Origin of the sequence: Nocardiopsis sp. ATB16-24, assembly GCF_030271535.1 — a bacterium.
GTDB lineage: Bacteria > Actinomycetota > Actinomycetes > Streptosporangiales > Streptosporangiaceae > Nocardiopsis.
This window is the reverse complement of sequence record NZ_JASCXJ010000013.1, coordinates 57672-115342: the sequence shown is the minus strand read 5'-3', so window position 1 is coordinate 115342 and position 57671 is coordinate 57672. Positions and strand designations below refer to the sequence as shown.

The 57671-nt window shown below is 69.2% G+C and carries 46 protein-coding genes (2 of these 46 cut by a window edge); 27 read left to right on the top strand and 19 right to left on the bottom strand.

The features are described 5' to 3' along the window. Window positions 1–2165: the 5' portion of an SCO7613 C-terminal domain-containing membrane protein gene (locus PFX91_RS15480; RefSeq protein ID WP_285732476.1), read on the bottom strand. Its footprint begins 1018 nt before the window's first position; the window shows 2165 of its 3183 coding nt (coding positions 1–2165); it begins with the start codon at window positions 2163–2165; the stop codon falls past the left edge of the window. A 534-nt stretch (window positions 2166–2699) separates the two neighbouring features. On the opposite strand from PFX91_RS15480, the gene PFX91_RS15475 reads away from it, so the two are divergent. Beyond that, window positions 2700–3398 (top strand): aggregation-promoting factor C-terminal-like domain-containing protein, encoded by a 699-nt coding sequence (locus tag PFX91_RS15475; RefSeq protein ID WP_285732474.1) that lies wholly within the window; start codon window positions 2700–2702, stop codon window positions 3396–3398. Window positions 3399–3441: 43 nt separating this feature from the next. Then, on the top strand, window positions 3442–4110 hold the full coding sequence (locus tag PFX91_RS15470; RefSeq protein WP_502888320.1) for an aggregation-promoting factor C-terminal-like domain-containing protein: 669 nt from the start codon (window positions 3442–3444) through the stop codon (window positions 4108–4110). Between the two features lie 135 nt (window positions 4111–4245). Here the strand turns inward: PFX91_RS15470 and PFX91_RS15465 are convergent, their stop codons facing one another. From PFX91_RS15465 to PFX91_RS15455, 3 genes are all read right to left on the bottom strand, one after another. After that, window positions 4246–6165, bottom strand: coding sequence for a serine/threonine-protein kinase (locus tag PFX91_RS15465; RefSeq protein WP_285732472.1), 1920 nt, complete (start codon window positions 6163–6165; stop codon window positions 4246–4248). A gap of 176 nt (window positions 6166–6341) precedes the next feature. Then, complete coding sequence (locus PFX91_RS15460; protein ID WP_285732470.1) at window positions 6342–7739, bottom strand: class II fumarate hydratase; 1398 nt, start codon at window positions 7737–7739, stop codon at window positions 6342–6344. 217 nt (window positions 7740–7956) lie between these two features. After that, a complete protein-coding gene (locus PFX91_RS15455; RefSeq protein WP_285732468.1) occupies window positions 7957–8559 on the bottom strand; it encodes a DUF1707 SHOCT-like domain-containing protein in 603 nt (200 codons plus the stop codon). Window positions 8560–8828: 269 nt separating this feature from the next. Here PFX91_RS15455 and PFX91_RS15450 point away from each other — a divergent pair, with 269 nt between their 5' ends. After that, entirely contained in the window at window positions 8829–9800 is a 972-nt protein-coding gene (locus PFX91_RS15450) for an ABC transporter ATP-binding protein (protein WP_285732467.1), read from the top strand. After that, a complete protein-coding gene (locus tag PFX91_RS15445; RefSeq protein WP_285732465.1) occupies window positions 9797–10621 on the top strand; it encodes an ABC transporter permease in 825 nt (274 codons plus the stop codon). Before PFX91_RS15450 ends, PFX91_RS15445 begins: the two co-directional genes overlap by 4 nt. A 99-nt stretch (window positions 10622–10720) precedes the next feature. Here the strand turns inward: PFX91_RS15445 and PFX91_RS15440 are convergent, their stop codons facing one another. Together PFX91_RS15440 and glpX are read right to left on the bottom strand one after the other, a co-directional pair. Next, a complete protein-coding gene (locus PFX91_RS15440; protein WP_285732463.1) occupies window positions 10721–12391 on the bottom strand; it encodes a hypothetical protein in 1671 nt (556 codons plus the stop codon). Window positions 12392–12796: 405 nt separating this feature from the next. After that, window positions 12797–13843, bottom strand: a complete 1047-nt coding sequence (gene glpX / locus PFX91_RS15435; protein ID WP_285732461.1) for a class II fructose-bisphosphatase — start codon at window positions 13841–13843, stop codon at window positions 12797–12799. Between the two features lie 179 nt (window positions 13844–14022). Here glpX and PFX91_RS15430 point away from each other — a divergent pair, with 179 nt between their 5' ends. Together PFX91_RS15430 and PFX91_RS15425 are read left to right on the top strand one after the other, a co-directional pair. Beyond that, window positions 14023–14631, top strand: a complete 609-nt coding sequence (locus PFX91_RS15430) for a TetR/AcrR family transcriptional regulator (protein WP_285732570.1) — start codon at window positions 14023–14025, stop codon at window positions 14629–14631. Window positions 14632–14754: 123 nt separating this feature from the next. Next, the gene (locus tag PFX91_RS15425) at window positions 14755–15321 is read left to right on the top strand and encodes a DUF4245 domain-containing protein (protein ID WP_285732459.1); all 567 of its coding nucleotides are present in this window, start codon (window positions 14755–14757) and stop codon (window positions 15319–15321) included. Between the two features lie 66 nt (window positions 15322–15387). On the opposite strand, the gene PFX91_RS15420 is transcribed toward PFX91_RS15425, so the two are convergent. Beyond that, window positions 15388–16359 (bottom strand): 4-hydroxy-3-methylbut-2-enyl diphosphate reductase, encoded by a 972-nt coding sequence (locus PFX91_RS15420; RefSeq protein WP_285732458.1) that lies wholly within the window; start codon window positions 16357–16359, stop codon window positions 15388–15390. Between the two features lie 309 nt (window positions 16360–16668). Here PFX91_RS15420 and PFX91_RS15415 point away from each other — a divergent pair, with 309 nt between their 5' ends. The 3 genes from PFX91_RS15415 (at window position 16669) to PFX91_RS15405 (ending at window position 19210) form a co-directional block, all read left to right on the top strand. Next, entirely contained in the window at window positions 16669–17355 is a 687-nt protein-coding gene (locus tag PFX91_RS15415) for a DUF8129 domain-containing protein (RefSeq protein ID WP_285732455.1), read from the top strand. Between the two features lie 359 nt (window positions 17356–17714). Beyond that, complete coding sequence (gene xseA / locus PFX91_RS15410; RefSeq protein ID WP_285732453.1) at window positions 17715–18947, top strand: exodeoxyribonuclease VII large subunit; 1233 nt, start codon at window positions 17715–17717, stop codon at window positions 18945–18947. A 2-nt stretch (window positions 18948–18949) separates the two neighbouring features. Beyond that, entirely contained in the window at window positions 18950–19210 is a 261-nt protein-coding gene (locus tag PFX91_RS15405; protein ID WP_285732451.1) for an exodeoxyribonuclease VII small subunit, read from the top strand. 32 nt (window positions 19211–19242) lie between these two features. Here PFX91_RS15405 and PFX91_RS15400 read toward each other — a convergent pair whose 3' ends face one another. Both PFX91_RS15400 and PFX91_RS15395 read right to left on the bottom strand, forming a co-directional pair. Beyond that, on the bottom strand, window positions 19243–19782 hold the full coding sequence (locus tag PFX91_RS15400; RefSeq protein ID WP_285732568.1) for a DUF6542 domain-containing protein: 540 nt from the start codon (window positions 19780–19782) through the stop codon (window positions 19243–19245). A 237-nt stretch (window positions 19783–20019) separates the two neighbouring features. Continuing rightward, window positions 20020–21351 (bottom strand): DNA recombination protein RmuC, encoded by a 1332-nt coding sequence (locus tag PFX91_RS15395; protein ID WP_285732450.1) that lies wholly within the window; start codon window positions 21349–21351, stop codon window positions 20020–20022. 363 nt (window positions 21352–21714) lie between these two features. Between PFX91_RS15395 and PFX91_RS15390 the strand changes: the two genes are divergently transcribed. Beyond that, the gene (locus PFX91_RS15390) at window positions 21715–22413 is read left to right on the top strand and encodes an alpha/beta fold hydrolase (protein WP_285732447.1); all 699 of its coding nucleotides are present in this window, start codon (window positions 21715–21717) and stop codon (window positions 22411–22413) included. A gap of 19 nt (window positions 22414–22432) precedes the next feature. On the opposite strand, the gene PFX91_RS15385 is transcribed toward PFX91_RS15390, so the two are convergent. Further along, window positions 22433–23401, bottom strand: a complete 969-nt coding sequence (locus PFX91_RS15385) for an FkbM family methyltransferase (protein ID WP_285732445.1) — start codon at window positions 23399–23401, stop codon at window positions 22433–22435. Between the two features lie 370 nt (window positions 23402–23771). Here PFX91_RS15385 and ychF point away from each other — a divergent pair, with 370 nt between their 5' ends. From ychF to PFX91_RS15360, 5 genes are all read left to right on the top strand, one after another. Further along, window positions 23772–24857, top strand: coding sequence for a redox-regulated ATPase YchF (gene ychF / locus PFX91_RS15380; protein WP_285732444.1), 1086 nt, complete (start codon window positions 23772–23774; stop codon window positions 24855–24857). 285 nt (window positions 24858–25142) lie between these two features. Beyond that, a complete protein-coding gene (locus tag PFX91_RS15375; protein ID WP_285732442.1) occupies window positions 25143–25292 on the top strand; it encodes a hypothetical protein in 150 nt (49 codons plus the stop codon). 369 nt (window positions 25293–25661) lie between these two features. Continuing rightward, the gene (locus tag PFX91_RS15370; RefSeq protein WP_285732440.1) at window positions 25662–26609 is read left to right on the top strand and encodes a conjugal transfer protein; all 948 of its coding nucleotides are present in this window, start codon (window positions 25662–25664) and stop codon (window positions 26607–26609) included. 72 nt (window positions 26610–26681) lie between these two features. After that, window positions 26682–27002: a hypothetical protein gene (locus PFX91_RS15365; RefSeq protein WP_285732439.1), complete on the top strand. Its 321-nt coding sequence runs from the start codon at window positions 26682–26684 to the stop codon at window positions 27000–27002. A 19-nt stretch (window positions 27003–27021) separates the two neighbouring features. Beyond that, window positions 27022–30492, top strand: coding sequence for a TcpE family conjugal transfer membrane protein (locus PFX91_RS15360; RefSeq protein ID WP_285732437.1), 3471 nt, complete (start codon window positions 27022–27024; stop codon window positions 30490–30492). An 88-nt stretch (window positions 30493–30580) separates the two neighbouring features. On the opposite strand, the gene thpD is transcribed toward PFX91_RS15360, so the two are convergent. After that, complete coding sequence (gene thpD / locus PFX91_RS15355; protein WP_285732435.1) at window positions 30581–31489, bottom strand: ectoine hydroxylase; 909 nt, start codon at window positions 31487–31489, stop codon at window positions 30581–30583. Between the two features lie 733 nt (window positions 31490–32222). Here thpD and PFX91_RS15350 point away from each other — a divergent pair. Then, window positions 32223–34694: an ATP-binding protein gene (locus PFX91_RS15350; RefSeq protein WP_285732433.1), complete on the top strand. Its 2472-nt coding sequence runs from the start codon at window positions 32223–32225 to the stop codon at window positions 34692–34694. A gap of 171 nt (window positions 34695–34865) precedes the next feature. Here PFX91_RS15350 and PFX91_RS15345 read toward each other — a convergent pair whose 3' ends face one another. Further along, entirely contained in the window at window positions 34866–36473 is a 1608-nt protein-coding gene (locus PFX91_RS15345) for a serine/threonine-protein kinase (RefSeq protein ID WP_285732431.1), read from the bottom strand. Window positions 36474–36960: 487 nt separating this feature from the next. After that, window positions 36961–37479, bottom strand: a complete 519-nt coding sequence (locus PFX91_RS15340; protein ID WP_285732429.1) for a hypothetical protein — start codon at window positions 37477–37479, stop codon at window positions 36961–36963. A gap of 580 nt (window positions 37480–38059) precedes the next feature. On the opposite strand from PFX91_RS15340, the gene PFX91_RS15335 reads away from it, so the two are divergent. The 4 genes from PFX91_RS15335 (at window position 38060) to PFX91_RS15320 (ending at window position 43043) form a co-directional block, all read left to right on the top strand. Further along, window positions 38060–40408, top strand: coding sequence for a type IV secretion system protein (locus PFX91_RS15335; protein ID WP_285732427.1), 2349 nt, complete (start codon window positions 38060–38062; stop codon window positions 40406–40408). Window positions 40409–40427: 19 nt separating this feature from the next. Further along, entirely contained in the window at window positions 40428–41105 is a 678-nt protein-coding gene (locus PFX91_RS15330; RefSeq protein ID WP_285732425.1) for a hypothetical protein, read from the top strand. A gap of 95 nt (window positions 41106–41200) precedes the next feature. After that, complete coding sequence (locus PFX91_RS15325; protein WP_285732566.1) at window positions 41201–42292, top strand: C40 family peptidase; 1092 nt, start codon at window positions 41201–41203, stop codon at window positions 42290–42292. Continuing rightward, the gene (locus tag PFX91_RS15320) at window positions 42285–43043 is read left to right on the top strand and encodes a hypothetical protein (protein WP_285732423.1); all 759 of its coding nucleotides are present in this window, start codon (window positions 42285–42287) and stop codon (window positions 43041–43043) included. Before PFX91_RS15325 ends, PFX91_RS15320 begins: the two co-directional genes overlap by 8 nt. A 51-nt stretch (window positions 43044–43094) precedes the next feature. On the opposite strand, the gene PFX91_RS15315 is transcribed toward PFX91_RS15320, so the two are convergent. Next, the gene (locus PFX91_RS15315) at window positions 43095–43646 is read right to left on the bottom strand and encodes a thymidine kinase (RefSeq protein WP_285732421.1); all 552 of its coding nucleotides are present in this window, start codon (window positions 43644–43646) and stop codon (window positions 43095–43097) included. Between the two features lie 332 nt (window positions 43647–43978). Here PFX91_RS15315 and PFX91_RS15310 point away from each other — a divergent pair, with 332 nt between their 5' ends. Both PFX91_RS15310 and PFX91_RS15305 read left to right on the top strand, forming a co-directional pair. Beyond that, window positions 43979–44860 carry an ion transporter gene (locus PFX91_RS15310; RefSeq protein WP_285732419.1) on the top strand — a complete coding sequence of 294 codons (882 nt, stop codon included), beginning with the start codon at window positions 43979–43981 and terminating at the stop codon, window positions 44858–44860. Window positions 44861–44920: 60 nt separating this feature from the next. Next, window positions 44921–45334: a hypothetical protein gene (locus PFX91_RS15305; protein ID WP_285732417.1), complete on the top strand. Its 414-nt coding sequence runs from the start codon at window positions 44921–44923 to the stop codon at window positions 45332–45334. 489 nt (window positions 45335–45823) lie between these two features. Here PFX91_RS15305 and PFX91_RS15300 read toward each other — a convergent pair whose 3' ends face one another. Then, window positions 45824–46645 carry an alpha/beta fold hydrolase gene (locus PFX91_RS15300; RefSeq protein WP_285732414.1) on the bottom strand — a complete coding sequence of 274 codons (822 nt, stop codon included), beginning with the start codon at window positions 46643–46645 and terminating at the stop codon, window positions 45824–45826. Between the two features lie 207 nt (window positions 46646–46852). Between PFX91_RS15300 and PFX91_RS15295 the strand changes: the two genes are divergently transcribed. Beyond that, window positions 46853–47083, top strand: a complete 231-nt coding sequence (locus PFX91_RS15295; RefSeq protein WP_285732412.1) for a hypothetical protein — start codon at window positions 46853–46855, stop codon at window positions 47081–47083. A gap of 192 nt (window positions 47084–47275) precedes the next feature. Here PFX91_RS15295 and PFX91_RS15290 read toward each other — a convergent pair whose 3' ends face one another. The 4 genes from PFX91_RS15290 to PFX91_RS15275 all read right to left on the bottom strand — a co-directional run bounded on the left by PFX91_RS15290 (window position 47276) and on the right by PFX91_RS15275 (window position 52826). After that, entirely contained in the window at window positions 47276–48691 is a 1416-nt protein-coding gene (locus PFX91_RS15290; RefSeq protein ID WP_285732410.1) for a DUF6177 family protein, read from the bottom strand. Between the two features lie 255 nt (window positions 48692–48946). Then, complete coding sequence (locus PFX91_RS15285) at window positions 48947–50401, bottom strand: phytoene desaturase family protein (protein ID WP_285732408.1); 1455 nt, start codon at window positions 50399–50401, stop codon at window positions 48947–48949. A gap of 103 nt (window positions 50402–50504) precedes the next feature. Further along, a complete protein-coding gene (locus PFX91_RS15280; RefSeq protein ID WP_285732406.1) occupies window positions 50505–51461 on the bottom strand; it encodes a hypothetical protein in 957 nt (318 codons plus the stop codon). A gap of 189 nt (window positions 51462–51650) precedes the next feature. Next, the gene (locus PFX91_RS15275) at window positions 51651–52826 is read right to left on the bottom strand and encodes a DUF695 domain-containing protein (protein WP_285732404.1); all 1176 of its coding nucleotides are present in this window, start codon (window positions 52824–52826) and stop codon (window positions 51651–51653) included. A gap of 136 nt (window positions 52827–52962) precedes the next feature. On the opposite strand from PFX91_RS15275, the gene mnmA reads away from it, so the two are divergent. The 4 genes from mnmA to ligA form a co-directional block, all read left to right on the top strand. Continuing rightward, window positions 52963–54051 carry a tRNA 2-thiouridine(34) synthase MnmA gene (mnmA, locus tag PFX91_RS15270; protein WP_285732402.1) on the top strand — a complete coding sequence of 363 codons (1089 nt, stop codon included), beginning with the start codon at window positions 52963–52965 and terminating at the stop codon, window positions 54049–54051. A 125-nt stretch (window positions 54052–54176) separates the two neighbouring features. Further along, the gene (locus PFX91_RS15265) at window positions 54177–54734 is read left to right on the top strand and encodes a DedA family protein (protein WP_285732400.1); all 558 of its coding nucleotides are present in this window, start codon (window positions 54177–54179) and stop codon (window positions 54732–54734) included. 36 nt (window positions 54735–54770) lie between these two features. Then, window positions 54771–55811, top strand: coding sequence for a methionine synthase (locus PFX91_RS15260; protein ID WP_285732399.1), 1041 nt, complete (start codon window positions 54771–54773; stop codon window positions 55809–55811). A 91-nt stretch (window positions 55812–55902) separates the two neighbouring features. Continuing rightward, on the top strand, window positions 55903–57671 hold the 5' portion of the coding sequence (gene ligA, locus PFX91_RS15255) for an NAD-dependent DNA ligase LigA (RefSeq protein ID WP_285732397.1). Its footprint extends 448 nt past the window's final position; only the first 1769 of its 2217 coding nucleotides appear in the window; its start codon is at window positions 55903–55905; its stop codon lies off the right edge, out of view.

Here is a 57671-nt window from a genome sequence, read left to right as displayed (position 1 = left end):
AGGGTCCACAGCAAGGTGACGATGAGCGGTGCGTTCAGGACGAACGGAAGCGGGACCAGTGTCGTGGGCGCGAGGAGAGCGACGGCGGAGGCCGTCCGAGGACGGTCGAGCCACAGCACCAGCGCCGCCATCGCGAAACCGGCCGACAGGATCGCGACCGCCGTCGCCGGTTCGCCCAGGGAGCCCTCCCGGGCGAGCAGCACCGAGGGCGCGGGTTCCAGCAGTACCGACGGCGGCTGTGACCATGGTGCGGAGCCGGGGAGGAGCGGGACACCGGAATGGTGGCCGCGGCCGGCCACCAGCGGAGCGACCGGGGTCAGGAGCAGCCCGCACAGGGCGAACACGCGCCGAGGGTCGCCGGTGAGGCCCACGGGAACCGGAACCCGGCCGAGCGCCAGGGGCGTGGCGGCGGCCGTCAGGCCGGTGGCCGCCAGCGCCCACCACGCCGCGGCCGGTACCGACTCCGAGAGCGTCGACCCCAGCAGGAAGAACGCGCCGGTCGGCAGGGTCAGCGACCACAGGAACAGACCCGACGCGTACAGCACGGTCGGCCGAGCGCCCGACCGGTCGAGGCGGTCGTACAGCCGCACCGCGGCCAACGCGGTGGTGCCCAGGAAGAACAGGGCGGCCAGGGACGTGTACTGGTGTGGAAGCGACCACAGCGCACCGGTCACCAGGGTCAGGGCGCCGACGACCGCGCAGGTCCACGCCGAGAGACGGTGGGCCACCAGGCCCGAGCCCAGAAGCAGGACGGCGCCGAGGACCAGGGTCCACACCACCGTCACCACATGGGGCAGACCCAGCAGCAACGGAACCGCCGTCAGCGTCGCGGGGGCGCTCAGCGCGGCGGCGCACACGAGGGCGTCGCGGCGCAACACCACCACCACGCCCAGGGCCAGAAAGGCCGTGATCATGGTGGCGGCCAGATGGAGCGGGCCGTGGAAGGGCGGTACCGACGGGCCGATCAGGCCCAGCACCCGGAGCACGTTCTCGGTCGGGGAGACCTCGCCCCACACGTTCCCGGGGATCCGGGGCAGTGCCGGCAGGTGCACGGGTCCGGCGGCCAACGGTGCCATGCCCAGGGCCAGGAGCGCGGCGACCGTGTGCGGGAGCGACGGGGCGCCGGACACCGGCGGAGAGGGCAGGGGGCGTCGAGCGAGCAGCAGACCGGTGATGCCCGACAACAGCAGGCCGACGGTCAAGGCCCACCAACGCCGCGGTTCCACGGGCCCGGGAACGCTGAGGACCAGATGAGCGATCAGCAGCAGCGTGAGTCCCCACAGCACGGTCGCGGTGACATGGAGGGTGCGCAGAGGGACGCCCTCGCGGGGACGTCCGAGCCACAGGACCAGGGCCAGGTCCGCGAGTGCGGTCGAGGCGAGGGCGGGCAGCATCCAGGTGGCGGCGTCGTCGGACGGAAGGGACGCCACCAGGAGCGCCGGTACCGGCTGGCACAGCAGGACCGCGATGACACGCGGGGACCGCAGCGGTACCAGCAGGGGGTACAGCGCCATCAGGGCGCCCGTCACGGCCAGGGCCGCGGCGGTGTAGCCGGGACCGTTCCCCCACCGGTCGGACATGAGCAGCCACAGGGCCACGGCGTCGACGCACAGCAGTGCGGCGGTCAGGCACCCGAAGGTCTCGGCGGTGGCTCTGAGGCCGCGTCGGTGGGCGGGGATCGCCAGGAGGGCGAAGACCACCGTGGTGACCCCGAGGACACCGGCGCGGGCGCCGGTGCCCAGATCGCTCCACGTCCAGATCGCGAAGACCAGGGCGGCGACACCGACGAGCAGGCCGCCCAGACCCAGGATGATGTTCTGCGCGGAGCGTCGGGCGACCTCTCCCCGAGGGCCCGCGGCCCCCTGCCGCCAGGCGACGTGCGGGGGCCCGCCGGGCCGGTACGCGGTGTCCGGGGCCCACGGCCCCCCATGTGCCATGGCCGCTCCGGCGACACCGGGGACGCCCGGGTGGGGGGCGTGCCGGCCGTCGCCGTGAGGAGGGGTCTGAGTCGAGGCCCCGACTCGGGCGGAAGCGGAGGACGCGACGGTCTCCTCCCGCAGCAGCCGTACCACGGCGGCGCGTTCGTTGCGCAGTTCCCGCAACCGGCCGTCGAGCAGCGCGATCCGTGTGTCGATGTGCCACAGCCGCTGGGCGGTGGCGCCCATGAGCAGAATCCCGCACCGGGGACAGGTCCGGGGGCGCGCGGGCAGCGGCGTGTGGCAGTCCGGACACCTGGGAGGGGCGCCCGCGGAGGATGGCGGAGATCCGTGGACGTTCATGGCGTCATCGTGACGTCCGATGTCGGCCGCGTACATCCGTACAGGTACTCAGAAACACGGCGGAAGGTGACCCGGGCCTCTTTCCCCGAGACTTCGAGGCATGGGCCACACCAAGAGATCCACTTGACCCGAAGCTGACTCCGCGTGCATAAGTGCAGGTCAAGAGCTTGCCTTGTGAGTACATATCGTGATGTGACTCAAGCCACGGTAAAACAGGCGTTACTTGGTCGTGACGATGATGCAGGCTGAATCCGCTGCACTCACATCCCCTCCCACGTGAGGTGCCCCGAGTCACGGTCGGTCGAACGGCAGATCCGTCCCCCCGTGCACACCACCCCGGGCCACGTGGTCAGCAGCAGCGAAGCACAACACACGAACGCCCCTGGGGCACGTGTGCGTCTACGCGAAAGGGCGATCCCTTTGTCTTTCCACCCGATCTCACTGCGCCACGCGGGGGCCGTCGGAGCCGCCACCCTCGTCGCCGGAGGCACCTTCGCGGTCGCCGCGTTCGCCGCGGACGGCGCGGTCGCTCCCGAGCAGCTCGCCGCCGCGGCCGTGGTGCCCGACGGGCCCGTGTCCACTGACGGCGGCGGCGGTGTCGACGACTTCTTCGCCGCCGACGCCGAACAGAGCGACCAGGAGAGGCAGACCCGGCGCGACGACGACCGGGAGAGGTTCCGGGCGGAGGTCGACGAGGCGGTCCGGTCCGCCAGCACCACGGGTGACGGAATCCCCGAGCCCGAGCCCGAACCCGTGGTCGAGCCCGCCGCGGACACCTCCGGTGGCGGCGGCGATGCCGGCTCGTCGGTCCCTTCCGGCTCTCCCAAGCAGATCGCCTTGCAGATGGTCCAGGACCAGGGCTGGGGCGCCTCCCAGTTCCACGACTGCCTTGAGCCTCTGTGGGAGAAGGAGAGCAACTGGAACCACACGGCTCAGAACCCCAGTTCGGGTGCCTACGGCATTCCGCAGTCTCTGCCGGGTAACAAGATGGCCACCCACGGCGATGACTGGCAGACCAACCCGGCGACCCAGATCGCCTGGGGCATCGACTACATCAAGGGCCGCTACGGCGATCCTTGTGGCGCTTGGGCCCACTCCCAGGCCAACAACTGGTATTAATAGGACTTTCCCCGCCAATGACCCCCTCTTGGGAAAGGCAATCGTGCTACTCAACCGAATGTCGCTGCGCAGTACGGCGGCGGTCGGTGCGGCAACCCTCGTCGCTGGTGCGACCTTCGCGGTCTCCGCTTTCGCGGATGACAGTGTCGATCCGGACATGGCGGCCAACGCCGCTCTGCCGGACACCGAGGAAACCGAGGACACCGCAGCCGACAGCGAAGCCGGAGAGGATTCCTTCTTCGCCGAGCAGCTGAGCCCGGAAGAGCTTCAGATCCTGCGCGAGCAGGCCCAGGAAGAGCGTGACTCGGCCCGCGGCGCCGGAATCACCACGGCCCAGGCCGACGGGACCGATATCGAGGAGGAGGAAGAGGAGGAAGAGGAGGAGGAGCCGGAGGCTCCCGTCTTCTCCGGGGATCCCAAGGGCATCGCCCTGGAGATGGTCCTCGCCGAGGGTTGGGGCGCCGACCAGTTCCACGGTTGCCTTGAGCCTCTGTGGGAGAAGGAGAGCAACTGGAACCACACGGCTCAGAACCCCAGTTCGGGTGCCTACGGCATTCCGCAGTCTCTGCCGGGTAACAAGATGGCCACCCACGGCGATGACTGGCAGACCAACCCGGCGACCCAGATCGCCTGGGGCATCGACTACATCAAGGGCCGCTACGGCACCCCCTGTGGCGCCTGGGCCCACTCCCAGTCCGTCGGCTGGTACTGAGCCGCCCTCCCATCGGATCCGTCGATCCGAGGGACATCTCCTCACAGGGTCCTGACGGACCCGGGAACGGCCTCCGCGACAGCGGGGGCCGTTCCCCTTCTCCCCTGAGGACGCCGTCGATCCGAGGGGCCGGGCTCACAGGTGGGGGTTGAACGTCTCCATGACGTCTTCGTGCAGGTCGTCGTAGTAGTCGGCGTCCTCACGGGGGACGTTCACGCTGACCAGGTAGAACACTCGGCTGCCCTGGTGGTCCAGACTGACCGCGTAGGCCCAGAAGCGGCGTTCGGGGGACCTCCAGGTGTCGTTGGTGAGGTCGGCCTCCATCAGGGCGACGTCCCAACCGTCCTGGAAGTCGCCGTCGTCGAACTCCTCCAGCTCCAACTCCCTGAAGCCGGTCGTGACGTCCCCGTCCACGTCGGTGCCGCCCTTGGTCTCCCGCAGGTACTCCGCGCTGCTCCCGGTGAACTCCTCCTCCGTCCACCCGGTCACCCACACCTGGTGGTCGTTGCCCGGGGCGATGAACACCACCAGTGTCTCGTCGATCCGACTGTCGTCGACCTGCCAGTCCTGCGGGTACTCCAGGGAGAACCACTGGGACCGAAAGCCCTCCATGTCGTCGTAGGAGGGTGGATCGGCGCTCTCCGACCGCTCATCGTCCCGCTCGCCATCGTTGTCGCCGGCGTCGACCTGGTCACCTCCGTCGGCGGAGGGTTCCGCCGGAGGAGCCGCGGTCTGGGGAGGGAAGCCCAGGGTGGAGGACTCGTCCACGGACTCCCCCGACGAGCGGAGGAGGGCCACGGTCACGACCGTGACGAGCAGCAGCACCGCCACCGCTCCGGCGCCCACACCCAGGAGCACCTTGCCGCTTCCCGAGCCCTCGGGGCCACCTGGGGGGAGTGGTCCCGTGGTGGGACCGGGACCGTGCGGGCCGCCCGGAAAGCCGTGTCCCGCCGAGTGCATCGACCGCTGGTGGTAAGGAGGGGCCGCAGGGTGGCGGTGCCCCGGAGGGAAGGGCGTCGCAGGGGTCATCGGCCCGGTCGGACCGGTCGGCCTGTACGGTCCTGTGGACTCCGCCGCCCCGTGGACGCCGGTGACCCCGCCCACGGGGCCGGTGGGAGACGGGGGCGGCGGCGGTGCGGTCCGTGAGTAGGGGTGGCCCTCCAAGGGCCTGGTCCCGGGACGTCCGACGCTCGGCGGGTGAAAGGCGCTCTGCGGACCGCTGCCGCCCCCCGGACCGCGGTTCTCACGCAGCATGGACAGCGCCTGGTCCACGGTCGGTCGCCGGTCCGGATCACGCTCCAACAACCCCAGGATGACCGGTTCCAGCCATCCGGCACGGGTCATGGGAGGCAGGGGCGCCGAGATCACGGCGGCGATCGCCGCCGTGAGGCTGTCCCGGCGGAACGGGGAGGTGCCCTCCACCGCCGCGAACAGGGTCACTCCGATACTCCACAGGTCGCCCCTGTGCTCGGCCGGGCCGCCCTCCAACCGTTCCGGTGGCATGTACTCGGGGGAGCCGATCAGCGCACCGGTACGGGTGATGCTCGGCCCGCCCTCCATCGTGGCGATGCCGAAGTCGGTGAGGATCACCCTGCCGTCCAGGGACATCATGATGTTCCCCGGCTTGATGTCCCGGTGCAGGACTCCGACCGCGTTCGCCGCCTGCACCGCCTTGAGCAGGGACTCGGCGATCTCGGCGACCTCCTCCACCGGCAGGGCGCCCCGCTCGTTGAGCCGGTCCTGGAGGGAACCGCCCTCGACCAGTTCCATGACCACCCACGGGTCGCCCGCGTACTCGAAGACGTCGTGGATGGTGATCACGGTGGGGTGGCTGATCCGCGCCGCCGACCGGGCCTCCCGCCGGACCCGGGCGTGTGCGTCCCGGCGCTCGGAGTCGGTGAAGTGGTCGGGGAGGAGCACCTGTTTGATCGCGACGACGCGGTCCAGGGCGGGGTCGAAGGCCTCCCAGACCACGCCCATACCGCCGCGTCCGAGTTCACGCCGCAGGATGTAGCGGTCCGCGACGATACGTTCACTGTCGCTGTTGCTCGACATGTACTGCCCTCTCGAAGGCGGGCCTTTCTGGTGCTCTGTTCAAGAATGTCGGACGCTTCCCCCACGCGGAAGGTTCCTCGACCGACCACGGGGCACCCCGCGCATGCGCGAGGTGCCCCGTGGTCGTTTCCGGCCGGGGCGGTCGGTCTCCGGAACCGACCGCCGTACCGCGTCGCCTACCGGGACTGCCGGGAGTTGGTCATCTTCAGCACGTCGAGGGCCTCGTCCAGCTGGGCCTCGGTGAGCCTGCCGTCCTTGACGTAGCCACGCTCGATGACCACCTCGCGGATGGTCTTCTTCTCCTTCAGCGACTGCTTGGCGACCTTGGCGGCCTCCTCGTAGCCGATGTAGCGGTTGAGCGGCGTGACGATCGACGGCGAGGACTCGGCGTAGACGCGGCACTGCTCGACGTCGGCCTCGATCCCGGCCACGCAACGGTCGGCGAACACACGCGAGACGTTGGCCAGCAGGCGGATCGACTCCAGCACGTTACGGGCCATCATCGGCAGTTGCACGTTCAGCTCGAAGTTGCCGCTGGCACCGCCGAAGGCCACCGCGGCGTCGTTCCCGACGACCTGCGAGGAGACCTGGAGCATGGTCTCGCACAGAACCGGGTTGACCTTGCCCGGCATGATCGAGGAACCGGGCTGGAGGTCGGGCAGCAGGACCTCGCCCAGACCCGCGGTCGGCCCCGAGCCCATCCAACGGATGTCGTTGGCGATCTTGGCGAAGCCGACCGCGATGGTCCGCAGCTGGCCGGAGAGCTCGACCAGACCGTCGCGGGCGCCCTGCGCCTCGAAGTGGTCGCGCGCCTCGGTCAGGGGCAGACCGGTGTTCTCGGCGATCTCGGCGATGACCCGGGCGGAGAAGCCCTCGGGAGTGTTGATACCGGTGCCGACGGCGGTCCCGCCCAACGGCAGCTCGGCCACGCGCGGCAGGACGGCCTCCATACGCTCCACACCGAAGCGGACCTGGGCGGCGTATCCGGCGAACTCCTGACCCAGGGTGACCGGGGTGGCGTCCATCAGGTGCGTGCGGCCGCTCTTGACCACGGAGGAGAACTCGGTCGCCTTACGGGCCAGCTCCTGCTCCAGGTGACGCAGCGCCGGGATCAGGTCGTTCAGGACGGCCGAGGTGGCGGCGATGTGGATGGAGGAGGGGAACACGTCGTTGGACGACTGCGAGGCGTTGACGTGGTCATTGGGGTGCACCGGAGCGCCCAGACGCTCGGTGGCCAGGGACGCCACGACCTCGTTGGTGTTCATGTTGCTGGAGGTGCCCGAACCGGTCTGGAAGACGTCGATGGGGAACTGGTCGTTCCACTTGCCCTCCGCCACCTCCAGCGCGGCCTCGCGCACGGCCCTGCCGATCTCGTCGCTGATCACACCGAGTTCGGCGTTGACCTTGGCCGCGGCGGCCTTGATCTGACCCAGAGCGGCGATGTGGGCGTCCTCGAGGCCCTGACCGGAGATCGGGAAGTTCTCGATGGCACGCTGCGTCTGGGCACGCCACCTGGCCTCGGCCGGGACCCTGATCTCACCCATCGAGTCGTGCTCGATACGGAACTCGCTCATTGCACCCCATCTCTCCTGGGAAAACCTGTGCCCCCCAGCCTGCCAGACGCAGGGGAGCACACCACCACCTCACCCTGGGTTGGCGATGTTGCGCGCATCATGTTGACAGCGAGGGACCGCCGTACCCCAGGACCGTCCGTGTGTTGCGCGGGGCGGTCGGACGCGGACGAGGAGGCGCCCCGAGGACCGTGGACCCACGCCCCCCGCGGGACCCGGTTCAGGAGCCGATGCCGCGCCGTCGCTCCCGACGCCACCGGTCGAGCAGACGCCGACGCCTGGGCGCGCGTACGCGCACCACTCCGAAGAGCGAGAAACCGTCGATCTCCAACACGGGGGGACGGGACATGTCCGAACGACGGGCCGTGGTGCCCCGCCTGCCCAGGAACGACCAACCCTTCAGCCGTACCTCGACGCCCTCGGGAACATCGATCTCCACTCGGCCCAGGACCGCCGTCACGGTCATCCGGTGGTGATTGTGCATGAGCAGCGCCTCGCGCATGTCCATCTCGACACGGCCGACGAAGGCCACCACGTGTTCGTTCGGGTAGGCCACCCAGCGACCCTTGCGCTCGACCGCGCCGAACACCCCGAGGGCGGGCTGCGGGTCCAGCCGGATGGGCTGCTGCTCGACGGGCAACAGGTCGGCGGTGACCTCGGGCAGGTCGCCCAGGAAACGGGCCTCGTGCACCCGGGACGAGCGCTCCTCGAACTCCTCCAGGTCCAAGCGGCCGTCCGCGGTGGCGTCGCGCAGAACCCTCAGAACACGTTCACGGTCGGTGTCGGAGGCGCGGAGCCGCTCGGGGGGAACTTGCTCACTCACACCGCCAACACTAAGGGAGCCCCCTTCGCCGGGGGAGGTCCGGCACGGCGGTCCCCGCGCCCGGGACGGTCGTGACCCCGACGGGATGTTCCCCGCGCGTGTCGGGCCCCTTCCGAGAGAGGCCCACCCGGTGACGACCCCACCCGCCGGGACCATGCCGGACGGGAGTCCCAGGCCGAGAGTGAAGGCTTGTCAGCGGAACCCCACGTTTGCCGGTACGGGACGAAAACCGGTGGAAAAGCGTCCTCCCCGGCGTCTACCGTGGGCCAATGACCACACATGGCCTCGGTCGCGGCCCCAGCGGGAGCGCCACCAAGACTCCGGACGAGGCGCCGGCCGTGCCCGCGCTGCTGCTCCGGGGCGTCGTCAAGCGCTTCGGCTCCTTGACCGCCGTGGACGGACTCGACCTGGACGTGCCCCAGGGAGTCGTCCTCGGCCTCCTCGGGCCCAACGGCGCGGGCAAGTCCACCACCATGCGGATGCTCACCGCCCAGTCCCTGGCCGACGAGGGCCAGATCCGCATCCTCGGCCACGAGGTTCCCGCCGAGTCCAAGTGGGTGCGCGCCCGCATGGGCGTCGTCCCCCAACACGACAACCTCGACGAGGAGCTCACCGTCGAGCAGAACCTGCGGATGTTCTCCTACCTCTACCGGGTTCCTCGCCACCGGCGTCGGGAGGCGATCGCCCGGGCCATGCGGCTGGCCCAGCTCTCCGACCGGGGCGCGACCCAGGTGGACGATCTGTCAGGGGGCATGCGACGTCGACTGCTCATCGTCCGCGCCCTGCTGCACCGGCCCGAACTGGTCCTCATGGACGAGCCCACCGTGGGACTGGACCCGCAGGTGCGCCAGGACCTGTGGGGGGTCATCTCCGCCCTGCGGGAGGAGGGCGTCACCGTCCTGATGTCCACGCACTACATCGAGGAGGCCGAGCGCCTCTCCGACGAGGTGGCGCTCATGGCCGGGGGCAGGATCGTCGAACGCGGAGCCCCCGCCGACCTCGTCGCCACCTACGCGGGCACCACGGTGGAGGAGTACCAGCCGGGCCCGGAGGGGACGAGTGCCTTCGAGGCCCTCGTCCACGGCCACGGTTTCACCACTCGCAGGACCGGCACCACCGTGTCGGTCCTGCGCGCGGAGAAGCTGCCCGACTCCCTGCGCGACCGGCTGGGCGTCCCACAACGCCGGGCCGCCAACCTCGAAGACGTGTTCGTCACCCTCACAGGGGAGACAGTGGAGTGAACCTTCGACAGCAGGCCCGTGAGGACGCCCGGCCGGAGGTCCACGCGCGTCCGGGCCGGTTCGAGGCCGACGCGGTCATGGGCGTCATCGCCCGCGAGTGGATCCTGTACGGCCAGTCCTGGCGGGCGACCACCTTCGCCGCGGTGGTCGAGCCGACCCTCTACCTGCTGTGCTTCGGCTTCGGTATGGGCGCCCTCATCGGAACCCTGGCCGGGTACAGCTACATCGACTTCCTCGGTACCGGCATCGTGGCGGTGTCGGTCATGTTCCAGTCGATGATGCCCGCCGTCATCAACACCTTCATCAAACGCCGTTTCCTGCACACCTACGAGGGCATCCTCGCCGCGCCCGTGGACGTGCGCGAGCTCGTGACCGGTGAGGCGCTGTGGTTGGCGATGCGCTCGGGCGTCTACGGATGCGTACCACTGCTCGTGGCGGTCGGGTTCGGTCTGCGCCCCGGCCTCGGCATGCTCCTGGTGCCGTTCGTGGCCTTCGTCGCGGGGTTCGCCTTCGCCCTCTTCGGCATCTGGATCTCCGCGGTGATCAGCTCGGTACGGTCCATGGACTACGTGTTCAGCGGCCTGTTCACCCCGCTGTTCCTGGTGGCGGGCACGTTCTTCCCGCTCACCGAACTGCCCGACTGGGTGCAGACCGCGGCCATGGCCAATCCTCTCTACCACGCGGTCGAGCTGATCCGGGGAGCGGTCTTCGGCGGGATGGACGCCGGTTCGGCGTTGGTGCACGTCGGCGTGCTGTTGGGCTTCATCGTCCTGATGTGGTTCCTGGCCGCGTTCCAGATGCGCCGCCGCGTCGTCGACTGAGCCGTACCGGCGGTCCTCGGTCCGGCCGGGAAGGACCGGGGGCGGGAAGGCCCCCGGCCTCCCCGCCCCGATGCCTACCGTGCCCCTACCGGTGTACGGCTACGCGCCGCCGCTGGGCGCCCACCGTAGTTCGAGGCTGGTGCGCCGTCCCTCCTCGGTGACGCTCAAAGCCAACCCCAGGGCCCCCCACTGGTCGGGGTCCCGCACATCGGAGTCGGTCAACACCCCGCGCATGTCGAAGAACCCGGCGACCACGGCGTCGTCCATCTCCTGCATGGTCTGCTGGAAGACCACGTCGTCGCCCAGGCGTCCGGTGGCGCTGCTTCCCCGGGACACCACCACGGCGTCGCCATCGGTGTTCACCCCCGGAGGGGTGGCGTAGGGGTCGGCGATCATGCTCTCCACGACCTCGCCCAGAACCGTCTCGTCGCCGCCGACCGCACGGTACTGGAAGGACAGTTCCTCTCCACCGCCGTAGGAGGAACCGAAGAAACCCTCCAGGTCGATGTCGGTGACACCGAACGCGGTGGAGGAGCCCAGCAGCTGGGTGAAACCGTCCGGCAACGGGGCGCCCATCCTGTTGAACTCGCGCTCCAACTCCTCCCTCTGGCCGCTGCTGGTCACGAACGGGAGGTCATGGCCCTCGTAGGCGTCGGCCAGAGCGGTGTCCAGGCCACTGGCGCCGAAGGCCATGATCGTGCTCTCGGGCAGGGACTCCAACGCCGCCACACTCGTACCGGGGGTCGCGGCCAGCCACGCCATGTCGGTGCCGTCCACGACGAAGTCGAAGACGTCCATCCTCGCCTCCAGGTAGTCGCCGTCCACCCGTAGGGACGCCGTCGCCCGGCCGCTCATCTCACTGGTCTCGGCGAGTACCTCCGCCCCGATCTCACGGGCGATCTCCTCGACCTGCAACATGCGCTCGTAGTCGGCCCAACCCACGGCCAGGCTGCCACCGGGCAGATCGGCCATGTCCCCGGAGAAGACGTCCGAATCGTCCAGGGAGCCGTGCTCGTCGACCTGCGCCCGCAGGTCCTCCAAAGCGGCTTCGGAGGGGGCGAGCAGGACGAAGTCGTCGACCACCTCGAAGTACAGGTCGTCGTGGGCGCGGCTCAGCGCCTCGAACTCCTCGTGGGCCAGACGCTCGTCGTCCACCGCGAGCGCGATGGCCACGGACACACCCGCTCCCTCGCTGACCTCGGCGGCACCGCTGGCGGGCCATACGGCGGCGCCCACCCGCCGGCCGATCCACTCCTCGACGTCGGACTGGTCGGCCTCGGGAAAGAGCCCGACGAACCCCTCGGCGAAGAGGTCCGTCATGTCGTCGTCCGGCTGGTCCATCTCCTCGGTGATCTCGTCCGGAAGCCGGTCCACGAACTGGATCAGCTCCATCGCCTGGGAGCCGTCGATCGACAGGTCGAGCTTGGCGAAGGCGATCGCGTTGCCCGGGAACATCTCCTCGGGCTGGGGCCCACCGAAGTCGACCAGGGAGACGGTGGCCCACACGGTCGTGGCCATCAAGGCGACGGCCGTACCCGCGGCGGCCGGGATCAGCCACCACTTGCTCCTACCGCCGCCCCGGGGCGGCACAGGCCCGCCCGGGTGAGGGACGCCGGGCGGTGGGCCTCCGGGTGGGCCTCCGAAGCCGCCAGGGGCACCGGGGCCCGCGTACTGCCCGCCCGGGACCTGCGGCGGAGGGAAACCCTGACCAGGCTGCCCGGGCTGCTGAGGCTGCCACTGGGGCTGCTGTGGGGGATCGGGGTAGGACATCGGACCTCCGACGAGGGTGTACTCCGCGCGCGACCGCGCGGCCAACACTGGCTCTGATGCCAGGTCGACCGGATGTGGTTCGCGGTCGGCGCTCTTTTGGCGTGGTCGGGCGGCCCGGAGACCTGAGGGTTCCGTGTCGGCCGCGCCGGAGAGAAGGGGAGTGGGGGACGGGTGGCGCGGCACGTGCCTCACGGCGGTCCGTTCGGCCACCTCGGTGGTTCTTCGGGCGTTCCGGACAGGGACGGGCGGCCGGAGGAACGCCGCCCGGTAGGGGACCGGCCCCGCCCGCCCTCCCACGATTTCCGTGCGGTTTCCGTGCGGTCGCCCTCGACGCCGAGGACGACCACACGGGAGACGGTGCGGACAGGACCCCCGGGACGCCCCGCGAGCCCGAGACCGGTCCGCTCAGGGGGCCGAGGAGGATTCCTCGCCACGGTAGGGGGCGGAGGTCAGGTCCACCCCGCTGTAGGCGGAGAGCTTGCCCAGGCGGTGTTCGCTGAAGATCTGACGGACGGTGCCGCTGCGTCCGCGCATGACCAGCGACTCGGTGATGACGCGGGAGGACTCGTAGCGGACCCCGCCGACCAGCTCTCCGTCGGTGATGCCCGTCGCGGCGAAGAACACGTCGTCGGAACGGACCAGGTCGTCGGTGTACAGCACGCGGTCCAGGTCGTGCCCCGCGTCGACGGCCTTCTGGCGCTCCTCCTCGTCCTTGGGCCACAAACGCCCCTGGATGACGCCGCCCAGGCACTTCATCGCGCACGCGGTGATGATCCCCTCGGGGGTCCCGCCGATGCCCAACAGCAGGTCCACGCCGGTGCCGGCACGGGCCGCCATGATGGCGCCCGCCACGTCGCCGTCGGTGATGAACTTGATGCGGGCGCCGGCGTCGCGCACGTCCTGCACGATCTGTTCGTGGCGGGGGCGGTCCAGGATGACGACCGTCACGTCCTGGGGAGACTTGCCCTTGGCGCGTGCCACCGCACGGATGTTGTCGGCCACCGGGGCGGCGATGTCCACCACGTCGGCGGCCTCGGGTCCCGTGGCGAGCTTTTCCATGTAGAACACCGCGGACGGGTCGAACATGGTGTCGCGCGGGCTCATCGCGATCACCGAGATGGCGTTGGGCATGCCCATGGCGGTCAGGGTGGTGCCGTCGATCGGGTCGACCGCCACGTCCCACTCGTGGCCGCCACCGTCGCCGACGCGCTCGCCGTTGTAGAGCATGGGGGCGTTGTCCTTCTCGCCCTCGCCGATCACCACGGTGCCGTTCATCGACACGGTGCTGATCATGTACCGCATGCCGCGCACCGCCGCGCCGTCCGCGCCGATCTTGTCGCCCTTGCCGACCCAGCGCGCGGCGGCCAGCGCCGCCGTCTCGGTGACACGGACCAGTTCCAGAGCGAGGTTCCGGTCGGGCGCCGTGGGCTGCGGGTTGCTGGGCTGCGACATGGACGTGACACCTTCCATCAGGAAACAGGGCGGCGAACACGCCCTAGGGTAGTCACCCGACGTGATCCCCGACCTGCCACGGTTACCCGTGGCGTCGCCCGGCGCCGCCGGAGGCGACGGGGAAGGTCTACCCTGGCGAGATCCCCCGGATCTGGAGTGAGGGCGTGACAGTGGACAAGATGGACAAGCCCGCGAAGCCCGCACGGGTCTCCCCGCGCGGCGCGGCCACCCGCGGTGCACTGCTCAAGGCCGCGGCCCAGGTGTTCCGCACGGTCGGCTTCGCCAAGGCGGGGGTGAGCGACGTCGTGGCCCTGGCCGGTGCCAGTGTCGGCAGCCTCTACCACCACTTCACCGGCAAGGCCGACCTCTACCTCGCCCTGTACGAGGAGTTCCAGCAACGCCAGCAGGACCGTACCCACCAGGCGGTTCTGGCGGCCCGGGCAGAGGGGGAGAGCGACCCCACCCGGCTGATGAACATCGCCGCACACGCCTACCTGCTCGGATGCATCGAGGAGCGGGAGACCACGCAGCTGTTCTTCAGCGGGGACGGTCCTCCCGGCTTCGACCACCGACTGCGGTCACGGCTCACCCAGTGGACGGACCGCAACGTGGCGCTGTACCGCAAGGCGGACGAACCGGTGAACGAGGCACTGATCATCGTGGTCAGCGGCGCCATGCTGCTCGCCGTCGCCGAGGTGGTGCGCCTGGAGGACGCCGAGGCGCGCGAACTCGCCGACGACATCACACGGCTGCTCACCCGACTCGAACCCGAGCGCGAAGGGCGGTGAGGTCGGACACGGCCGGGACGGGCGCGGTTCCGAAGAACCGCCCGGGACGGGGGGTCCGCGGGCCGACCGCTCACCGCACCCCGGGTCCGCGCACCAGGGGACCTGCGGCAAGCTGGATGTGCCATGAGTGAGTACAGCCGGTCCAGCGCGACCTTCAAGAACTACGCCATCTCCCTGGGGATCATCGTCGGCATCGTCCTGATCCTGGCGTGGGTGGTGTCCACGCGCTCGGGTGAGCACATCCCGGCAGTGGACTACGGACCCGACGCCGACGTCCTGCGGGAGTCGGCGGACTACCCGGTGACGGTGCCCTCGCCCGAACTGGTGGAGGAGGGGTGGACGCCCACCAGCTCCACGGTGAACGTGACCGGACCGGTGGAGTGGAGCGTGGGCTTCGCCACCCCGCAGGACAGTCACGCCATGTTCACCCAGAGCGACGCCGATCCGGACCGCGTCGTGGCGGAGCGGACCAGGGACGCCGAGGAGGTCGGCACGGTCGCCGTGGCCGGCCGTGAGTGGGAGCACCACGACTCCGCGGAATGGGGCGCCCTCGTCCTTCGCGAGGAGGGCGTGACGCTGGTCGTCTCGGGTCCCACTGAACTGGACGAGCTGGCCCGACTGGCCTCGGCCCTGGAGACCGACTCCGAGGGGGACGCCGGGCCTGTCACGGAGGATGACGGAACGGACTGAGGCCCCCGAACACCAAACGCCCGGCCGGAGGAACCGGCCGGGCGTTTCTTCCGGACTCGTGCGGCGCTATTCGGCGCGCAGGTCGCGGCGCAGTTCCTTGGGCAGCGAGAAGGTCAGCTTCTCCTCGGCGGTCGTCACCGGGGTGACCGTGCCGTAGCCGTGGTCGGCCAGCCTGTCGAGCAGCTCGCGTACCAGGATCTCCGGTACGGAGGCGCCGCTGGTCACACCGACGGTGGTCACGCCCTCCAGCCAGGAGTCGTCCATCAGCGAGGCGTTGTCGATCAGGTAGGCGGCGTTCGCGCCGGCGTCCAGGGCCACCTCCACCAGACGCACCGAGTTCGACGAGTTGTCGGAGCCGACCACGATGACCAGCTCGCAGTCGGGGGCCATCGCCTTGACGGCGTCCTGGCGGTTGGACGTGGCGTAGCAGATGTCGTCGCTGGGCGGGTCGAGCAGGTTCGGGAACCTCTTGCGCAGGGCGTCCACGGTCTGGTTGGTCTCGTCGACCGACAGGGTGGTCTGGGACAGCCACGACACGTTGTCGGGGTCGCGGACCTGGACCTTGTCGACCTCGTGGGGGCCCTCCACGATCTGGATGTGCTCGGGGGCCTCCCCGCTGGTGCCCTCGACCTCCTCGTGGCCGACGTGGCCGATGAGGATGATGTCGCGGTCCTCGGCGGCGAAGCGCTGGGCCTCCTTGTGGACCTTGGTGACCAGTGGACAGGTGGCGTCGATCGTCTTGAGGTTGCGCTGCTGGGCCTCCTCGTGCACGACCGGTGCGACACCGTGCGCGGAGAAGACGACGATGGCGCCCTCGGGCACCTCCTCGGTCTCCTCCACGAAGATCGCGCCACGCTCCTCCAGCGTGCGTACCACGTGGGTGTTGTGCACGATCTGCTTGCGCACGTAGATCGGGGCGCCGTACTGCTCCAGGGCCTTCTCGACGGTGATGACAGCGCGGTCGACACCGGCGCAGTAACCCCGAGGATTGGCGAGGAGCACACGCCTTTGGTTCGTGGCAGTCGTCATCGCAGACATGAATTCATCCTAGGTGGGCTGGAGGGGTGAGCGGCGCAGGTGTGGGGGACGGCACGGGCACGAGCGTATCGGCGCTGTTCCGTGCCCGAAGGTGACGTTATCGCTACGGGGCGTCCCGGGTCGGGCTTCGAAGTGGCGAAATCGTTCACTTATCTCCTGCTCATGGTGTTCATCCCTCATCTATCCTGGTTCACCATCGCATCCGTTACGGGCGATGTCACAGGCGGTCCGCCCTCAACTCGGCTCTGCTGGTTGGCTGGTCGCGTACCGCTCACCCAACACGCCGAGAGCATCAGGAGCCCCCGTCCTATGTCGAACCCGACATTCGCCACGAAGTTGGCAGCCCTGGTCAAGGGCATCTTCGGGCGTAAGGCCGCACCCGCGGCCGACACAGCGGCCGAGGACAAGGCCGCGACCACCACGGCCCCCGCGGTGGAGGAGACCTCGTCCGAGACCGTGACCGCCGCGGCCCCCGAAGAGGAGAAGTCCCAGGCCCGGGCGACGGAGCCCGTGGCCGAGGAGAAGGCCGCGAAGGCCCCCACCGAGGAGACGGAGAAGCCCGAGGACGCCGGGTCCCCCGCGGAGGAGAAGGCCGAGAAGGCCCCCACCGAGGAGACGGAGAAGACCGAGAAGGGGACCGGGGGGGAGGCCGTGACCGGCCAGGAACCCCGGACCGAACCGGCCACCCCGGCCACCGCCGAGCTGGGCGAGGACGCCCCGGCCATCGCCGAGGAGCTGGAGGCGGCGGAGGCGCACACCACGGTCGCGAGCGACGAGGTCCTGGAGAAGGTTCGCAAGGACGCCGCCCCCTCGGCGGAGGAGCTCGCCGTGCCCACCTACGACGAGCTCACCCTGCCCTCGATCCGCGCCCGTCTGCGCAAGCTCACCGTCGAACAGGTCCGCGACCTGCGCGCCTACGAGGTCGCCCACCAGGGCCGTCCCGAGTTCATCAAGATGTACGACAACCGCATCACCAAGCTGGAGAACGCAGAGTAGACGGCCATGTCAGGACCTCTGACCGCCGGGCGGGCGCGGATCGGCGCACACGGGGAGGAGGGCGTCGACGAAGGCTCGGACCTTCGTCGACGCCCTCCTCGGACCCACACCCGCGGCGCGGAGGATCACCGAACGAGGGCGGTGCTCGGGGAGATCGCCCGAAGACGTGAGCGATGTGGTGTGCGCAACCTGGCCACCGTGAAGAAGGCCGGGTCGTCGTTGGCCCGTGATCCCCGCCAGGCGGGGTCGAGGCGGGCCTCGGCACGAACGGGGCCGGGGCGGGGGAGCGTCGCATACGGCCGACGCCCCGAGGCGAGGCTGCTCCGGAGTGTCGTCGCTCTGGCCTAGGCTCGTTCGACATGGGCATGGAGAGTTCTCCCGAGGCGCCGCAGCCGGTACGCGTCGTCCTCAACGCCGTCGGCCAGTGGATCGGCCGACTGGGCCGGATCTGGGTCGAGGGCCAGATCGCCGAACTCAACCGGCGAGGTCGCATGGCCTACATCACGCTGCGAGATCCCGTGGCCAACGTGTCGGCGCGCGTGGTCTGTCAGACCTCGGTCCTGGACGCGCAGAGCCCGCCTCCCGAACCCGGGGCGCGCGTCGTCGTGCACGCCAAGCCCGACTTCTACGAGGTCCGCGGCACCTTCTCACTGCGCGCGTTGGAGATCCGCCACGTGGGACTGGGCGAACTCCTGGCCAGACTGGAACAGCTACGCCGCACCCTGACCGCCGAGGGCCTCTTCGACGCGGAGCGCAAGCGTCCCCTGCCCTTCCTGCCCAACACCGTCGGCCTCATCTGCGGGCGCGACTCCGCCGCCGAGCGCGACGTGCTGGAGAACGGCCGCCGTCGCTGGCCCGCGGTGCGCTTCGAGGTCCGCCCCGTCGCCGTCCAGGGCGATCGCGCCGTCCGCGAGGTGCTGGAGGCGCTCAAGGAGCTGGACTCCCACCCCGAGGTCGACGTCATCGTCATCGCCAGGGGCGGCGGCTCCCTGGAGGACCTGCTGCCCTTCTCCGACGAGGCCCTGGTGCGCGCCGTGGCCGCCGCGGGCACGCCGGTGGTGAGCGCGATCGGGCACGAGCAGGACACACCGCTGCTGGACCATGTCGCGGACGTGCGCGCCTCCACGCCCACGGACGCCGCCAAGAAGACGATCCCCGACGTCGGCGAGCAGCTGGAGATCATCCGCCAGCTCCGTGACCGGGGGCGGCGCGTGCTCAAGGGCGGTCTGGAACGCGAACTCGCCTGGTTGGCGGGCATGCGCTCTCGGCCGGTGCTGGCCAGCCCGGTGCGTGAGGTCGAACGACTCGCCGAGCAGGTCGTGGATCTGCGCGACCGGGCCCGTCGGAGTCTGACGGTGTCGTTGGAGCGGGCCGCCGAAGGCCTCGAACACACGCGGGCGCGCCTGCACGCCCTGTCCCCGGCCACCACGTTGGCGCGCGGGTACGCGATCGTTCAGCGAGGGGACGGGTCGGTGGTGCGTTCGGCCGGCGAACCGGAGGTGGGCGAGTCCCTGCGTGTGCGCTTCGCGGAGGACGGACTGACGGCCACCGTGGAATCGGTCCATATCGAGAAGAACGTCGAGGGGGAGTAGAGATGGCCGCCAAGGCGACCGAGCAACAGGGCACCACCGAACCGGAACTGAGCTACGAGGAGAGCCGGGAGGAGCTGAGCAACGTCGTGCGACGGCTGGAGTCCGGCGGGCTCAGCCTGAAGGAGTCGCTGGCGTTGTGGGAGCGCGGCGAGGAACTCGCCCGGATGTGCGAGCAGTGGCTGGAGGGCGCCCGGGCCACGCTGGCCGCCGCCATGGACGAGCGTCAGGGCGACTCCCCGGGGGAGGACGACACGCCCTTCTGAGGTGGGTCGCGGGGCGAGGGCGCCCGCGGGTCTCACCGGCGGCCGTTGAGTTCGTCCCCCAGGTCGCGGATGTTGCCGGGAAGGCCCCGGGACACCCCGATCACCAGTACCAACGCCGTTCCCAGGAACAGCCAGGGCGCGACCTCGGCCAGGCGGGAGGCCAGGCCCAGGAGCAGCGCACGGGCGAATCCCTCACTGCCCAGGGCGAGGAGGCTCTCGGCCGCGACCACCGCCGCGAAGAACGCGATGGGCGGGCTCACCGACAGCGACAACAGGTCGCTCGGCCGGACCAGACAGACGCTGAGCAGGCAGGCGAGGGTGAAGCCGATCCCCGGTGCGAGGGGCAGGTCCGCCCAGTGCGTGACCAGGGTCCCGACGAAGCTGAACACGACGATGCCCAGGACACCGCCGCGTCCGGTCAGCCGGGGTGGGCGCCGGGCGGGTACCTCCTCGCGCCTGGGTGCCGCGCGGTTCCTGCCTCTGGGGCGGGGAATGCTCGTGCCTCGACCCTTGGTCCGCACGAAGTACGGTGCGTTCCCGGGCTCCGGACCGTCCGCCTTCCGCGGGGGCATGGCCGTCCGCCTCTCAAGTATGCTACTCACGGTGTTTAGTGTGTCACTTCTGGTGAATGTTCGGTGTCTTTTCCAGGGATCGTGTCGCCCTTCCGAGGCTTGCCCGATCCGCCACGAACACGGCTTCCATCCGTTGGACACCAGGATGGGGCACCGTGGTTCAGGGAATCGGCAAGGGTTCACCCGTATCGCCCGAATATTCGGGACATGGTGCCAGAACACAGGAACCTCCCCTCGTCAGAGGCGGGGGACGCTCTCGCCACGCTCTTTTCGGGATGGGCCGGTGTTCCTGTTGACAGCGGACCGAATCCTCTCCAGGTCGCGCTCCTCCTCGGCCCCGATGGTCGGCTCCCCGCCGTCCGGATCGGACAGCTCCGGAGCGGTCACCGTGCGCGGACGCTCCTCCACCCCCGTGGGCGGGTCGAGTTCGCCGTCCACCAGTCCCAGGTCGCGGAATCGGCGCGCCGTCACCAGTACCCGGCTCTCCAACGACCCCACGGTCTGGTTGTAGGCGCTCACCGTCCGCGTCAGCGCACGCCCCAGGCCCTCCACGTGTGCGCCCAGCCTCCCCAGCCGCTCGTGCAGCTGTTTGCCCAGATCGAACACCGCCCGCGCGTTCGCGCTCAGAGCCTCCTGCTGCCAGGCGTACTGCGCCGTCCGCAGGAGGGAGATCAGCGTCGTGGGCGTGGCGATGTGCACCCGCCGTGCCATCGCGTGTTCCAACAGTTCCGGGTCGTGCTCCAGCGCCGGGGCGAGGAAGGCCTCACCGGGAACGAACAGTACGACGAACTCCGGTGCCGGGGTGAACGCCGCCCAGTACGACTTCGCCGCCAACTGGTCCACGTGGGTGCGCAGGTGGCGGGCGTGGACGCGCAGATGACGGGCGGCCTCCTCCGGATCCGCCTCCACGGCGTCCAGATAGGCCGCCAGCGGGACCTTGGAGTCCACCACGATGTTCTTGCCGCCCGCCAGGCGCACCACCATGTCCGGCCGCCGTGACCCGTCGCGGGTGGCCGCCTGTTCCTCGAAGTCACAGTGCGCTCCCATCCCCGCCAGCTCCGCCACCCGACGCAGCTGCAACTCCCCCCACCGGCCGCGCGCCTCGGGCCGTCGCAGAGCCGTCACCAGGGACCGGGTCTGGTCACGCAGGCGTTCGGACCCCTCTCGCACGTACTCGATCTGCTTGGCCAGCTCGGCGTGCGCGGCCGCCCGTCCGGCGTCCACCTCCCGCAGTTGACGCTCCACCCGGTCCAGGGTCCGGGCCAGGGGCTCGACCATGCGTTCCACCGCACGACGCCGCTCGTCCAGATCGCTCCCCGCCTCGGCGCCCACCGCGCGCAGTCGACCCTCCGCCAGTTCCAGGAAGCGCTGGTTGCTCTGGTCCAAGGCCTGCGCGGACAGGGCACGGAAGCGGTCCGCGAGCTGCTCCTCCACGTAGGCGGCGCGCTCCTCGGCGGCGCGCGCGTTCGCCCGTGCCTCGGCGTCCCGGCCGCGGGCCAGGGTCCAACCCACGACGACGCCGAGCGCCAGGCCGATCAGGAGCATGAGTACCAGTGCGAGGCCGTTCATGGAGGCCTATGGTGCCGGCCCGTGGCTCGGCGTCCCCACCGCCACGCAGGACAATCAGTGAGCAGACCCACCAAGACGGACATGTCCATGCTCGGATCCGGGGATCTCGGGAGCCGCGCCCGCCCGTGGTCGTCACAGCACGCGTCGCGGCCCACACGCGGAGTCGATGTGCGGATCGCGCCGTTCCCTCCCCGTACTCCAGGGGTGGACGGGGAAGAAAAGGTACCCGGAAAACGGCCGCTTCCGGTCATTTCCTTTCCTCGCGCGAAAGTTTTCGAGACGCTGGAGGAACCCGTCCACACGGCCGTTCCCCGGCCGCTTCCCGCACGGTGATCTCCCCACTTTTCCAGGAGGCGTTCTCCCATGCGACTGGAGACCCACACCAGCGGTACCGGTGACCGCACAGTCCTCCTCGTCCACGGTTCCATGGCCACCCACGAGACATGGCACGCCGTCGAGGCACGGCTCGTCCAGCGTGGCTACCGGGTGATCAGCGTCGACATGCGCGGCCACGGCGACAGCCCGCGCGGGAACTACTCCGTCTCCGCGCTCGGAGACGACCTGGTCGACTCCCTGCCCACCGGCGCCGACGTGGCCATCGGCCACTCCATGGGCGCGGTGGCGCTCTCCCTGGCGGTGGAACGACTGCTTCCGACCCGCGCGGTCTACGTCGACCCCTCGTTCCGCCTGCCGCCCATGCACGCCGACGCGAGTGAGCGCATGCGCCGGGTCTTCGCCACGGCGGACGTGGCCCACGTGCGCCAGCTCAACCCCAAGTGGCACGACACCGACGTGGAACGGGAGGTCAGAGGCTTCGCCGCCTTCGACCCGGAGTTCTTCGACTTCGTCGCCGCCGAGGTGGCCGGACACGACTTCCTCCCCGACGGGCCGGTGGTCCCCTCCCTCGTCCTACGGGCCGGGAACAGCGTCACCGTCACCCCGCGGACCGCGGAGGAACTCGCCGAGCGGGGCTTCACCGTCCGGGTCGTGGAGGGCGCCGGGCACTGCGTCCACCGGGACGACCTGCCCGGCTTCCTCGCCGCGTTGGAAGGGTGGATCTGAAAGGGGTCGTCGGTCGGCGTCAGGCGTCCGGCTCGGGCGCACAGCGGTCCACGGCCGTGCGCCAGTGACGTACCGAGGGCCAGAACCCCTCGGGAACCGGTTCGGGGGTGAACAGCCACATCCGCTCCCAGGCCGGTGAGGCCCTCCCCGCGATCTCGGTGCGCGCCTCGTAGGGCGAAGGCCCGACCACCGGATACCAGGTGTACTCCAACGGATCGAGCAGGGCCATGAGCCGTTCCTCCACGCCCCGGTCCGGCCGGACCTTGACCAGCATCCACGGCCGGTACCGGCGCAGCACCTCCAGGCCTCCGGCGACCACGTCCGGCTCGGTGCCGACCGTGTCGATCTTGAGCACCGTGGGGAGGGCCGTCGCGCCCTCGTTCCAGCGCGACAGGGTGGTCACCTCCACGGTGATGTGCGCCAGATCGCCGCGGGTGGAGCGCACCAGCGTGTTGCACATGTCGTTGTGCGGGGAGCGACGCAACTGCGCGGTTCCGGTGTGGTTGCTCAACGCGGACTCGACCACGGTGAACCCCAGGTTCGCGGAGGAGGACAGCACCCGGGCCGCCGCGGCGATCTCCGGGGTCGGTTCGAAGGCGAAGACGGGACGGCTCGTGCGCGCGGCGGCCAGCAGCGAGTACACCCCCACCCCCGCCCCCACGTCGAACACCGCCCCGGGGCGGGTGTGGTCGAGCATCGCCATGAAGCAGGCCAGGCTCTCGGGTTCGTGCCTGGCCAACCCGAAGTAGGCCAGCCGACGCGGAACGGTGAGGTCACCGGGCAGACGCACGGTGAGGACGTCCGGACCCGTCCGGCGCGTGTCCGACTCCAGACGCGGCAGGCGGAAGGACACCTGACGGCTCCACGGCGGGACCCGGTCGGGATCCAGCCCGCCCAGCCTTCTGGGCAGACGTACCCGCAGTCTCCTGGTCGCGAAGCGGACCAGTGGATAGCGGTGCACGAGTGCCCTCAGTTGGTCGGTGACCACAGTCGTCTCCCCCCAGGAGCGAGGCCGTGACGGAAGGGGCGTCCACCACCTCACGGTGGTCCGGCGCACCGGCTCGGCCCCCGCGTACCCCGATGTCCCCGCCTCACCCCGTCCGACGTCCACGTCGGGCGGGGCTTCTTCCGTCGACGGCCGTGTTTCGGCCCAGCGTCCGGGGCGGATCGGGACACGCGACGGGTGACTCGCGCGCCTGCCCGACCTCTCCTCCCAGGCCCCGGCGACGTCTTTCGAACCTACTCCGAGTGACGAGGCGTGTGCACGGTGTTCGTGCTGATCGTGTCCGGCTTTTCTCCTCCGGTCCCCCGTTCACGACGGATCGTCCCACTCGTGAGGCCGCATAGACTCTGACCTTGTGAGTCTGTCTATCGGGATCGTCGGCCTGCCCAACGTGGGCAAGTCCACCCTCTTCAACGCGCTGACCAAGAACGACGCTCTGGCCGCGAACTATCCGTTCGCGACCATCGAGCCCAACGTCGGAGTCGTCGGCGTGCCCGACCAGCGGCTCGGCCGGCTGGCCGAGATCTTCGGGTCGCAGAAGATCCTCCCGGCGACGGTGGACTTCGTCGACATCGCGGGCATCGTGCGCGGCGCCTCCACCGGTGAGGGCCTGGGCAACAAGTTCCTCGCCAACATCCGTGAGTGCGACGCCATCTGCCAGGTGATCCGGGCCTTCGAGGACCCCGACGTCACGCACGTCGACGGCGAGGTCGAACCCTCCCGCGACATCGAGACGATCAACACCGAACTCATCCTCGCCGACCTCCAGACGCTGGAGAGGGCGATCCCGCGCCTGGAGAAGGACGCCAAGCGCAACGCCAAGGACAAGGACGCCCAGGCGCTGCTCGACAACGCCCGCGCGGCCCAGGAGGTCCTCGACGAGGGCGTCTCGCTGTTCGCGTCCCAAGGAGTGGACCTGGGCCGTCTGCGCGAACTGAGCCTGCTGACGGTCAAGCCCTTCATCTACGTGTTCAACCTGGACACCGAGGAGTTGGCCGACGAGGCCCTGCGCGCGAAGTTGCAGGAACTCGTGGCCCCGGCCGAGGCGATCTTCCTGGACGCCAAGATCGAGGCGGAGTTGGCCGAGCTCGACGAGGACGAGGCGCAGGAGCTCCTGGAGTCCATGGGGCAGACCGAGTCGGGTCTGGCGCAGCTGGTACGGGTGGGTTTCGACACCCTGGGATTGCAGACCTACCTGACCGCCGGGCCCAAGGAGGCCCGTGCCTGGACCATCAGGAAGGGCACCACCGCCCCCGAGGCGGCCGGGGTCATCCACACCGATTTCCAGCGCGGCTTCATCAAGGCCGAAGTGGTCTCCTTCGACGACCTGGTCGCCGCGGGCGACATGCAGGCCGCCCGCGCCGCGGGCAAGGTCCGCATGGAGGGCAAGGAGTACGTGATGGCCGACGGCGACGTGGTGGAGTTCCGCTTCAACGTGTAGCCGGGTTCGGGGGCCGTGGTCCGCGCCGAGAGCGCCGGCCGCGGCCCCTGTCGTCTCCGGATCGGGTTCGACCCAGGCGTGACCGGTGGGATACCGAGTACCACGTGATGAAGGGGGCGGTCGTGTCCGTCACGGCCGGCGAGGCGCGCGGATCCCTCTTCCCGCTGATCAACGAGGTCGACGAGGACACACGCGGGAACCCCTTCACCGGTATCGCAGCCCCGAGCCGTCGAAGTACCGCTCGCCTGGGGCCGGTCCCGAAGGATCGACGACCAACACCGTCCGGTGCACGTCGCCACCGACCGCGAGTACACCGTGTCGGACGGACCGTTCGCCGAGAGGGACGTGTGCGTCGTCGAGGCGGTCACCGAGGACATCCCTGAGGTCCCGGTTCCGGACGGACACGAACCACGGGACGATCGTGCTGCTCGGTGACGACCCGGAGTCGGAATCGCGGGTGTGCCTTCCTTGGTGATGGGAGACGGCCGCCAGGGGCGGAGGGCCGGCGCCTTTCCCGCCGAGGAGGGCACACCCTGCTCTCCTCCAGGGAACTGATCTCTTTCCGGCCAGTCCGTAATTGTGGTGATGTGCGCATCCACAATAGGAGTTAGCCCTCCTATTGCCGTATTGTGCACCTTTTGAGAAGTTCGGCTGTTGCGTGCAATGTGCGGTTGACGGGGAAACGCGGAGTCACCAAGGGCGCTCCCAACCCACACAATGCCTCACTATAGGGATGGGGTAGACAAGGCATGGCGGATACGCCGTTCGCAGCGAACGGCGCGGAACTTTGTGCAGGAGGCGGGGATGGCGAAGGCGTCACGGCGCAGTACCACCGCGCGTGACCAGGAGGACGGCATGGAGTTCGACGCCCCTCCCGCCAGGCGGCCGCGGGCCGGAGCGGGTGGACGCTGGTGGGTGGGCGTGGGACGCGCCGTCCTGTGGGCGTTCATGATCGTCGTCATCTTCAACGGCATCTGGTTCCCGCTGCGCGGCGGTCTCGCCCTTCCCGACACGGCACAGGAGCCCGAACGGGACGACGGCGTCACCTATCCCGAGACCGCGGCCGCGGCCTTCGGGCTCAGGTTCGCCGAGGCCTACCTCGACACCGAGGACCCCGAGGCACGCCTGTCCGCCCTGGCCGCGTTCGTCCCCGAAGGGGAGGCCGCCTCCCTCGACGCCCCCGCCGACAGCCTCACCGGAGACAACCTCACGGTCGTCGCGGTGGACGTGCGCGACGACAACCACGCCCTCGTCGTCGTCCGGGCCGACGTCAACGGCGAGCCCATGCGGCTGGACGTGCCCGTCTACGCCGAGGACGACGCGCTCGTGGTCTCCGGCCGCCCCGCCCTGCTGGCCGCGCCCACCCAGGCGTCCCTGCCCCAGGGCTCCGCCTACGAGCACGACGCGCGGGCGGAGGAGCAGCTCACAGAGGTGCTGCCCGGTTTCTTCGAGGCCTACGCGGGAGAGCCGGCGCATCTGGAGCGCTACGTGGAGCCGGGGGCCACAGTGACACCTCTTCCCGCGGACAGTCTGGAATTTGGTGAACTGTCCGATCTGGCGGTGCCATCTCAGGCGTCGAACGGGAATGATGACGTACGACAGGTGGCGGCCACGGTCCGGTGGAACCTCCCGGCCCCCGAGGAAACACAGACCGGACAGTTGACGCAGAACTACCTGGTCACCGTCGTCAACTCCGGCAACGAGTGGTACGTGCGGGACATCCAGGGCGCCCCGCACTCGTTCGGCGGATGACGAGGCCCGTAGGCAAGGAGAAGAGAAGGACCATGCGCACACCAGCAACGACACCGGGGGGTGGCGCCTGACATGCTCCCCCTGATGTCATCGACACCGGACGTGTTCCACGCCGCCGGAGGCACGGACCTGCTCTTCCTCACGGCGAACATCGCCCAGGAGAACGCCCCGGACACCGGCGGCCTCGCCGACTTCCTACGCGGATTCTTCGGACCCCTCTTCCTCGTCATCGTCTCCATCGTGGCGGTGTTCTTCCTGTTCACGAGGGAGATCACGAGATTCGCGCAGTTCATCATCCTGGCCATCTTCATCGGGATCGTCTTCTACGTCCCCGGCATCATCGAGGTCATCGCGGTGGCCCTCGCCCGAGCAATGGGCGTGTCCACCGAATAGGCGAGGGAGGCCGGAGAACGTGGACCTGCCCACGTACACCAACATCTGGCGTATCGAGAAGCGGCTCTACAAGCTCTACGATTTCCGGTTGCCCATGCCGCTCCCGGTGGGCACCTTCGGGGTCGCCCTGGGCGTCTTCACGCTCTGGGTGATCCTGCTCGGCATCCTCAACGCCCCGTTCGTGTTCGGTAACGGCTGGCACCTGGTGTTGTGGGTGGTCCCTCCCGGGGTGATCACGGTGCTGGCCACCCGGCCGGTGGTCGAGGGCAAGCGCCTGACCGAACTGCTCATCTCGCAGGCGCGCTTCCTCACCGAGGCACGGGTGTACACCCGGTTGGCCCCCGAGTACGAACCCGCCGAGGTCCGCGTGGCGGTGCGGGTGTGGCACCGTTCTCCGCAGGCCGGACCTTTGCCCCTGGTGAAACGGCGCCGGACCGCTGAGGAGCCGGCGGCCGAGACCACCGAGGTCCCCGTCCAGGACGTGGACGTACGGCCCTCTCGGGCCGACGCGCCCCCCTTGTCGGGTGTGGCGGCCCGGGCCGAGCCCACGGAGACGGTCACCCGGGCGGACACGGAGCGGGACGAGACGGCCGAGGAACCCGTGACGGCCAGGGTCCCCGGGGGCCTGGAAAGGGTGCCGGAACGGGCGGGGGAGTCCGCCCCGCGGACTTCCGTACGGAAGACCCCCGACGGGACCGTCGACGTCTCCGCCGCCCCTGCGAGGGGTTCCGTGGCGGTGGTCTCGCCTTCGGGCGGTGAGCAGCGACGAGCCTCTGTACGACCTGGCCAGGAGGGGGAGCCCGACGGCCCCAGCGCCTCGGGAACGGAACCGAGGTCCTCCGAAGGCCCCCGACGCGGTGTCGGACGCCGTGTGCTCGACTACTTCGGCATCGGGTTCGAGACGGACCCGCACCCCTCCCCGGAGGAGCCCGGGGAGCCCCGGGAACACGGAGGACGGGAACGGGGGCGGGGAGACCCGGGGGACGACCCCCCGGGCGACTTCGACGACTTCGAGGCCGAGCGGGTCCACCAGAGCGAGAGCGAGGAACAGCGCGACAGCGACGAATGGTTCGCCAGCCTGCGCGCCTCCTCAGGACAGACCCCCGTCGGCCTCACCTCCAAGAGCGCCTACAGCGTCGGCGACACGACCGCCCTGAGTCGGGAGGAGGTGGCCGACGCGGTGGCCGGGCGCGCACCCGACACCGCGCAGGCCCGAGATCCCGAGGAGGAGACGCACGCGGCTCGGCGCCTGCGCGGACGGACGCAGGGCCTCCGGGTCACCAGGGACCTGGAGGAACGCCGCTCGGAGCGGGCCCGCGAGCGTGAACGCGGCCCCGATGAGAGGCGGACCGTCCGTGCCCGGGCCCAAGGGCTTCCGGACACCGGTGACGTCCAGGACAGGCCCCGACGCAAGGACCGCCCGCACGCCGCTCCCTGGGAGTTGGAGAAGGACGGAAGGAGGGCGGACCCCTCGGGGCCCGCCGACGTCTCCGACTACGCGGCCCGGTACGCCGCCGCCACCGGTCGCCCCGCGGCGGAGACCGCCGTACCCTGGCTGCCCCCCGCCTCCGCGACCCCGGAGGAGGAACCCCGCGAACGCGTGGAGGAGGGCACCGAGGTCGGCCACGAGACCGAGGTCCGGACGGGGAAACCCCCGTTGGAACTGGACCACGGCACCGGCGAACAGGACGCCCTGCCGGCACGGCCGCGCGAGGAGACCGACGACCGGGGCCCGGAGTGGAACGAGCGCATGTCCGTGCTCGACCAGCACCTCAGCACCGCCGACACCCCGGCGCCACCGCGTCCCACGTTCGCCGACGCCGCACCCGGGGTCGAGGGCGACGCCCGCGACAAGGACGCCGCCCCGTGGTTCGAGGACGGTAAGAAACGGCACCCGGACCAGCCCAAGGTCGGTGACCGGGGCAACCCGGTCATCCCGGCCGGAGAGCTGCGTGAGGAGAGCGTCACCGCGCCCGAGCCGGTCTCTGAGGGACGCGGCCCCGAGGAGCGGGCTCCCGCACCCGGGCGGGCGGAGCGGGAACCCGGGTCGGTTCCGCCCGTCGTACGGAACGAGGGCGCCAAACCACCGATCCAGCTCGACCACGGCACCGGCGAACTCGCCGGCTTCAGGGAGGTGCGCGACGACGCCGGGCACGGCGACGTCAACGTCCGCGCGGACTCCGGGGACGTCCCGGTACGCCGACGTACCTTCTCCGACCTGGAGGAGGCCGAGGCCGCGGCCCTGGCGCGCAGGCGTCAGGCCGCGCTCGGCGACACTTCCGGCGGCGCACGGCCGGCCTCGGGCGATGGCGGCGAGCGAGGTGGAGGTGAGGCCCGGGGCGAGGCCCAAGAGCGGGAGGAGAGCCCGGAGCAGGAGGCTCGACAGGACGGCGACCTCCACGACGGTGATCTCCACGACGGTGTCTTCCATCGGGTCGCGCAGAACGCGCGCAGGCTGGGCCGGCTCTTCGGGCAGCCCACCTCGGAGGAGGAACCCACGCCGTCCGCGCGGGAGACCAAACCGGAACTGGAACTGGACCACGGCACCGGCGAGCAGGAACGCCTCGGCGACACCCCCCACGGTGTGCCCTCCCAACGCGCCGAGGCTCCCGTGCCCCCGAGACAGGAAGAGGCCACCGGTGACTCCGGCGGCACCCGGGGCTGGCGCCGCCTGGCCAAGGTCGTCACGGGGGGCACGACGGCACCCGTGCGTTCCGACCTTCCCGCCAGCGACATCGAACGCCTGCGCACGGCCCTGGACGGACCGCGCAACCTCGTCGTCCTGGGCTGCACCGGAGGCGCTGGACAGACCGTCACCACGGTGATGATCGGCCACACCCTGGCCGCCCACCGCGACGACCTCGTCGTGGCCGTCGACACCAACCCGGGGCCCAACGGTCTCTCCCGTCGGGCCGGCGCCCAAAGTCCCGAGACCCTGACGGGTCTGCTCGCCAACGCCGAGGCGATCCGGGACTACTCCGACATGAGCGGGTACACGAGCCGCACCACGACGGGCCTGGAGGTCGTGCAGACCCTGGACGACCCCTACGTGCAGACCCTCGACGAGCGCGACTACGGTCAGTTGACCTCGCTGCTCGGCGGTTTCTACGGGATCACCCTGGTGGACCCGGCGGCCACGGGCGTGGCGCGTGCCCTTCCCGCCGCCGACGGACTGGTGTTGGTGGCCCCGGCCAACGCCGACGCCGAACGCGCGGTGTCCATGACCTTCGACTGGCTGGACGGCAACGGTTACGGCGTCCTGCGGGCCAGGTCCGTGCTCGTGGTCAACGGGGTCAGCAAGCGCAGCCTCCAGGCCGTCGACGCGGCCGAGCGGGTGGCGCGTGGACGCTGTCGGGCCATCGTCCGCATCCCCTGGGACGACCACCTGGGTTCGTCCTACACCCGGATCGACGTCGGCGCCCTGCGTCCGGCCACCAAACGGGCGCACGGTGCCCTGGGCGGAGTCCTGGTGCACTCACTGACCCAGTGAGGCTCTCGAAGGTCCCGACGGGACGGGCCCCGTGCGGGGGCGGGCCGACGACGCCCGCCCCCGCACGGGACCCGTGGGGTGGGGTGGGTCAGCGGCCCACAGGGGTGAAGTCACGCGCGGAGAGGAACTCCGGCCGTGGAGCGGGGGCACTGAAGGGCTTCGCGCAGGCGTTCTCGACGCTGTTGAACACGATGAAGACGTTCGACCGCGGGTACGGGGTGATGTTGCCGCCCGAACCGTGCATGCAGTTGGAGTCGAAGACGGTCACGTCACCGGCGGAACCGGTGAGCACGTCGATGCCGTGCTGATCGGCCAGATACGTCAGGGAGGCCTCGTCGGGCGTGCCCACGTTCTGACTCTTGAGCGAGGACCGGTAGTAGTTCTCGGGGGTCTCCCCCGTGCACGACACGAACGTCTCGTGCGAGCCCGGCATGATCATCAGGGCGCCGTTGTGGGTGTAGTTGTCGGTCAGGGCGATCGAGAAGCTGCACGCCCGCATCCTGGGCATGCCGTCCTCGGCGTGCCAGGTCTCGAAGTCGGAGTGCCAGTAGAACGATCCACCGCCGAAACCGGGCTTGTAGTTGACACGGCTCTGGTGCACGTACACGTCCGAGCCGAGAATCTGCCGGGCGCGTTCCACGAGGCGTGGATCGTTCACCAACTCGGCGAAGACGTCACTGAGCTTGTGCACCTCGAACACCGAGCGCACCTCTTCGGAGGAGGGCTCGATGATCACGCGCTCGTCTCCGCGCAGGGCGGGGTCGGAGCCGAGCCGTTCGAGTTCGGCGTAGTAGGTCTTGACCTCCTCGTCGCTGACGAGGGAGGCGACCTGCGTGTAGCCGCGGCGGGCGTATCCTTCGATCTCCTCGGAGGAGAAGGGGCCCTCGCCGGAACCCCACACGGTGGGGTCCTTGCGGTAGAGCAGGGCGGGCTCGGTGTTCTTCCGGGTCGGGTAGTCGTCCGAGGTCGATGCTGGAAGGTCCATCTGCAGAGTCATGATCGGTCCCCTGCGGGGGCTCATCCTCTCTGAGGTCGACGGTTTCTCCTGCCGACACGGCAACCTAACAAAGATCAGGGACCCCTCATTCAATGCCTTCCAAGTCCCTTGTTTAAGGTCTCTTCGTCTGGGTACTACTGCCATACTATATGGGCCCGAACTCAATGAGGGACCCATGTCCTTTTTGTTCCTTGGGGTGCGTCTTTCGGTGTTCACCTGCATTTTTAACCCTGGGTGACGACTTCTGTTTTAATTTTCATGTCTTCGCAGGTCGTCGGGTTGCGCCTCTCGTCTTGGCGGGGCTCGGTCACGGAATGCATTTTCATTGTGTGCTAACTCACATGAAAATGGTTCAGTGCTTGGTTCAATGTGGGGGGCGGGTGCAAAGCGGTCATTCCTTATTTGTCGGTAATCCCTTCTTTGAGGCTGGCGTGAAAAGGCGGATCACCGAACGGTGGTGAGACCCTTGTTTCCTCCACCCGCTCAAGGAGGAACGTGGTCCCTTGTCCCCGTGCGTTCGCGACCGTCACCACGGCCGTCCCGGGATGGGCGACCCGGGTCCTCCATCGCCGCCTTCCGCCCACCCCGGAGGATTCTGGCGTGCCGTAACCCCGTCCGCTTCTCCCCGCCGCCGCGATGATCCACTATGGGTGTGGCAGTCACCAGGCCCGTGTGCGCCCGCCTCGGGAAGCACCGGGTGCCCGCCAGGCGAAGCGACCAGAAGGGCTCACAGATGACCGGCACCAGGGGGACCCGCGGGGCGACCCGCCTCGCGGTCCGCTACTTCGACGACCGCGTGCTGTTCAGCGACAGCGAGGCCTGGGCCTACTTCCGGCTGCCCACCGTCTCCTACGAGTTCACCACTCCCGAGGAGCGCCAGGCACTCGCCACCAACATCACCATCGCCCTGGCCGCCATCCGCATGAACGACGCCGAGGTCCATCTGCGCGTCGCCCACCGCACCTACCCGGCCGCCGACTGGGCCACCCGCCTGGACGCCACCTCCGACTCCGGACCCGGCTGGTACGACTACCTCGACGAGATGTACCGGCACGTGTGGGCCAAGGACTTCTGGACCAAGGAGGTCTACCTCGGAGTCCGGCTCGGCCAACGTAACCCCGGTGCCGGGCTCGGCCTGTTCTCCCAGTTCTTCGGCGCCTACCAGCGCACCGAACAGATCCTCGGCATCGAAGACGCCGCCGTGGACGACAGGGAGATCGCCCGCTGGACCGACCAGTCCGAACGCCTGGGCCGCGCCCTGGCCGCGAGTTCCCTGCACGCCCGCCACGCCACCTCCGACGAGATCGCCTGGCTCGTCCGCCACGCGGTCAGCGGCACCGCAGAGGAGATCCGGCCCTCGGCCGCCGGGCGCCGCACCTGGGGGCGAGGCGAGATCGAGGCGCTCGTGGACGGCGTCGTGCACAACGGCCGCTCCATGCTGAGGCTCGAACAGCCGGCCGGGTCCACCTACGTCGCGTTCCTGTCCTTCGCGCGTTTCCCCGACCTGATGCCCTTCCCCGACGGCGAACCGTGGATGCACCACGCCGACGCCCTGCCCTTCCCGGTCGAGATGTCCCTGCGCATGAAACTCATCCCGCCGGCCAAGGCCTCCAAGGACGTCGGACGCAAGCTCGCCCACGCCCGCGACATGGACGCCCACATCCGTGAGGCAGGGGTGGAGGCGCCCATCGCGCTCGCCGAGCAGATCGACGCCGCCCGCATGCTGGAGCACGGCATCACCAAGGAACGGCTGCCGTTCGTCTACGGCTGGCACCGCCTGATGGTGTCGGCGCCCACCGAACGCCTCCTGAACCAGCAGGTCGAGGCGGTCGTGGAGCACTATCGCGACATCGGTATCGACGTCATCAACTCCACCGGTGACCAGTTCTCCCTGTTCAACGAGTCCCTGCCGGGCGACCGCATCCGCCTGAGCGCCTACGCCCAGCGCCAACCGCTGCGCACCATCGCGGGTGGCATGCCCACCGCCACCGTCGACGTCGGCGACCGTGTCGACCACTCCGGCGGCGGCTGGGTCGGCCCCTACATCGGTGAGACCCTCGGGCGGGCCCGTTCCATCGTCCACTTCGACCCCATGGTCGCCGCGGCCCGCAACCGTCCCACCGCCATCGCCATCACCGGCGAACCGGGCGGCGGCAAGACCACCCTGGCGCTCCTGCTCATCTACCAGCTGGCCCTGCGCGGAGTCACCGTGGCCGCGATCGACCCCAAGGGCGACGCCGAATCCCTGGTCGAACTCCTGCGCCGCCGTGGACGCAAGGCCCGCATCATGTCGTTGGGGTCGGCCCAACCCGGTCTGCTCGACCCCTTCGCCTTCGGTGACGACCTGCCGGCCAAGAAGACCATGGCCACCGAGACCTTGCGCCTGCTCCTACCCCGCATGAGCGAGGAGCGCGAGTCCGCCATGATCCAAGCGGTGGCCGCGGTGGCCAACCAGCCCCAGCCCTCCCTGGCCAAGGTCGTGGACCACCTGGTGTCCTCCTCGGGGGCGGCCTCGCGCAACCTGGGCGCCGTGTTGCAGTCCATGTCCGAGATGCGCCTGGCCAGCCTGTGCTTCGACCCCCAGGGCGACGCCCAGGTCGACACCGAGGGGTGGACCACCGTGTTCACCCTGGGCGGGCTCACCCTGCCCGACTCCGGGGTCGGCCGCGACGACTACTCCTACGAACAACGCCTGTCGGTGGCCCTGCTCTACCTGGTCTCCCAGTTCGCACGCCGTCTCATGAACGGACTGGACCGTCGCCTGCCCAAGGCGATCTTCCTGGACGAGGCGTGGGCGGTGACCTCCACCCCCGAGGGCGCCAAACTCGTGCCCGAGGTCTCGCGTATGGGTCGCTCCCGCAACACCGCGCTCATCCTGGTCTCCCAGAACGCCGGAGACCTGCTCAACGAGCAGGTGACCAACTGTCTGTCCTCGGTGTTCGCCTTCCGCTCCAGCGAGCGCTCCGAGGTGGAGAGCGTCATGTCCCTACTGGGCATCGAGCCCACCGAGGACCATCTCGCCGTGTTGCGCAACCTCGGCAACGGTGAGTGCCTGTTCCGCGACCTGGACGGCAGAGCCGGGCGGATCGGTGTGGACCTGGTCTCGGACAACCTGCTGCGCTGGCTGGACACCAACCCCACCCGCCGACGCCCCGGAGAGGACGAGGAGTACGAGGACCTGGCCTCCGCCACCGAGTGGGGGTAGGCCTTGCTCCCCGATGATCACCGGGAGAGCCGAGAGCCCGCACGCGCCACCCCCGTGATCGGTCACGCGGTGATCGTCCACTCGTGGCCGGCGACGTTCTCGACAGGCGCCCCGGGTGGCCCTACGGGGTCGCTTCGGAAAGGGGCGGGTTCATCGAGACCCGCGCCACGCTCAGCGCGCGTCCACCCCGAAGCCGAAGTACGCCCGTGCCTTTGGCGGAATGAGCAGCAGGCCGGCGATTCCCAGGTTGTACAGCAACATCGCCACGTAGAACACCAGCTGTTCCGGACGGTAGATGAACACCGGGAACATGCTCAGCACCAGCATCACCGATACCAGCAGCTGCACCAGCACCACGATTCCGTAGACCAGACGCGAACGCGTCATCAGGCCCGCCACGGCCAGCCCCGAGAACAGTCCCCACGCTCCCAGCCCGGCCACCGTTCCACCGCTGTCGGTCTCCCCCGCGGACAGCGCCGCGAGCACCAGCAGGTAGAGCGCGTTGAGCCCCGACATCACGGCGGCGACGATCACCGACGCGGGCCTGGCCACGGTGGGCACGGCCGTGGCGTGTCCCAGAGCGGCCCACGACCCTCGACCACCCGTCGACGCCTCCGCGTGTCCCATGGGGGAGTAGGGCGCCGTCCGCCCCGCCACGACATGGGGGCCCGTGAGCCCCGCGACGCTCGGCGGTGGAGGCGAGGGGACCCGGCCGGTCGGGCCCATCCCCACGGGGACGTGACGGCCGGTGAAGGCGACGGGAGGCGGTTGGGGACCCGAGGCGGTCGGGCCGGCGGGACGCGGCTGCGTCCACCCCTGGGGCGGCAGGGGCAGTGGCCGGTGCGGCGGGGGCTGCGACCGGTGCGACGGCCACTGCCCGGGCGCCGGTCGCGCGGCCGTGCCCGGACGTACACCGCTCTGCGGCGCCCGCTCCCGCTCCCGCTTCGCCCGCTCCAGGATGTCGAGGGCCTCGTCCGGGCCCGGACGCGTCGACACGTCCCTGTCCAGCAGAGCCCCGATCAACGCCCTCAGAGGCGCGCTCTCGCTCCCCCGCGTGGTCTCCTCCACCGACGGTCGGGGTAGCATCGGTGAGGTCAGCACCGCGCTGATGATCCCCGTGATGCTGTCCCTCTTGAAGGGGGAACGTCCCTCCAACAGCGAGTACAGCGTCACCCCCAGGCTCCACATGTCCGAGGCGGGCAGAGCCCGCTCGCCCTCGAAACGCTCCGGCGCCATGTACTCGGGCGAGCCGATGTAGACCCCGGTCTGGGTCAGGGCGGTGCCGCCGTCGACGTTGGCGATGCCGAAGTCGGTCAGCACGGTCCGGTCGTCGTCGGTGAGCATGATGTTGGCGGGCTTGACGTCCCGGTGGATGACCCCCGCCGCGTGCGCCGCCCGTAGTCCCCCCAGAAGCGCCCTGGCGGCCTCCTCCACCCGTTCCACCGGCATCGGACCGTTCCGGTCCAGATGATGCTGGAGCGACGTCCCGCTGAGCAGTTCCATCACGATCCAGGGACTGTCCTCGTGTTCGAGGACGTCGTGGACCGTCACCACCGCCGTGTCGTTGATCCGCGCGGTCGCCTGCGCCTCGCGCAGGGTGCGGGCACGTGCCTCGGCCCGTTCCTTGGGGCTCATGCCCGCGGGGAGCAGGACCTCCTTGATCGCCACGTCACGTTGCAGGGACGGATCCCACGCGTGCCACACCGTACCCATCCCACCCGCTCCGAGCCGCTCCCGCAGCTCGTAGCGACCGACGGAGGAACGATCGGGGAAGGACATGGGCACGCGTCCCTTCGTGTGGGGGAAGAGGGGGAAGGCACGGCCACGCGCACGCGGGACCGGAGTGGGGAGGGTACGGGGGCACGGTGCGCAGGCCAATCTATCCAAGGAACACCCTGCTACGGAGCTTTTGTACTGTCCTGTTGCGACATCGAGGGGTTACCGGCCGGTCGGGTGACACCGTCGTGCCCGTGGGTGTGGAAGCGAGGACCACGGGTTCGGGAGCACCGAGAACGGAACCTCCTGAGACACACCCGCAACACTGCCGGCAGGGTCCGTCATCCTCGGCCAACTCCGTCCCGACCGGGGACCACCGCGAATGCCCGCCGAGAAGAAGGCCCCCCCGGACCCCTCACGCATCCGCCGGTCCTCCTCGCGCCCATGTCACCTGAAGGGCCGGGACGGTCACGTGATGTGGCGCCCTGCCGGTCACATCGGGTTCCGGTGAACTCACCGCGTGGGGACGTCCGGCGGCGTCGACGTCCCGTCAGGCCGTGGTGAGGGCGAGTAGAGCGTGTGCGAGCACCACACCGACCACCGCCGCGCAGGCCCACCCGAGCGCGCGTCCCCGGCTCACGGCCAGCACGGTGGCGACGGCGGCGCCCTGGAAGGCGGCGGCGAACGGTGCGACGGCGAGCGACCCGGCGTCGAAGGCGAACAGCGTGATCGCCGCCTGGGACAGGGAGAGGACCACCGACACCGTCAGCAGGGCGGCCGTGGACCCCGGATGCGGCAGACCGGCCATGCGCAGGCACTCCAGCAGGGCCCAGTGGGCGCCGGCGAGCAGCGTGCCCAGCAGGAGCACGGCTCCGACCGCACCGGCCGTGCCCGTGCCCAGCAGGGCGGCCAACATCAACAGTCCCACCAGCAGGAGGGTGCCCGCGGTGATCAGCGCGTGCAGGACGGCGGTGATGATGAGCGCGGCCATGCTCCCGCCGGACGGCCCCTGACGATCGTCCCGGGCCGAGGCGGGCGGCGGAGTGGGTGGTGTGGGCGGAATGGCCATGGGCTTGCGCCTTCGGTCGTGGACGTGGCGATGTGTTCCTTCCCTCTGGAAAGGTTGGCATTCGGCCTTCTCGGGTCCGGGATACGGCGGGGACACCAGGGGCAGGGGTGAGGAAACCCGGGTCCTACGTCGGGTTTCGGCCCTACGTCAATGGGGACTCGGGATTCCACCGAAGGCGATAGTGGTACTGAGTGCCAGCCCGAATGGTGGCGTAACGTCCTCTTTGTGAGTAAAACTGAGTGTGACGCCCCTCATAGTGCAAGGGTGGGTACTAAATTGTGGCCTTGCGGTTTTTGGGTGTTTCGGAAGGCCACTCGTGCCTACTACCTGCACAAACATTGATCGGAGTCGGGTTTGTCCCCCTGGTTCTGGTCGAGTGCAGGCCCCGAAGCGGGAAACTCGACGCGTTGCACCCATCCCCCCAACGGGTGATGACGCACCATGGAGGATGGGGTAAAGACATGCGGGGGCCTTGCGGTCGCGCTCGGCCGCGTGCGGCGTGCGCGCGGACGGTGTGCGGGATCCGCGGGGCCCGGTGTCTGGGGACGTCCAGGCCGGACCACGACGCAGGAGCCAGCAGATGACGCATCAGCACGTCCGACGGCGCGGATGGCGACGCATGTTGATGACGTTCCTGCTACTCGCGGGCTTCCTCGTGCTTCCACTGAGCGGCGCACAGGCCAATCCACTGTGCCCCGGAGAGCCCGCACCGCTACCCGAATCGGCGGGAAGCGGTTCGGACGGACTGTTGGTGCCGCCGCAGTCGCAGTCCTCCATCGAAGGATCACCGGACGGACTACCGCCCGACGCGAGTATGTACGGCCAGTACGGCACCGCGGGCCAGCAATGGCACATGATCACCGAATCCTGTATCGACGGGATCAGTAACGGTGCGCAGGCCACTCTCGCCAACACCGCCTGGGACCTTTCCAAGACCATCAACCAGTCGACGATCACCGTTTATCAGGCCGCCACCTCCGACGGACTTCTCGCCAGCTTCAACGACATGGTCGAAAGTGTCGTGGTCACGCTCAGAGAGGGGATCTGGCGGCCGTTGATCCCGACCGTGGTGATCCTCGGAGCGTTGTGGCTGGGTTGGTTCGGACTGATCCGCAAGCGGATGACGCTCACCCTCGAATCCAGTGTCTGGATGGTCGCAGCCACGGCCTTGGGCCTGTGGATCATGGTCAACCCGGCGCAGATCATGGGTATGGCCGGCAGCCTGGTGAACTCGGGCAGTCAACTGGTGACCAGTGCCGTCGGCCAGATCCCCTACGGGGGAGGGTCCGGTACCTGTCCGCCAGGGGCGGACGCCCCGGAACGGGCGGACTGGGAGTCGGAGGCGGACTTCCAGGTCAGGCGCAACGCGGACATGCTGTGGTCGAGCCTGGTGTGTCAGCCCTGGGTCGCCGGCCAGTTCGGTAACGGCGATGTGGGAGAAGTAGCCGCTTCGTTTCACGCAACGGATCTCATAGCTGCACAAGGGATCAGCCGAATTGAGCAACAGCAGATCGCTGACGAGGACATCGATGCGAATGCTCTTGTCACTGAGAAACAAGAGGCTTATGAGGCCATCGCGGCTGACGTACAGGAGTACTACCCCAGTGTCTATCCGCTTTTCTCAGGACAGGATCAGGGGAGTCGCCTCGGAGTAGCCACGCTCGCGCTCTTCGCCTCGATTTTCTCCGGTGGTCTGATCCTCGCGGGGTCGGTGGCGCTCATCGTCCTGAAGATCGCGTTCCTGCTTCTCTTCCTTCTCGCACCGATCTTCCTGCTCATCGGCATCCACCCCGGCTACGGGCGAATGGTTCTGTTGCGCTGGGTCGAGCTGATGGTCGGGTTCCTGCTCAAACAGATCTTCGTCGTGCTCCTGATCTCCCTGCTGGTCATGTGCTACGGCATGGTCATGTCCACCAGCCTCGGTTGGGGACTCCAGATGATCCTGTTGGCCCTCTTCACCGTGGCCCTGTTCGTCTACCGCAAGCCGTTCGCCTATCTCTTCTCCTCCGTCAACGCCAACACCTTCACCTCGCGCATCGTCAGCGACGCGGCCCAGAGCCAGGCTCTCAGCAAGAGTGCGCTCGTTCTTCCTCCGGTCGCCAACCTCAAGGCCCAGGCCTGGGGGCTTCGACGTGGTCCGCAGATCGCCGGGGTGGCCGCCGGGATTCCCGCCGGTGGGGGAGGAGTGCCGGCCTCCGGAGTCGACACCGCCGGTCCCGGGGAGGAAGCGGCCCCGGACGGCAGTCCCGTACGCGAGGAGGGCGCACGTGTGCGCGGCACCGCCGGCTACGGCAGGGTGCGGGAGAAATCCGCGCCCCCGCTCAACGTCGCCAGGAGCGGTCCCGCCGGCGACGGAGGCCCCCGCAGCGGTGGAGCACCCACCCGTAGCGGTGACCAGGCGCCGAGCCTGTCCGGCAGCCGAGAGGGCACGGGGTCCATCCCGCCCCGCCCGAGCGGTGGTTATACGGGCACCGGGGACAGCGGCTGGGCCTCTGTCTTCGGCACCGGCTCGGGAAGCCGTGGTGGCTCTGAACGGCGTGAAGACGGTGGCGGCGGCGGTGGATCGGTGTTCGGTGGTAGCGCCCCCGCCGCGGGTGCGAGCCGAGCGGTCGCCTCCGAGCGGCCCGACCCGAGCACGGGACGCGGCATCTTCGGCGGACGCGAGGACACCCCGGCGCGGGGCAACCCCAATGCTCGAGGTTCGCGCTGGGGCAGTCCTCGGGAAAGGCGCGAGCGCCCCGCTCCTCAACGTCAGGTCCGTCCCGCTCCCTCCGGTGAAAGTCGCGGCCGAGGGGATGGCGACGGCGGCTGGCTGACCGGTTCTGGCAAGCGCAAGGACAACGCCCCCATCACACCCTTCTGGGGTGAGAGCGGTTCCGCCACCAGGGACCGGAAACGCGACGTCCCCTTCTGGTTGAACGACGACTGACGAACAAAGGCCCCGACCGATGCCCAACCCTCTCCCCGAACGCGCCCAACGGGCGGTCTTCATCGGACTGATCTTCGTGCTGGTCGCGTTCGGGCTGTACCTGAGTTTCGGAGGGTTCGGCGGCGGAACGGAAGCGGACGACCTCGACGCCGCTTCTCAGGAGACCTCGCAGGACCAGCAGGCGGAAACGGAGGACTCCGGAGGTCCAAGCGCACTGTCGACGGTCGAACCGAGCCCGATCCCGACGACCGCTGACGAGGACGTCGACGTTCTCGACTGGTTCCCCTTCTCCGAGGAAGAGTTGCAGGACGCCGGGGTGACGGCGCGTGCCTTCGCCGAGGCCTACGGAACCATCGACTACACCGAATCCCCTGAGACCTACTACGCCTCGATGGAGGCCCTCGCCACCACCGAGTTCGCGGCGGTGCTGTCCGAGACGAGCAGGGTCGGTGCCTTCTGGGCCGAGATGTCGGAAGCCGAAGCCGTGGCCGAAGGGCGCGCCGAGGTCGACTCGGTGCGCACCTTCGGAAGCGACTCGATCACCTTCGTCGTGACCGCGCAGTCCATCACCGAAACCGGGAACGCGGAGTTCGACGAGGAACTCGGAGAGTTCGCCATCACCGTCGTGCGTGGTGGTGGTTCCTGGAGGGTCTTCGACTTCCAGCCCGCCGATGCCGGACAGTTCGGGGAGGAGTAGCTCCGTTGATCTCCCGCTTCGTCCCCACCTCTTCTTCCGACCGGGGCGCGGCCGGCCTCTGGGTCGGTGCGGCCGTCACCATCGCGGTCTCGCTGATGGTCATGGCCGCGTTGTTCATCGTCCCGTTGATCACCAACACCACTCAGCAGATCGGGTCTCTGGTCGCCAACGGACTGGTCTGCTCCCCCAACGCGGACGCAGAACAGCCGGACGCGAGCGGCTACGCGATGGACTCCATCCCGGAGAACTACCTGGAGTTGTACATCGAGGCGGGGGAGGACAGGGGAGTGCCCTGGAACATCCTGGCCGGTATCGGTCAGGTGGAATCCCATCACGGGCGCTGGGACGGGCCGGGGATCACCGAAGGTCACAACGACTGGGGTGCGGCCGGGCCGATGCAGTTCGGCGCTCTGGACGGCTCCGCGGCGGGGAACAGTTGGGGTGGCGAACCGATTCAGGCAGTGGAGGAACGGCCGGAGAACGGGTACGGGGTCGACGGTAACGGCGATGGGATCGTCAATGTCTACGACCCGGCCGACGCGATTCCCGCCGCCGCCGACTATCTTCTCGCCCATGGCCTGGAGGACGACGTTCGGCAGGCGATCTTCGGTTACAACCACGCCTGGTGGTACGTGGACGACGTCCTGGAGTGGGCGGAGCAGTACGCGGAGGGGGACTTCGACACCTCGGGTTCCATCCGGACCGCTGTCCTGTGTCAGCTCGACGCCGAGGGCGCACCGATCGGACGGGCTCCTGACGAACTCACCCAGGCTGTGGTCGATTGGGCTCTGGCCCAGCGTGGAAAGCCGTACATCTGGGGCGGGACCGGCCCTGACGGTTTCGACTGTTCAGGCCTGACGCACAAGGCCTACGAGAGCATCGGTGTCGCCATTCCGAGAATTTCCCAGGACCAGTGGAACTTCGGTCCTGAGATCCCTATGGGAGAAGAACAACCCGGTGACCTGGTGTTCTTCGATGTGACCCGGGCCGGAGAACCCCCAGGGCCTGGGCATATGGCGATGGTGATCGGTGACGGGCTGATGGTCGAGGCCTGGTGCACCAACTGTGGACCGATCGCGGTGCGCGAGTACGATGACCCCAATCGGGCGAACATCGTCGGTTTCACCCGCCCGCTTGAGCATCCGGACGTGAAGGCCCAGTTGGAGGCGCAGGACAGCCGTGGCTGAGGAGAAGGCACCACCCAGGAAGCAGGGGCTGCACGGGTGGAAGGCCGCCGCAGCGGTCTTCGGTTGCGGGACGTTGGCAGCCTTTGGGACCTTCGGAATCGTTGTCGTAATCCTAGGAAGTTTTCTGTCTACTCTTTCTTCAGGTTTCAGTGATTCCGGGAATGATGAGGTCGGCTCTGTAGCGGGAGCAGCGCAGACAACATCTCCGCGAGATGAGTTTGTTTCTGATAAATTTGATCTCTGTGAGATTTCTCTTCCTGCGATATCCGGTGTAAATCTTTTACTTCATGATAAAGGTGAAGGTCCTGTAGATACTTCCATCGAAGGAGGCGAGCCAAGTCAGGAAAACTTGGTTCGCTCCGACGAATGTTCCGGTGTTCTCCATCCTGACGCCTCTACTAGTGCACCCTGGGAGTTTCGCTTTTCTTACCGGGCGATCATTTTTTCTCCAAAGGGTGATCGAGACGAAATTTCTCAGGATGACTTGGAGAAGTGGAGGGAAGGTGCTGAATCTTACTTAGGCAGTTCTCAGGAAAGTGGGGATCTTGATTTTTTGGATCAGGCTTACTTCTTCTACTCCGCTGGTGCGGATGGAGGGGCGGATTATGTGGTGGTGACTAGAAAAAGAAGTGCTGTTCTTGAGTTCTCGATGAGTTCAAGAGATGGCAACTCCCCGGCTCATTTCAGGAATGAATTAGTGAAATTTGAAAACCATCTTGATTTGGCCTTGCAGAATATGATTCCTAGCTAAATAGGAATGGGCCTATTTTCATTATAGGCCAAGGGTTTTCTTTCTGATTTTTCAGGCCACCCCGGCCATGAAGTGATGGCGACACAGCGTCGCGTACGACTCGTTCCCTCCGATGTGCACCTGCTCCCCCTCGTAGACCATGACTCCATCCACCACCCGGGCGTTGTGCGTGGCCCTGCCGCCGCACCAGCAACGGGCGGACACCGGGAGCACCTCGATCTTGTCGGCCAGTTCCACCAGGCGCTGTGAGCCAGGGAAGAGCTTGCCCTGGAAGTCGGTCAGGATCCCGTAGCAGTACACATCGATCTTCATCCCGTCCACCACGCCCGCGAGCTGGCCCACCTGCTTGGCCGACAGGAACTGGGCCTCGTCGCAGATGGCGTAGGGGGCCTTACGGGCGGCTATGTCGTCGTACAGGTCCAGTCCGTCGGTGATCTCGACAGCCGGTGCCTTCAACCCCAGACGGGACGAGATGATCCCCTCGCCCGCGCGGTCCTGTCGGGTGTAGAGGACGCCCTCCCCGCCACGTGAGTGATGCTCCTGTAGGGCCATGGTGCTCTTGCCCGAGTTCATCGCCCCGGTGAAGTACTTCAGCTCCGCCATGTCTCTTCCTACGTCGGGGGTCGGGGGTGGTGGGGATCAGGGGCACTGGCGTTGGTGCTGTCGACGGTTCGGGCATCCCGAAGCGCCGGTCTTCCCGCTGTGGCCAGCAGCGAACATACCAGCGGCCGACACGCCTTCCGTACCCCTGGACCGGCACGCCGACCGGCACACGAGGCCCACCCTTCGCGGATCTTCTCCAGGCGCGCGTGGGAGAGTGGACGTGTTCGACGTCGGGCGGATGCGCCTGGAAGCAGAGAAGTCCGCTCCGATATATTCGGTTGCTTCATGCCCGAATCGGAGGTGGGATAGCGCTTGCGGAGGAGGAAGTGGAATTGAGGCGTGACCAGGTCACACAAGTGGTCGAGAGCCGATGGTTCTCCAACACGATGTTCCTCGTGATCCTGGCCAACGCCGTGATTTTGGGTTGGGCTACTTACGGAGGTTCCGCCCTTCCGTATTTGCTTATCGCCGAACGCGTCGTCATCGGGATCTTCGTCATCGAGATGACCCTCAAGCTCTACGCCTGGCGATGGAGCTTCTTTCGGGAGTCGTGGAACTGGTTCGACCTCTTCGTGGTCGCCATATCCCTCATCCCTGCCGTCGGGCCCTTCGCGGTTCTGCGCATCCTGCGGGTGCTCAGGATCTTCCGTGTGATCACCGCGATACCGCAGATGCGCCAGATCATCACGGCCCTGTTCAAAGCGGTGCCGGGGATGGGCACGGTGATCGGGCTGCTCCTGGTGGTCATCTACGCCTCCGCGATCATCGCCCAACAGCTGTTCGGCGAGGACGTGCCGGAGTTCTTCGGCAACCTGGGAACGTCCCTGTACACGATGTTCCTGCTGATGACCACGGAGAACTGGCCGGACGTCTCGGACGCGGTACTGGAGCACCACCCGTTGGGCTGGACGTTCTTCGTGCTGTACATCGTGCTGACGGCCTTCATCATGCTGAACCTGGTCATCGGCGTGATCGTGACCGCGTTGGAGCAGGAGGTCAGCGCCAGTCGCTGGGCCGAGGACCAAGAGCTCGAAGAGGTCCAGCACCAGGCGGTCATGAGGAGGTTGGCGGAGCTGGGACAGCAGGTCGAGCGTCTGGACGCGCTGCTCCGGGAGCGTGACTCCGCCGAGCCGAGCAAGCCGGTCGAGTCGGCCGATTCCGTCGAGCAGGGGAGTGAGAACGCCTTGCAGACGTGCTCCTGTTCCCCCGAGTAGGGGAGAGGCCCAGCGAAGCACCCGGGCGCCCGAAGACGGGTTTCGGGAGGGTCATGCGTTATGCGCATCGGGTGCCGGGGGTGGTGGAACGGGACGAAGGGCTACGGCCTTCGACTCCGAGCGGCGTCGAGGGCCCGCCTTTTCCCGGTGATCTTGCTCCGGGTGACACTCCCGGGCACCCCCAGTGACGCTGGGAGCAAGATCATGGAGGAAGGGGGCGGACCGAGAAGGCTCACCGGCCTGCCGTTCGACACAGAAGCGTCACGGAGGAGAGTCGGCGACCTCGACGCGCTCCCGTTCCTGGGCGCTGTGGCCGCTCCCCTGGAAATGGAGACTCACGTCCGCTCGCTCTCTATGAGCGCTCGGAACCTGGCGATGAACTGTACGAAAACGACCAGTGAGAGCGCAGCGCTCATCGGCCCGGTCCGCCCGCCCGTCGCCCTCCACCCCTCAAAGGGATGGCCTGTTCTCTGATCCCCGGGGAACCCCTCCCCGCCCTACGGGCGCACTGTCGCCCCGGGAGTCAGGTCCCCGGCACTTCTCCAGGCCACCCCGGTTGCCCAGCTCATGGACAACGGTCCTCATCATAGAAAGGAGTCGTTCACCCCGAGAGGAGAATGGAGAAGAAGGGAGTGAGTTTTCGGCCGCCTTCGTTCCGCCTCTCACATGTCCAGGGCCTTCAGCGATAGAAGGAGACGAACCAGGCCGCTTTCTCAGGGGCTTACGGCGATGTGCCGTTGTTGACAGGCCGATGACGTGGTCCGGCTCCTGGAGCCAGGGGTGTGAGGTCCTTCGCCATGGTTCGCCCGAGATCTACAGAAAAGGACCAGGGGCACCTTCGGTGAGCCTGTGCCGTTGGGTTCCTCCTCCTCAAAGCCTGTGGGGACCTTCGCCGTCCTGTCCGCGTTCCCCACCACGTTCGAGGGGATCTCGGAGACCGCACAGGACTCTCCTCGGACGGGCTCAACCTTGGAGGAACTCCGTCAGGGCGGCGGTCAGCTGTGCGGGCGCGTCCAGTTGGACGAGATGGCCCGCGCCCTCGATCGGCCTCGAACTCGCGCCGGGGATCATCGAGGCGAGCGTGCGGGTCCGCTCAGGCGGAATCCAGGTGTCCTCCTGGCCCCAGCACACCAGGACGGGCAGGTCGAGGTCCGCGTACAGCCCCTGGATCTGGTCCGTGTGCGCCTGGTCGGCCTGCTCGATCTGTCGGTAGAAGGCTGGCTGTCCCCGTTCGTCCGACCACGGCCGAACGAGGTGGTCCAACTGGTCCGCGCGCAGCCCCGTGGCGCTGGCGGAGGTGACGTATTCGCTCACCAGGGCGCGATGCAAGGACGGGGGCAACCGCTCGAAGACCTCGGTGTGCTCGCCCACCAACCGGAAGAAGGGAGAGCCCCACGGCCTCAGGGCCACAGGGGAGACCAGGGCCAGACGCGAGTACGCGGCCCCGTGGAGCAGATGGGCGCGCAGTGCCACGGCACCACCGAAGTCGTGCCCGACGACCTGGGGCGCTTCCAGCCCCCAGTGGTCCAGCAGCTCGTGGAAGACCCGTCCCTGCGCGGCGAGGGACACCTCCTGGCCCGCGCGCATCTCCGAGGAGCCGTAGCCGGGCATGTCCCAGAGGTACACCCGGTGGCGGAAGGAGAGCGCGGTGGCGATGTCCCGCCACACGTAGGAGGAGAACGGGGTTCCGTGGAGAAGGACCACGGACGGTCCTGTCCCCACGCTCGCCCAGCGGACACGGCCCTGGCTCGAATCGAACACCTCGGTCGGGCCTTGAACGGCCATGCGTCCCCCTTCGTCGTCCGCGCGACGGCTCCAACGGTGGACCCCCTGGTCTGCGAGGGGTCGTTCTCCCGTGGTCCGTCCTCCTGAAACCGGAGGCGGTCAAGGGACGGTAATCGCTCACGGTCATTGTACGTCGCGGTGTGTATGACCTGACCGCTTCGGGCAGTGGGATGCCGGTAGGGAAAGCACACCACGAAGGAGGTCGCCATGGCCGAGGAGCCGAAGAGCCCGCTCAAGGACAAGAACTACAACCTGATCTGGGCCATTCACCAGTCGCTGGAGAACGTATGGCGCCTGGAGGGCTACATCAAGGACGCCGAGAGCCAGAACGACGAGGAACTCGCGCGCTGGTTCCGTCGCATCCAGGAGAACAACCAGAAGGCCGGCGACCAGGGTAAGAAGATGCTCGCCGAGCGCCTCAAGCAGGAGAACGGCTGAGCCGCCCCCCGGTCTGGTTCTGTCCTGATGCGAGGGTGCTCCCGGCGGTGATCGGGAGCACCCTCGTGTGCGCTCGGGTCCTTTCCGTTCCCCGTGGCGCTTCCCTGTCGAGCGCCGACAGCGCCACCAAGAGCAAGAAGTGTCGCGGACACGGTCCACGCCCTCTCGCGTCGGGGACGGGCCGGGGGTCCGTCACCCTCGGGAGACCGCCGCCAAGTGGGCCGTCTGCGCCTGTGCCAACGCCAACGCCCGCATGGGCGCGGACGCGTCCTCCAGGACCGGGTACCAGGCCGCCCGCGTGACGCCCTCGCCGATCAGCGTGCCCTTGATCGGCCCCGCCTGGGCCGAACCGGTGCCGATCCGACGCAGGCGCTCCGGGCCGATCGCGAGCCCGACCGGAACGGCGGGCCCCGTCCACACCGGCATGGAGGTGGTGTCGCCGGGTCCTGCGAGGCGACGTATGCGCAGACCCTCCAGAAGGCCCTCCTGGGAGAGCGCCGCCACCAGAGTCGGGAACACGTCGAAGGGAAGGGTGTCCCCCTTCTCGAAGCCGACCACCACCGAGGCCCGTTCCAGGACCCGATTCCCGCGCCAGGACAGGCGGATCTGGCCGGAGAAGGGGTGTCCCTGGTCGCGCGGCCCGGTCAGGTACAGGATCCACGGTTGGGGCTTGCGCTGATGGGCGAAGCCCGCCAGGTGTTCCCGGTCCCAGCGCCGGAGCGCGGGCTCGTGCGGGCCCCAGGCCGACGGCGCCGCCTTGGCCAGCTGTTCGGTGACGATCTCCACCGCACGGCCCAGGAGCGGGGTGGAGGGGGCGTGGTGCAGCACCGACACGTCCACCGTCAGGTGTGTCCCCGCGGTCTGGCCGAAGTCGACCAGGAACCCCGGGACGGGCTCGATGTCCGGTCGCTCGGCGACCCGGTTCGGCCCGGTGGGCTCCTTGCCGGGAAGGAAACCGTAGGTGCCGTCCCATCGCATGGCCAGTCCGGTGAGGCCGTCGAAGTATCCGCCGTCCTCACCGCGTACCACCCAGCGCCCCAGCGGCCCCGCGAGGAAGGTCCGCATCCCGTAGGTCAGCCGTGAGGTGGAGGGGGTGAGCACCTGTAGCATCTTCTCCCCCGCGTGCGTGGACACGGCGTCGCTGAGCCAGGAGGAGAAGGGGACGACCCGCCGGTCCTGGGCGACCAGCAGCGCCCGGGTCGCGGTGCGCTCGACGGCCGGGTGCTCCGCCTCCCGCCACAGGCCGAAGTCGGCCTCGCCGGAGGTCCACACCGCGCCTCCGAGGCGCAGCGCGAGCCCGTTCGCGAAGCGGTGCGCCACCTCGCGGCCTCGCGCATCGGGGCGGGCGCGCGTCTCCACCCACCAGAACACCTCCGGCAGGCCCGCCACGACCTCGGGTCCCAACAGGTGGACGATTCCGTCGGAGCACTCCACCAGCCGTCCGGGTTCGAGGATGGCCAGTGTCCGCCCCTCCCGGTCACAGATCCGCGGGACACTGGTGTCGGCGTGCTGGTGCAGCCGTAGCTCGGGGTCGATCTCCTGCAAGGCGTCGATGATCGCCGGCTCGTCGGGCGTGCCCGCGACCAGGGCCACAACGTCGTAGCTCAACGGTTCTCCGTACCGAGAATGGAGGGCGGGGAAGAGGTGATCGGTGCCTTCCGGCGCAGACCGGAATGGTCACCGTTCGTGGGTCAGCATAGGCAGAACGTCACCAAACGTCTGGTTGCGCCTCTACCCCGGGAGAGTCTTCGCAAGCATTCCACGAAAGGGCGATCCGAAGGACGGGACGGCCCGGGCGCGCTCCCTTCCCCGACCACAGGGGGAAGCACACCCCTGGTGCCCGTCTCCATGGAGCGCGGGCGTCTACCTTCGGGGGGACAGGTCGGGCGGAACGCGTACACCGTGGTCGTGCCGCAGCGCGGACAACGCGGCCAGGTGACCCGACATCCCGTGCACTCCCGGCCCCGGCGGGGTGGAGGCCGAGCACAGGTACACACCCCGTAGCGGTGTGCGGTAGGGGTCGATCCGCGAGGTGGGCCGTAGGACGGCCTGGCGGGGGGACATGGCCCCGGCCGCGATGTCCCCGCCGACGTAGTTGGGGTTGTACTCCTCCAGACGTGCGGCCGAGATGCCCCGGGCGTCGATGACGGTGTCCGTGAAACCGGGGGCGTAGGTCTCGACGCGGCGCCGGATCATGTCCACCGGGTCTCGGTCGTCGCCGTGGGGCACGTGGGCGTAGGCCCACACCGGGCGTTTGCCCGGCAGGGCCCTGCCGGGGTCGGCGACGGCGGGGTCCACCAGCAGGACGAACGGCTCCTCCACCCCGCGTCCGCGCGCCGTCTCGGTCTCGGCGTGGAACATCTCCCGCTGGGTGCCGCCGAGGTGCACCGTGCCCGCCCGCCCCACCTCCGGGGCGGCCCAGGGGACGGGATCACTGACGAGGAAGTCCACCTTGGCCACCCCCGGTCCGTAACGGAAGCGCCGCAGCGCCCTGGCGTAGCGCGGAGGAAGCCGGTCGCCCGCGATACCGAGGAGGCCCTTGGGGGAGACGTCCAGGAGCACCGTGCGGGCCGGGGGGAGGTCGGCGAGGTCCTGGACCTCGTGGCCGGTGTGGAGGACGCCGCCGTGCGCGGCGATGTCCGCGACGAGCGCCTCGGCGATGGAGGCGCTGCCCCCCTTGGGCAGGGGCCAACCGGTGGTGGTGTGGGCGAGGTGACCGAGGAGGAGGGCGACGGCGGCGCCCGGCAGGGAGGGCAGGGGACCCAGCACGTGTCCGGCGACCCCCGCCAGGAGCGCCCTGGCCGCTTCGGTGGTGAACGGGCCCGACCCCAGTCCGTGCGCCAGTGCGCGCCGACCCAACAGCAGGGCCGCGGCCGGGTCCGGGGGCAGGGACCTCTGTCCTGAGAGCATCAGGTCGACCACGCCACGGCTGCGGGCGACGAGCGGGGCCATGAGATGGCGCCAGCGCTCCGCGTCACGTCCCAGTCCCGCGCACGTGTCGTTCAGGTCGGAGTGGGCCAGGGCCGCACGCCCTCCGGGAAGCGGATGGGCGTAGGGCACGGGGGGAGGGAGCAGCTCCACGCCTCGGCTCGGGAGATCGAACTCCCGGAAGAAGCGCGAGACCGCGGCCATGGGGTGGACCGCCGCGCACACGTCGTGCACGACCTGCGAGTCGAAGAGGGACACGGTGCGCAGCCCCCCGCCGATCTCGTCGCGTCGTTCGTGGAGTTCGACCCGAAGGCCCGCCCGCGCGAGCGTCACCGCGGCGGCGAGCCCGTTCGGTCCCGTTCCGACGACCACGGCGTCGATACTTCCCATCGGTGTTTCCTCCGCGCTCGATCGGGGCGGCCGTGCTCCCGTGGTCGTCTTCGGCGCCGAAAACGACCACAGGAGCACGGTCGGCACAGGTCAGAACCTTCACCTACCCGGTCACGGAGGAGATGAGGGTGCCGCGTTCGCCGGGGTGTTCCGAACGCAGCGACCGGGAGAGCTCCACCAGGTCGGTGGCCGTGCCCGGCCGGGGGAGCAGACTCGCCACGGTGCCGTCGTCGAGGTGGATCCGCAGCTCGCTGGGGTGGCCTTCGGCGTGGTGCACCAGCACCACGCCGTCGAGGTCGCGGCACCACACACCGGGGAAGTCGCACTCGGCGTGGACGCCCGGATCCACCGAACGCTCCTGGCTCCAGGTCAGCACGTACAGCGATGCCCGGCCGGAGCCGTGGTAGGTCAGACGCAGTCCGTCGTTGACCTCGTGCACCTGTGCCAGGGACCACTCGGGGTGGTCCAGGACCGCGATGGTCCGGTCGAACGACATGATCAGCGCGCGTGAGCGCTCGTCGGTCGCGTCCTCCCGCCTCAGGTCGGACACGCCGGGCAGCGCGGCCAGGAGCGCGGTGACCACCACCACGGCCGGCAGCGTCCCCGGTCGCCACCGGACGGAGAACCTTTGGACCAGTACGGACGCGCCCATGCCCAGCGTGCTGATCACCCCCGTCAGGAAGGCGACGTTGACGGCCGTCCCCCAGGGAAGGGGCGTGGCGTGCGGTGCCAGGACCACCGAGACCAGCGGGGTGACCATGGCGGTGGCCGTGACCAGGGCCGCCGAGGCGAGGGGATGACTCACCCCGGCCCTCGCCGACCACTGGAAGGCCGACCAGGACATCAGCAGCACGACACCGGCGACCACGGGCGCGAGAAGCAGGACCCCGAGGCCCGCACCGCTCATCATCAGCGCGTGGGCGGCGTCCCAGATCCCGAGGGGGAACAGGGACATCAACGGGGCTCCCAGAAGGCACAGGGCCAGGATCGCGCCGACCGCGGCGCCCCGAGGCCTGCCCGTAGGAGCCCGTGACAGCACGCCCTCCATCAGACCCATCATCCTCCTGGTGGAAATGCCAGGTTACGCCTGTTGTGATTTGGGTGCCAGGTGTGCAACAGGGGATTCCCACTTGACCCTTGGGCCCCCTGAGGGGACACAAGGGCGGAGGATCGGTCATGGCATGGTCAAGGTCGGCCCCCGGCCGCGCCGGCAGGGGAGTGGTGTCCCCCCTGCCCGAGACGGGGGCCTCTACTCGCCCAACTGACGGCGGAACGGCCTACGGGCGGCGTCGAACTGGGACCAGGAGGGGTCGAGCCGACTGCGCAGCCTGATCTCCCCCTCGGGCCACTCCGTCAGCACGGCCTCGAACTCCGGCAGGACTCCCGAGTCGGGGTCCAGGTAGTAGCGGTAGTCCCTCCTGCCGCCCACGGTCTGACGCATGAACAGCGTGCCGTTGTCCCCGAGGACATCGGTGATCCGTGTCTCCAGGTCCTCCAGGGCCGAGGCGGACTCGTCGGTGGGCGACCTGTCCTCGTCCATGTGCGCGTAGGGCACGATGACATGCACGAAAAGGGTGAACGCCGGGAAGTCGCGCCGGGTCACCGGGTGGCGCAGGAGGACCTCCATGGTGCCCTGGAGGGGGACACGGCCCTGGAGGGTCACCCATCCGCCGACACCACCGAGCATGTCGGCCATCTGGCGCACCACGGCGGGCATCGAGGTGGGCGGCAGGGGGTCCAGCGGCGGCTCGTTCAGCGCGGCGGTCCTTCCGATCCACCTGACCGCGTCGTCCTCTCCCAAGGCCAGCAGGGTGACGTGCTCGGCCAGGCGTCGGCGAGTCTCCTCGGACAGGAACATGTTGTCGGGGTGGTACACGCCCACGTCGATCCTGCCCGTGGCGTGGTCGACCCGTATGGACACCGACGCGTGCGACAGGTCGAGTTCGTGGTCGTCCCACCGCAGGGTGGAGGACAGGCTGCCGTGGTCGGCCGGGCGCACCGGCTGGAACACCCACTGGTCGTCGTCGGGGGCCGAACGGGCCCAGCGCTCGGACTGGACACGCGCCTCCTCCGACGTGCCGGGGCGCAGGGTCAGGGCGTGGGCGGGACCCCCGGTGAGGCGAGAGGGGTCGTCCAGCGCCGCGAGCTGCTCCAGGAGCTTGTTGGGGTCCACGTCCACCGACAGGTCGAGGTCCTCGATGCCGCCGGTGGGTTCGGGGGCCGGGCCCACCTCCCATCCCATGTCGGGATGGATCGCCTGGACCAGGGCGGTGACCCTCTCGGAGACCTCGGTGGGAGCGGGCCGGTCCGACTCGACCGCTTCGGCCAGGGCCTCGCGTACGGAGGGCCAGGCGTCCCAGAACTCGGCGGCGGCGGTGGTGGAGTCGGTGGAGTCGGTGGAGCGACGACGACGGAACAGAGCCATGCCCTGATTTTCGCAGAACCGGACGACCACCCTCGCCTTCCTGCGCCGGGGCGGGTCTTCGGTTCCCGACCCGGTGTGTCCCCGGTCCGCGACCGCGTGGCGATGACCCCGTGGGGGCGCATACGCTGGACGCACTATGACTTTGCGTGTACTGGCCGCCATGTCGGGCGGGGTCGATTCCGCGGTCGCCGCGGCCCGTGTGGCCGAGGCCGGCCACGACGTCACCGGTGTCCACCTGGCCCTGTCCAAGAACCCACAGTCCTACCGTACGGGTGCGCGGGGATGCTGCACCGTGGAGGACTCCCACGACGCCCGCCGGGCCGCCGACGTCATCGGCATCCCCTTCTACGTGTGGGACATGTCGGAGGAGTTCGACCGCGAGGTCGTGCAGGACTTCGTCGCCGAGTACGAATCGGGGAACACCCCCAACCCGTGCCTGCGCTGCAACGAGAAGATCAAGTTCGAGGCCGTGCTGGACCGGGCCCTGGCCCTGGGCTTCGACGCCGTGGCCACCGGGCACCACGTCCGCAAGGTCGACGGTCGCCTGGTGCGCAGCGTGGACGAGGCCAAGGACCAGTCCTACGTGCTGGGCGTGCTCACCAGGCAGCAGTTGGAGCACGCGATCTTCCCCCTGGGCGACTGCACCAAGGAGGAGGTGCGCGCGGAGGCGGAGCGGCGCGGTCTGTCGGTGGCCGACAAGCCCGACAGTCACGACATCTGCTTCATCGCCGACGGTGACACCAGAGGTTTCCTCAACCGGCGTCTGGGCGAGAGGCCGGGACCGATCCGGGACGAGGAGGGCAACGTGGTGGGCACGCACAGTGGTGCGCACGCCTTCACCGTGGGCCAGCGCAAGGGGCTGGGCCTGGGCGGTTCGCCCCACCCCCGGTACGTGCTGTCCATCGAGCCGGTCGACAACACCGTCACGGTGGGACCGCGCGCCTCGCTGCGGGTGGAGGCCATGACCGGGACGCGTCCGGTCTGGAGCGGTTCCGAGCCGCTCACCCAACCGACCGACTGCCACGTGCAACTGCGCGCACACGGACAGGTGCATCCCGCCCGCGTGTGGCAGCGCGAGGGGCAGGACGGTCCCGAGCTGGTGGTGGAGCTGACCGAGCCCGCCACGGGGGTGGCCACCGGACAGGCGGTGGTGGTCTACGACGGTGACACGGTGCTGGGTTCGGCCACGATCTCCACGACGTCCAGGGTGACCTCACCCGCGTGAAAAGCGGCGACATACGCCGGTTTCTCTCCCGAAGGTGTGATTTCCCATCCCATCGGAGCTCCGCGACCCCTTGTGAAGTTAGGTAAGGCATAGCATAGTTGCGGGGCGAGGTGAGGGAGCCGCCCATGCCGGAGTTCGGTTTTCTCGATGGCCAGCCGTTCTGGGTCGTCTATTTCACGCTGCTCGGTGTGATCCTGTGCCGCGCGCAGGCCACGTACTGGATCGGGCGCGGTCTGGGGGCCGGGGTCGGGCGCAGCCGTCTGGGTACCAGACTCGGCCCCAAACTGGACAGGGCCCGGGAGCGCATCGACCGCTACGGGGCTCCGGTGGTCACCCTGAGCTTTTGCACCGTCGGCGTGCAGACCGCGATCAACCTGGCCGCGGGGGCCATGCGCATGCGCTTCCCCCGCTACCTGGCCGCGATGTTCGTCGGATCGCTGATCTGGGCGGGCCTGTGGGGCGTGGTCATCGGCGGCATGGTGGGCACCTGGTTGACCCTCTACCTGAGTTCGCCGTGGGCGGCGCTCGCGGTGGCCGTCGTCGCCGCGGTGATCGTGGCCCTGCTGGTGCTGCGCTCCCGACGCGACGGCGCCCTGTCCCGAGGCGAGGACGAGGGGAGCGAGGACGACGGTGGGGACGGTGGAGACTCCTCCACCCACCACGCCGGAGCGGCTCGCCGGTAACGCCACGGGAGCCGCATTGCCCTAACCTTGGGCGATGTGAGCCAACAGCACTCCTACCCCTGGCCCGACTCCTCCTCCACCGGGGTCGGTTCCTGGCCCGGCGAGGACCCCGACGAGGCGACGCGCACCGTTCTCGGCGAACTCCCCGATCTGCCGCACCTGCCCGAACTGCCCGCGCGCGGCGCCGGAGCCGACATGATCGGCCGCACCGGCGCCCTTCTGCCGGAGTTCCCCATCGAGGTCCGGCCCAGCGGCTGGCGGGTCGCCGACGGTCCCGGGCGCGACCTGCGCCGCGCGGCCGGCTTCCTGTCCCGCGACCTCGACACCCTCGCCGAGCACGCGCACGGCTTCACCGGAACCCTCAAGGTGCAGGTGGCCGGTCCGTGGACGTTGGGGGCGTCCCTGGAGTTGCGCAACGGCCAACGGTTGGTCTCCGACCCCGGCGCCTACCGGGACCTGGCCGAGGCCCACCTGGAAGGGGTGCTCGCCCACCTGGTCGAGGTCCGCAAGCGCGTTCCCGGGGCCGGGCTCCTGGTCCAGGTCGACGAGCCCTCCCTGCCCTCGGTGCTGCTCGGCTCCCTGCCCACCGCCAGCGGTTACGGTCGCCTTCCCGCCGTCGACCGCGTCCACGTGGAGGCGGCCCTGCGCGTCCTCTTCACCGCGATCGCCGACACCGGAGCGGTGCCGGCCGCGCACTGTTGTGCCTCCGAGGTCCCCATCGACCTGTTGCGGCGCAGTGGCGCGCGGGTACTGAGCGTCAACGCCCTGCTGCTGACGCGCGACCACGACGAGATGATCGGCACCGCCGTGGAGGACGGCGTGGGGCTGATGCTCGGCGTGGTCCCCTCCATCGACGGCACCCCCGCCCAGACCGCCCGAATGTCCGACCCGGCCGCTACCGTCGATCCTGTTCGCGAGTTGTGGAACCGGCTGGGGTTCTCCCCCGACCTGCTCTCCCGCGCGGTGGTCACCACACCCACGTGCGGGCTCGCGGGCGCCTCGCCCCGGTACGCACGGGCGGCTCTGGAACTCTCCCGTGCCGGTGCCAGGGTGTTGCGGGACGAGCCCCGCAGATAGGGGACGGCCCACGGGCAGGGGCGGTCCCCGTCGCACAGGCGTCCGGGGCCCGCCTCCGCAGCAGGCGAGCACGAGAGCAGAAAGGTAGCCATTGAGCGCGCCCGACACCACCACCGACGTCCCCGACGAGGTACGCGCCAGGCACACGGAACTGTGCCAGGAGCTGGACGACCACAGCTACCGGTACTACCTGGGCAATCCCGTCGTCTCCGACGCCGAGTACGACGCCCTCATGGCGGAGCTGCGCGGTATCGAGGAGTCCTACCCCGTCCTGGTCACCCAGGATTCGCCCACCCAGAAGGTCGGCGCGCCCATCAGCGTGGACTTCGCGGCCGTCGAACACCTGGTGCGGATGGAGAGCCTGGGCAACGCCTTCGACATGGAGGAGCTCACCACCTGGGCGGACCGTGCCAACGCCGAGGTGCCCGTCACCGGTTACCTGTGCGAGCTCAAGATCGACGGCCTGGCCGTGGACCTGGTGTACGAGCGGGGCCGCCTGGTGCGCGCCGCCACCCGTGGTGACGGCCGCGTCGGCGAGGACATCACCCTCAACGTCCGCACCATCTCCGTCGTGCCCGAACGGTTGGACGAGAGCGTACGGCCCGCCCCCGAACTGCTGGAGGTGCGCGGCGAGGTCTTCCTGCCGGTGGAGGACTTCGGCAGACTCAACGAACGCATCACCGCCTCAGGACATCCCCCCTTCGCCAATCCGCGTAACGCCGCCGCCGGATCGCTGCGTCAGAAGGACCCCCGGGTCACCGCCACCCGGCCGTTGTCGATGATCATGCACGGTGTCGGCGCCTATGTCCCTGCCGGAGGAGCCCAGGGCGGCGAGGACGTGGCGTTCACCAGCCAGTCGCAGGCCTACCGGCTGTTGGGGGAGTGGGGGTTGCCGCTCAGCGACCGCTACAAGGTCGTGAAGACCATGGACGAGGTCCGCGACTACGTCGCCCACTACGCGGCCAACCGTCACGAGCCTCCCTACGAGATCGACGGCATCGTGGTCAAGGTCGACGACTTCGCCCTCCAGCGGCGCCTGGGCTCCACCAGCCGGGCACCGCGTTGGGCGATCGCCTACAAGTACCCTCCCGAGGAGGTCACCACCCGCCTGCTCGACATCAAGGTGGGCGTGGGCCGCACCGGCCGCGTCACGCCCTACGGAGTGATGGAGCCGGTGGTCGTGGCGGGCTCCGAGGTCGAGTTCGCCACCCTGCACAACGCCCGCGAGGTGGAGCGCAAGGGTGTGCTCATCGGTGACACGGTCGTGCTGCGCAAGGCGGGCGACGTCATCCCCGAGATCGTCGCCCCGGTGGTCGAGCGTCGCGACGGCAGCGAGCGCGCCTTCGTCATGCCCGAACTGTGCCCCGAGTGCGGTACCGCACTCGGGCAGCAGAAGGAGGGCGACGTCGACCTGCGCTGCCCCAACGCCCGATCCTGCCCCGGCCAGCTGCGGGAACGTCTGTTCTTCATCGCCAGCCGCAGGGCGCTGGACATCGAGGCGCTGGGGTACGTGGCCGCCACCGCGCTCACCCAGCCGTTGGAGCCGGCCCGACCGCCGCTGCGTGACGAGGGCGACCTGTTCGACCTGACGGTCGACAAGCTGCTGCCCATCCGCACCTACGTGCTCGATCCCGACACCAGCGAGCCCAAGACCGACCCCAAGACCGGCGAGCCCAAGGTGGTGTCCTTCTTCGCCAACAAGAAGGGCGAGCCCAAGAAGACGGTGGAGAAGCTCTTCGAGCAGTTGGAGGAGGCCAAGTCCAAGCCGCTGTGGCGGGTGTTGGTGGCGTTGTCCATTCGACACGTGGGACCGCGCGCGGCCGAGGATCTGTCCCGCCATTTCCGTTCGCTGGAAGCCAT

Excerpts from the sequence above, each read along its gene's own strand:
- PFX91_RS15440 (WP_285732463.1), bottom strand. The coding sequence starts at position 12,391 with ATGTCCTACCCCGATCCCCCACAGCAGCCCCAGTGGCAGCCTCAGCAG.
- PFX91_RS15415 (WP_285732455.1), top strand. The coding sequence starts at position 16,669 with ATGTCGAACCCGACATTCGCCACGAAGTTGGCAGCCCTGGTCAAGGGC.
- PFX91_RS15370 (WP_285732440.1), top strand. The coding sequence starts at position 25,662 with ATGGCGAAGGCGTCACGGCGCAGTACCACCGCGCGTGACCAGGAGGAC.
- PFX91_RS15365 (WP_285732439.1), top strand. The coding sequence starts at position 26,682 with ATGCTCCCCCTGATGTCATCGACACCGGACGTGTTCCACGCCGCCGGA.
- PFX91_RS15285 (WP_285732408.1), bottom strand. The coding sequence starts at position 50,401 with ATGGGAAGTATCGACGCCGTGGTCGTCGGAACGGGACCGAACGGGCTC.
- PFX91_RS15430 (WP_285732570.1), top strand. The coding sequence starts at position 14,023 with ATGGACAAGCCCGCGAAGCCCGCACGGGTCTCCCCGCGCGGCGCGGCC.
- thpD (WP_285732435.1), bottom strand. The coding sequence starts at position 31,489 with ATGACTCTGCAGATGGACCTTCCAGCATCGACCTCGGACGACTACCCG.
- xseA (WP_285732453.1), top strand. The coding sequence starts at position 17,715 with ATGGGCATGGAGAGTTCTCCCGAGGCGCCGCAGCCGGTACGCGTCGTC.
- PFX91_RS15275 (WP_285732404.1), bottom strand. The coding sequence starts at position 52,826 with ATGGCTCTGTTCCGTCGTCGTCGCTCCACCGACTCCACCGACTCCACC.
- mnmA (WP_285732402.1), top strand. The coding sequence starts at position 52,963 with ATGACTTTGCGTGTACTGGCCGCCATGTCGGGCGGGGTCGATTCCGCG.
- PFX91_RS15325 (WP_285732566.1), top strand. The coding sequence starts at position 41,201 with ATGGTCATGGCCGCGTTGTTCATCGTCCCGTTGATCACCAACACCACT.
- PFX91_RS15300 (WP_285732414.1), bottom strand. The coding sequence starts at position 46,645 with ATGGCCGTTCAAGGCCCGACCGAGGTGTTCGATTCGAGCCAGGGCCGT.
- PFX91_RS15280 (WP_285732406.1), bottom strand. The coding sequence starts at position 51,461 with ATGATGGGTCTGATGGAGGGCGTGCTGTCACGGGCTCCTACGGGCAGG.
- PFX91_RS15265 (WP_285732400.1), top strand. The coding sequence starts at position 54,177 with ATGCCGGAGTTCGGTTTTCTCGATGGCCAGCCGTTCTGGGTCGTCTAT.
- PFX91_RS15305 (WP_285732417.1), top strand. The coding sequence starts at position 44,921 with ATGCGCATCGGGTGCCGGGGGTGGTGGAACGGGACGAAGGGCTACGGC.
- PFX91_RS15315 (WP_285732421.1), bottom strand. The coding sequence starts at position 43,646 with ATGGCGGAGCTGAAGTACTTCACCGGGGCGATGAACTCGGGCAAGAGC.
- PFX91_RS15450 (WP_285732467.1), top strand. The coding sequence starts at position 8,829 with ATGACCACACATGGCCTCGGTCGCGGCCCCAGCGGGAGCGCCACCAAG.
- PFX91_RS15460 (WP_285732470.1), bottom strand. The coding sequence starts at position 7,739 with ATGAGCGAGTTCCGTATCGAGCACGACTCGATGGGTGAGATCAGGGTC.
- PFX91_RS15425 (WP_285732459.1), top strand. The coding sequence starts at position 14,755 with ATGAGTGAGTACAGCCGGTCCAGCGCGACCTTCAAGAACTACGCCATC.
- PFX91_RS15340 (WP_285732429.1), bottom strand. The coding sequence starts at position 37,479 with ATGGCCATTCCGCCCACACCACCCACTCCGCCGCCCGCCTCGGCCCGG.
- PFX91_RS15465 (WP_285732472.1), bottom strand. The coding sequence starts at position 6,165 with ATGTCGAGCAACAGCGACAGTGAACGTATCGTCGCGGACCGCTACATC.
- PFX91_RS15345 (WP_285732431.1), bottom strand. The coding sequence starts at position 36,473 with ATGTCCTTCCCCGATCGTTCCTCCGTCGGTCGCTACGAGCTGCGGGAG.
- PFX91_RS15295 (WP_285732412.1), top strand. The coding sequence starts at position 46,853 with ATGGCCGAGGAGCCGAAGAGCCCGCTCAAGGACAAGAACTACAACCTG.
- PFX91_RS15395 (WP_285732450.1), bottom strand. The coding sequence starts at position 21,351 with ATGAACGGCCTCGCACTGGTACTCATGCTCCTGATCGGCCTGGCGCTC.
- glpX (WP_285732461.1), bottom strand. The coding sequence starts at position 13,843 with ATGTCGCAGCCCAGCAACCCGCAGCCCACGGCGCCCGACCGGAACCTC.
- PFX91_RS15390 (WP_285732447.1), top strand. The coding sequence starts at position 21,715 with ATGCGACTGGAGACCCACACCAGCGGTACCGGTGACCGCACAGTCCTC.
- PFX91_RS15420 (WP_285732458.1), bottom strand. The coding sequence starts at position 16,359 with ATGTCTGCGATGACGACTGCCACGAACCAAAGGCGTGTGCTCCTCGCC.
- PFX91_RS15335 (WP_285732427.1), top strand. The coding sequence starts at position 38,060 with ATGACGCATCAGCACGTCCGACGGCGCGGATGGCGACGCATGTTGATG.
- PFX91_RS15400 (WP_285732568.1), bottom strand. The coding sequence starts at position 19,782 with ATGCCCCCGCGGAAGGCGGACGGTCCGGAGCCCGGGAACGCACCGTAC.
- PFX91_RS15405 (WP_285732451.1), top strand. The coding sequence starts at position 18,950 with ATGGCCGCCAAGGCGACCGAGCAACAGGGCACCACCGAACCGGAACTG.
- PFX91_RS15330 (WP_285732425.1), top strand. The coding sequence starts at position 40,428 with ATGCCCAACCCTCTCCCCGAACGCGCCCAACGGGCGGTCTTCATCGGA.
- PFX91_RS15350 (WP_285732433.1), top strand. The coding sequence starts at position 32,223 with ATGACCGGCACCAGGGGGACCCGCGGGGCGACCCGCCTCGCGGTCCGC.